Below are 53811 nucleotides of genomic sequence, written 5' to 3'. Positions count from 1 at the left end.
AGATGCGGGCGCTCGATCGCGAACTGCGCACCTTGCCCGACCACGAATACCGCCTCGTCGCGGACGTTCTTCGCAACGAACTGGCGATGCCGTGGCTTCCCATCCCGGGCCCGCAGACGGCCGCTCTCACAAGTCAGGCTGACATCCTCCTGTATGGCGGCGCAGCGGCCGGCGGGAAGACCCAGACACTGATCGGCGCCTCGGCCGAGAACCATGAACGCGCGCTCATTGTTCGCCGGCAAAGTACGGAGCTGGACGGCATCATCGCCGATTCCCGGACGATCTTCGGGCGTATCGGAGAGTACAACAAGGTCGAGCGGGAATGGACGCTGCAGAGCGGCGCCTCGATCAAGTTCGGCGGCATGAAGGAGGCCGAAGACTGGAGGGCCTATGCCGGACGCGCTCGCGACTTCATGGGCTTCGACGAGGCGGCAGAATTCCTCGAGGAGCAGGTCGGATCAATCCTGGCGTGGCTGCGGTCCTCGAAACCCGGCCAGCGCTGCAGGGCCATCCTTGCCTCGAACCCGCCGCGGGGCGCCGAAGGAGAGTGGCTGCTCCGCTGGTTCGCTCCGTGGCTGGATCCTGCCTTTGCCAGTCCCGCTTTGCCCGGCGAGCTGCGATGGTGCGTCCGGGTCGGAAACGACACCATCTGGATCGACGATCCTCAGCTTGATGCGGAAGGCCGTGCCGCTCCGATCCTGATCGAGGGCGAGGAGTACACGCCGCTCTCGCGAACCTTCATCCCAGCTCGGCTGGACGACAACCCCTTCTTGGCTGGCACGAACTACCGCGCGGGCCTCCAGAACCTCCCCGAGCCCCTGCGCTCGCAACTACTGAACGGCGACTTTCTGGCTGGGCGCCAGGACGACGACTGGCAGGTCATCCCGACCGAATGGCTGAAACTCGCACAGGCGAGGTGGACCGAGACGCCGCCTCCCGGGCGAAAGATGACGTCCTTAGGCGTTGACCTTGCCTATGGCGGCTCGGACGAGACGATCGTGCAGGCCCGGTTCGGCACCTGGTTCCCGCACCCGCGCGCCATCAAGGGAGACACGAAGGACGGCTCCCAGGTCGCAGCCCAGGTCTTCTTCTCGGCCAAGGATGGTTGCGAGATCGTCCTCGACGTTGGCGGCGGCTACGCGGCAGGGGTCATCGAGCACTTCAAGGGAATGGAACTCGCCGTCACGTCCTGCAACTTTGCCGGCGAGGCAATCGGGAAATCCAGGGATGGCCTACGCTTCAGAAACAAGCGGGCTGAACTTTGGTGGGGTCTGCGCGAAGCCCTGGACCCTAACGGCGGCGATGGCCTGGCACTTCCTCCGGATCCTGCCCTGATCGCAGACCTGACCGCGCCCCGCTGGAAGCTGAAGACCGGCGGGGTGATCCAGATCGAGGATAAGGAGCAGATCCGGGGCCGGCTGGGTCGATCCCCCGATCGCGGCGACGCTCTCGTTATGGCGCGGGCCTACGGGAGTGGTCGTGAGATGGCGCGCTCCCATGGCGCTCAGGTGCCCACGGTCAACCTCGGCTACGCGACCGCGAAATACAGCCGAAACCCAGGACGTCCCAACGCTCAGCCGGCGATCAACTACGGCTACACCACCGCGAAAAGGAGATGATGATGATGGCGAGCAAAGCAGTTTCCCACTGCTTGGTCTTTCGAGAGGAGGCTGGGCCCTTTCGCGTCGCCAACTTCCGAGGCGGCAAGTGGCAGGTGAGCCAAGGCAATGGGTCCGAGGCCAGTGCCATCGCAGAGGCGCTGCGGGCCGCCATCTCGATCCCGGTCACTATCACGAGCCAGCCCGTGGACCTGGACGGTCTGACGCCTGCGGACCTCGACGACCTCCCGGTCGGCTTCGACCTCGTCATGGTCGTCCCCGAGAGCGGTCGGGCCAAGACGGACTATGCCGCGGTGCGGTTCGGGCGGCGGGGCGACGTCGTCGTGTCGAACCGGGCTTCTCGAGACCGGATCGGCATTCTGATCCCGTACGGCGACAGGGGCATTCACGCGACCCGCGAGGTTACCGAGCGCTCGATCGTGATGGTCCGGCATGATCTCACGGCCGAGTCGATCCTCGGGCAGGATACCTCCGCGCGGCGGGTGCCTCACGTGATCTCGTACGGGAAGGCTCCGCGCCTTTCAGCGGCCGACCGGCGCATGATCAGAATGAACGCATTATCGGCGCGTCCTCAGGAGGCGCGGATATGATCAGCGCCAATGCCACTTCGCTCCGGCCGGCGGGAGCGCTGTTCGGCCACTTCGAGATGATCGTTCCGCCCGGCGTGAGCCTCGGTGACCTGCTGGAGCGCGCCTACTGGCAGAACGCCGCCCCGAAGCTCCAGGTCAACACGGCAATCCGCGTCGTCGCTCCGGACGGCAGCTTCGACGCCCTCCTCGCTGTCTCGGCCGTCGAGAACCGGCAAAGCCAACACCATTGGGCCGAGATGCGGGTCTTGTGGTCGTGGATCGCCGAAGCTGCGGACCGAGAAGCAGCGCAGTCAGAACGGCAATGACCGGGCTGCGCATACCGCTTTGGTAGGCTCGTCGTCGAACCTGTCGAGAGGCCGTGATCCCCGGGGCGGCGGTACCGCCTATCAGTTAGCGCGATAGCTTCGGCGTGGTAGTGTCAATTTCGGCAGTCGGTAGGTGGATCGGTTTGGCTGAGAATACGGAGCTTGCCTACAAGTACGTTGGTAGAGATGGAGCTCGAGCGATTTTGACGAATCGCACTCTGCGGCTTGCACGGCCGTCAGAGATGAATGATCCTTTTGATGTCTATATCTCTGATCTTTTTGAGCAGACGGTCGAACAACGCTACGAGCAATCCTATCTTGAAATCTTTGAAATGATTGTTCGTGACCCTACCGGTTTTGCTTCCTTAGTGGGCGCTAAAGTCGAAGAGGTGCAGAAAGTCTCAAGGATCGTAGCATCGGACGGACCGGGAAAATGGGCTGATTTGATAAAGGCGCTTCCAGTCGAGCAGCTCGAGATGCTCGACCCCGGATTCAGTATGCGTCTCCGGTCATTGGAAGCCGAGCGGCAAGCGGTCGTTGATCAACTTCAGAGCATGGCCGTTTTCTGCGCGACGCATGATCGTGCGAATTTGTTGATGTGGGCGCATTATGCTGAACAGCATCGAGGGGTCGTGCTAGGCCTTCGTCCTAACATCGAACGAGACTCATTCCTTCGACTGTTGAGGCCTGTCGAATACACTGATGCGAGGCCGAAATTTTATCCCCCGATGAACGGTCAATCTCCCCTCGATACTACAAGCCGGACCCAACTAGATGCATTCTTCAGGCGCATGATCTATTCCAAGAGTACGCATTGGAGTTACGAGAGAGAGGAGCGAATCCATGTTCCATGGGCCGTTCCGGAGGGTAGAGATGCCGTGTATTACTCCTATCATCCGGATGAACTTGCGGAGGTTTGTTTAGGCTGCCGCGCGACAGACGACTTTAAGGTCGAAATTTGCAAAGAGGCTAGGCGGGTCAACGCTCATGTCTCGCTGTTCGAGGTGCACCCATCCAGGAACAACTACGAGCTTGAGTTCCAAGCAATTCCCTGATGCACACGCCGCGTTGCCAAGAATTCGCGTCAGTCGGGAACGTTTGGTTCGTCGCCCCATACGGCGGACCCTACGCTGGCCGCCATTGCTGACCCAACGCGATTAGCCGTCGAGAAGGTCGAGCTCGATGAACCTTTGTCGGTGGAACGATACACGAGGCGGTCACCGGTGATGGTTCCAACGTAGCGACCGTCCTGCCCGTAAACCTTCGAACCTCGGATACGTCCGACCACCTTCCCGGAGCGGCTGAACACGGTCTCGCCGGAGACCTGCAGCGGCCGACCATTCTTCGTGTAGAGCCCCATAGTCGGATCTCCGAGCGCTAAGGCCAGACGCGCGAAAGCGCCCCGCAACCGTCTAGCGGCGCAGGCACGTTCCGTGCACCGCGCCTTGCGCCTGATTGCCGACGCTCAGCTTCACCCCGGTGGGAATGGGGCACCGGGTGCTAGTGCCGGCTTGGTGATCTCAGGTGGCAGGCGGCGGCGCCTCGACAGCTTCTTCGCCACCTTTGGGTATCACGTCATTGATGAAGCTTGAGTAGGCTGCTGCAATAATCTTGGCCGCGTCGTCGTCCCCTGTCACCTCCCGCAGCGAAGCCTCTTGGATCTCCGCACGTTCCTGCAAGAGCTTTCCGATGAACGGGTGACGTTTTGACTCGGTCATTAGAAGAACGGTCAAGACCATCCTCAAAGCGAGGCTCTCGCCAAAGTCGGTCAGGACCTTCGTTCGACTGTCCGTTGCGTGCTGCTGTTCAGTCGGATCACCGCTCATGCAGTCATCCCCTTCGCCTTCAGCCACTCTCCCAGCGCTCGCCGTATTGCCTCGGGCCGGGAGGGTTTCGGGTCGGGCTCGGAGGCGATCGCCGAGTCGAGAGAGACGAGGTCCGCATCGGGCAGGCGGACCAGAACGCCGCTCATTCTGCCTTGTCCGCCAGGCGGCCGGCCTCTGCCTCTCTTTTTCTGGATATCCGGCGTTGACATTAATCCAGGATAGCCCATAAATGTGCGGGCCGCAACGGTGGTGGAACACCGGAGCGGCCCTGACCACCACGTCACCGATAGGAGATGACGAATGGCTATCCACGCCAATAGCACACCCGCGCCTGCACGCCTGCATTCCCGCCGCACCTTCCTGTCCAGCACGACTGCTGTCGCCGCGGTCGGCGCCGTCGCCGCTCCTGCTCTCGCGGCCGAGACCGATCCCGTCTTCGCGCTGATCGAGGCCGAGGCTCGAGCCTTCGACTTTTGGGGCGACGCTATCACGACTTTCAGTCGTGCCGAGACAGCCCTTTGGGAGAGCGAGTGGCGCCGGGGGCCTCGCGCCCTGGTCGGTCATTTCACGCCCATGGTGCGGGGCCGCGACTACGAGCCAATCCCGCTTGGTGAACAGGTAGCCGAGCCGGTCTACCTTCACGATCACGTCGCGATCGACCGGGACTGCGACAGCGACGGCAAGGCGCCCGGTGCCGACCCCGCGAAGGTCGAGGCGCGTCGCGCCCGACTGCATCGCGAACTGGACGAGGATGCCGCGCAGATCGCCGCTGCGCCGGAGGTCATCAGGGAGGCTGAAACCGAACAAGCGAAGGACGAGGCCTTTGAACAATGGGCAGAGGTCCGAGACGCGCTGCTCGCCGTGCCGCCGACGACGGCCTCCGGGCTGTTGGCGCTGGCCGCCCTTACTGAGGATCGGACCCATGACGGGATGGACGAGGACAAGTTTCTCGCCGGCCTAATCGCCGCCGTCCGGTCCGTCGTCGGCGGGAGGGCCTGAGCCATGGCGAACACATCCCGTCGCGGCCTCCTGGCCGGTATCGCGGCGACCTCCGCTGCCGGCATTTCGGTTCAGGTCGCGGCTGCACCGATGGTCGAGCCTTCCGATGCCGCCTTTCTGCATTGGCTCGACCTCGCCGGAGCCGGGAACTCCTCACCTTCCGGTCTGTCCGATGACGAATGGGAGCTAGTCGAGGTAGCCGAGCGCGCCTTTATCGCGCTCCCAGCGACCCCCGCGAAGGCTCTCACCCTGGCACTCCACGAACTGTCTTACCTGTTCTCCGAGATGCGAGACCGAACCGTTGAAGGCTTGCTCTCCGGATGCGACCAGGATGCGCGGTTTGCGCTTCGCATCGTGCTTTGCCTTCGCTCGGGCGCCTCGGGTCGGGTCGCTCAGATCGTGGCTGATCTGTTCGACGAACCAACGCGGCCGACCTCGGAAATCCTTCTCTGCCGCTACTATGCCGGGGTGGCCTGAGATGGGTGCGCTCGTCATCCAGGGTGTCCCGCCCGAACTCCTGAAACGCGAGGCGCTGGAGGCACATGTCGAGCGGCTGATCGCGCTCCTCGACATGCTGGACGGGGACGTGGATCTCGAGCCCGACAATGACGACGAGCCGTCGCTCGGATGGCCTGAGGGCGTCGCGGCGAAGACATGGACCAGCCTCGACGACCGCGAGCAAGACGCTGGCGACGAGTGCGAGCCGGATGCTGATAGTGAACCGTCCCTCGGGTCGCCTGAGGCAATCCCGCGCATTCGGCCTGAACCGCCGGTCCCGGAATATCGGCGGCCTCTGCCACGCGGGGAGCCCGTGCACGATCGAGGCTCATCGCAGGTCGGATGGGCAGCGGGCGGGATGCGGGATTTCGAGGACGACGGTGACGATCGCGAGCCCGACGCGGACCGGGAGGACTGGCGCCAGCCGGTGAGCCTGAACGATCCGGCTCACCATCTGTCCATTGGCGCACAGCAACTTTGCGCAACATCCTCCGGTTAAGCCTTATTGCAGACCGCAGGAGATACGGCGGTGCCGCGCTTCTTTTTCCACGTGCGCGACAGCGCGGAATTCATTGATGACGTCGGCATCGAGCTGGTCGATTCCGACGACGCCAGAGCTAAAGCCGTCCGGGCCTCCGGCGAGATGTTGACAGACCTCTCCGGTCAGTTCTGGAACGACGAGGATTGGCGCATGTGGGTAACAGACGAGACCGGCAAAACCGTTTGTGCTCTCAGATTCTACGCTGAGGGCGTTCCCCGAGCGTAGGCAGAACAGATGTCGGTCGACGGGGAGCCAACGATCGTCGTTGCCTCCTACCGACGTTCTGACTATACCAGGACCATCGTTGGTCACCACTCGTAGGCTCTGACGGCTGAGAGACCGCGCGCTCCCGCCTGCATAGCAGCGAGAGTAACGTGACCGCCGCAGCCCACAATCACCCGCTCGTCCGAAAGCTGGAAAGTATCTTCGCCCTTTCGGAAGACGAAAAGAGCGCAATTGCCGCTCTGCCGATGCGCGTCGCAGCCCTGGGAGCGGACCAGGATATCGCTCGCGAAGGGGACAGCCCGTCTCACTGCTGTCTGATCCTTGGCGGCTATGCTGCCGTAACCAAGTTGCTCCTGACCGGTCAGCGCCAGATCACTGCCTTCCAGATTGCGGGGGATATGCCGGACCTGCTGAGCCTCCACCTCGAAACGATGGACAGCGGGATCAGCACCCTGACGCCGTGCCAGGTGGCATTTATTGAGCACAAGGCCATCCGGGATCTCTGTCGGCAGTTCCCCCGCATCACGGACGCGCTTTGGCGCGCGACCCTCATCGAGGCCTCGATCTTCAAGGAGTGGATCGCCAATGTCGGACAGCGAACCGCATACCCCCGTCTCGCCCATCTCCTCTGCGAGACGCTCGTACGGAGTGAAGCCGTCGGCTTGGCCGAGGATCACACCTGCGAATTCCCAGTAACGCAAAGGGAACTGGGAGAGGCGACGGGCATGACCGAGGTTCACGTCAACCGAACTCTCAAAGCCCTGAAAGACGCTGGATTAATCAGCCTGAACGCGAAGAAGCTACAAGCGACTGATTGGGCGGGCTTGAAAGGAGCCGGCCAGTTCGATGCAGGCTACCTGCATCTTGCCGCCTCGAAAATCGACCAGCGCGGAATTGTGCAGTAGGTTCTCTGCGGGCCGTCCCCCAGCCGGTTAGAGGAACGACGCTCCGGCATGGCCCTTGAACAGGTTTGCCCGTCGAATGTAGCCCCGCACGGTCCGGCTGTCTTTATGCCGGGTCACGTCCATGATGCGGCTCTCGGACGTTCGACCCACTCAAAGCTCTTGCGCTTTTGACTATCAGTTCTGCCGTGATCTTAGCGGCCGTGCTCGTTGCGACATCGCCGACAACTTCCCCGCTACTGGACCCGGATCAGGCTTAGCGCCGTCCAGCTCGGCTAGAACGCCCTTGGCCATTCAGTCACGTCCTCGCGATCTAGCGCCTTCGGCAATCTCCTTGGCGGCTGCACTCGCGGTGTCCGTGACTAAAGATTGGGCTTGCCACGTTCAAAATGTGGGCAGAGCCTGTCCCTAGTCGTCGAGAACTGGGGAGGCTTCGATGCTCGGGCAATCGGTTGGAGATTATTCAAAAGTGGCGATTGTCTCGGGCGTGGCAGGTGCGATCGTTCTCTGGCCGGTTTTGGGTCTGGCCTCACTCGTCGCGACCATTAATCGCGAGCGGAACGGTTCTCGCGACTGCCGTGGCCCTCGAATGGAGGCGACCTACCTAGGCGAACATCAATTCGATGGCTTTGAAGAACAGCCAGCCCAAAAAAACGGTCCATGCACCTGTGGCGCCAAGGATCGTAACGCCGACTGTCGCCATGACGATCTTGTCGCGGTGTCGTGATTTGGTTGCATTCATTCGTACAGGTACGAGCTGACGGGACGCTCGGTTTCAAGCGCAACAAGAAGTTAAGGGAGTGCGTACGATTGCCGACCGGGCGTCGCCGGGAAAGCCGCTAACGGTCTCTGCCTGTTCGGGCGGGTGATTCAGAGGAATGACGCCCCCGCGTGGCCCTTGAAGAGGTTCGCCCGGCGAATGTAGCCCCGAACTGTCCGGCTGTCCTTATGCCCGGTCCGTGATTCGGCTCACGAAGGTGTCGCGGCCATCATGCCTGTCCGCTCGGCGTAAGCCGAGCCTCTAGCAGCCGGTGTCAGTTCCTGGACTGCGGCGCGATCAGCAAGGCGTGGTGCGACGGGTGGGAGGCGCAGGATCGGCCGCGGTCCCTACGGGATGTACCCGGCCGCGAGGGAGACTGAGTGCCCCCGTACATGCCGTTGCGCGGCCCGACGGGACGGCGCAAGGCTGCACGATGTTCATGGTGATCTCAATCGGCCAGATTGGTGCGACTAAAGCCACGATGAAGACCGTGGTCGACGTCGACCTCTACGTTGCCCAGCTCAGGGCCAAAGGGCACCGGAAGATCATGGTAGCCAAGGGTCCTGCCGTGCCGGAGCTCTACGACACGTGGCGCGCCTCTCGGCCGGAGCCGCGGGCAAAGGGGATATGAGGGCGTCACGCGAGACAGGAGGGCCGCCCCTCCTGATCGTTACCGAGTAGCGGTTCACGAAGGATGAAGGCGAGGCGGCACCCGCTCCTCGCGACAAAGCCGCGAGCGGCATTTTACTATGTTTTGAGCAATCACTGCCCGGCCCCCTGTTCCGCGCTAGCATCGCCTTGGCTGTCGCTGGTCACCTGAACCGCCCAGCTCTCGTGCTGGTGATAGCCCGGGCCCTGGTTCGTGTACGTGAGCCAGGGCCCGCCCTATCACGGGTGATGGCGCAGCAGGCGCGGTGAACCTGCAGAGGCGGCTAGAGCGACCGTTCGAGAGCGCTTACGGTCCACTCCTTACCATTCGGATCGATAATCCGGATCTCCTTGAAGCCGCGATCGGTCAAGTCGTCTGCCTTGACAAGGGCCTGATATGCCGACCCGCAGGCGAAGCTGGCAGGCCCTGTTCTGCCGGTTGCTTTCACTACGTACACGGCGCCCGCTCCTGATCTTACCTACGCATACAGCAGGGAGCGCCGGCGTGCGACGGCGACCTGGCTGATGCAGTCGGGTGGAGGGTGGGGTAGGAGGCAGCGCTCGCAGGGATGGCGTGGCGCGAGGATCATCGTCGGGTCAGCAACGGCGTCCAGTACCTCATGGCGGCCCACGCCGGCCTGACGCATCCTGTGTCACGGCAGTGGAAGGGCTAAGTTCCTGGCTGAGGTCGGCTCGTCCGCATCCCGTAGCGTTTCCAGGATCCCCGCGTCAGCTCGCCGCTTCAGAGCGTCCGCCCACTCAATCACCTCCCCCTCGTCCTCATCGAACGTGACGGACAGGAGGTCGTAAGTCGCCTCGTCGGAGGTGTCAGCCGCCATGTTGATGGCCACGGGGTCGGCGGTGCCGTCGGCAGCGACGGGCTGCAGAGACGCCGCCAACTCGTCGTAGATCACCTGAGCTACGGCCTCGGCCAACTCGTCGGGTACCGGGCGGCTGTTCATGCGACCATCTCGGCGCCGGGATTGGGGCGGGGCAAGATGCCGGCCGAACTGGCCCTGCTCCCGCGCCCTTGGTGGACGCGGCTCGCGGACCTCACTTCTCGCCCGGGTCCACCTTGCTGCGGAGTTCGTGTCGCGCTTGGTCGAGGTATTCGGAACGCTCTCTGTCTGAGAGGCGGAGCGTCGTGTGGCCCTCCTCCTCTTGGTGCTTCGCAGCCCGCTTGTCCCAGGATCGATCGTTGCGGCCCTTCTGCGCGAGGGTCTGTTTCGCCCTCGCGAGCACGTGATCGTCGCTCGGTTCGCTCATGCGTTGCTCCTTTGACGGCAGCCTACAAGCAGGCCGCTATGTCGCCTCATCCTCCTCGGCCTTACAATGGTCCGATCGCCGTGATCGCGTTCGCCTGACCCTGCGCACGCCGCACTCCCGGCCGGCCCTACTCTGCTGACTCACCTTAACCGCCCCGGCAATCTGGTCCGGGTGGCCGAGCTTGCCGGGAAGGGCAGTTCAGCGTCGGGCCTGATCCGGGTCTTCAGCCGAACCATGCGAATCGGTCCCATCCTCAGGGCCGTCCTGCAGTTGCTCGGCGATCTCGTCCCAGAAGTACTCCTTCAGATCGTCCCGGCTAACGCCCTCGGCCTCAAGCGCAGCAATGGCGGCCTCGATCTTTATCCGGGTTTGGCGGCCTCGCTCCTCGGTGCGAGCTGCCCCGGCAGCTTTGTCCGCCTGGGCGGCGCTCTCAACATAGGTCGGACGAGCGGACTGCGGCAGCTCCAGCGCCACTCCTGCCGAACGATGGTCGGCGACCCACCACCCGAGCGCAGCCGCCACAACGCACCCCGTCAAAACTCGCATGGCTGTCCCGATCAAGATCCACGGCCTCAACGCCGTTCGCGCTCGTTCGTAACAGCCCGCAGCGATAGTTGGGATAAAAGTTGGGGCGGTGCTGAGGCGATCGGCAAAAACATCAATGATGACAAGGACGTAAATAGGGTCGATGGCGGAGGGAGGGGGATTCGAACCCCCGAGACGGTTTCCCGCCTACACACTTTCCAGGCGTGCGCCTTCAACCACTCGGCCACCCCTCCGATTGCCGCTGCGGGCCGCGATGCATCGCGGCGACACGTTTCCGGAAGCAGCCGGCCGGGTGCTGTATAGTCCCGTCCGGTGCGGCGCAACCGGTAGGTCGACCGGGAGCGGCGGGCCTGCTGACGCGAAGGAGTGCCGTCGACGGGCGCGCCGCCCAGCCCGGCTGAGGCCCGTATACCGGACCTTAACCTCGGATGGGCGTTAAGGGTTTGGTGACCGTACCGAACGGCCCGTCGAAGCCGATGCTCTTACTTTCGACAGATTTTTCCGTGATCCAGCCCGGGTCCCGTCGAGATCGGATCGAGAGGGAGGCGGCATCCCGCGCCGGCCGCCCGCCATGAGGACATGACCCAGCGATGAACCCGGCCGACGCCATGGCGGCGATGCCCGCCGCTCAGGACTTCTCGCTGTGGGGATTGTTCTGGAGTGCCCATCTCGTCGTCAAGGCGGTGATGATCGGCCTCCTCGTCTCCTCCGTCTGGTGCTGGGCCATCATCATCGACAAGACGCTCCTGTTCCGGCGCACCAAAGCCGCCTCGAACCGCTTCGAGGACCTGTTCTGGTCGGGTCAGTCGCTGGAGGAACTCTACCGCACACACCAGGAGAACCCCGATTCTGGCCTCGCCGCGACCTTCGTGGCCGCGATGCGCGAGTGGAAGCGCTCCTTCGAAGGGTCCGGTCGCCAGGTCGCGAGCCTGTCCCGCCGCATCGACAAGGTGCTGGACGTCACGATCCAGCGCGAGGTCGAGCGGCTCGATTCCCGTCTCCTTTTTCTGGCCTCGATCGGCTCCGCCGGGCCCTATATCGGCCTCTTCGGCACGGTCTGGGGCATCATGAACGCCTTCACGTCGATCGCGGCCTCGAAGAACACGAGCCTAGCGGTCGTGGCGCCCGGCATCGCGGAGGCGCTGTTCGCCACCGCGATTGGCCTTTTCGCGGCGATCCCGGCGGTGCTCGCCTATAACAAGCTCCAGGCCGAGGTCGCCCGTCAGCAGGCCCGGATGGAAGGTTTCGCGGACGAGTTCTCGGCGATCCTGTCCCGGCAGATCGACGAACGCCTGCCGCTCGCGGCCTGAGAGAGGCACCCATGTCTCTCGCACAAGGTCTCGGTCATGGTGGCGGCCGGCGCCGCCGGCGAGGCCGCCGTACGAATGTCATCAACGAAATCAACATGACGCCGTTCATCGACGTCATGCTCGTCCTCCTCATCATCTTCATGGTCGCGGCCCCGATGATGACGGTGGGTGTGCCGCTCGACCTGCCGCAGACCTCGGCCGGGCAGCTCAACTCTGACGCGAAGCCGCTCACGCTCTCGATCCGGCAGACCGGCCAGGTCTATCTCGCCGAGGCGCCGCTGCGGGACGACGAGATCGTGCCGCGGCTGAACGGCGCCGCCAAGAACGGCGCGGAGGAGCGGGTCTTCGTGCGCGGCGACAAGCGGGTCGAATATGGGCGCGTCGCCCAGGTGATGGCGATCGTGACGAGCGGCGGCTTCCGCCGCGTGGCGCTCGTCACCGAGCCGGACGCCCGGTAGCGCGGGCGGGACGCGGTTCGGCGTGGCGCTCTCCTTCGATCGATCCGAGCCGGGTTTCTGGCTGTCCGGGCTCGCGCATGTCGGGCTGCTCGCGGCCGGGCTCTCTGCCTTCACGGCGACGAAGCTGCCCGACGCTCAGGAAGGCATTCCGGTCGAGGTCATCACCGACAACCAGTTCTCCGAGATCACGCGTGGGGAGATCACCGCGGCGAAGGTGCAGCCGACCCCGGCTCCGCGAGCCGAGCGCGTCGCGGATGCCCATGTGCAGCGCGCGCCGGGGGAGGCGAAGGACGACGTGCCCTCGCCACCGAAACGCCCCGCCGAGGTGAAGATCGCCGACGAGGAGGTCGAGCCGGCGCCCGCCCCCCCGAAACAGGCCGAGGCCGCGAAGCCCGAACCGGCGCCGCCCCCGCCGCCCGCCCGTCCCGACCGCCAGGAGGTCGCGAAGGCCGAAGCGGCGGCCAAGGTCGAGGCCGCAGCGAAGGCCGAAGCCGCCGCAGCCAAGGCGGAGGCCGCTCGTGCCGAAGCCCTGAAGCTAGCGCAGCGCGAGGAGGCCGAGGAGAAGGCGGCCGCCGCGGCCGAGAAGGAAGCGGCCGATCAGGCGCGCGCCGAGGCGAGGGCAAAGGCCAAGGCCGACGCCGACGCCAAGGCGGAGCTGGACCGGAAGATCAAGGAGGCCGACGCCAAGGCCAAGGCGGACGCCAAGGCCGAGGCCGACGCGAAAGCGAAGCGGGAGGCCGAGCGGAAGAAGGTCGCGGAGCTCAAGGCCGCCAAGGCGAAAGCCGAAGCCGAGTCGAAGGCCCGCCGCCAGGCCGAGGCTGCCGACAAATTCGATCCGGGCGACATCTCGCGCCTCCTCGCCTCGAAGGAGGCGGCGCGGTCCTCGGGCTCGACCGGTCGCGAGGTGCAGAAGACCGCCTCGCTCGGCACCGAGACCGGCAACGCGCCCAAGCTCAATCCGAGCCAGCGCGACCAGATCGCCGGCCTGATCCGAGAACAGCTGATCAAATGCTGGCAGCCGCCGATCGCCGTGCAGAGCGCCCAGAAGCCGCCGACGGCGGTGATCAGGCTCGGATTGAAACAGGACGGCTCGCTCTCGACCGAGCCCTCGCTGATGAATTCCTCAAGCGATCCGCTCTTCCGGCCCGTGGCGGATTCGGCGCTCCGCGCCACCCGGCGCTGTGCACCGCTCCGCATCCCCGCCCAGTTCGCGCCGTTCTACCAGGATTGGAAGGACCTCGTGGTCGATTTCGATCCACGGGAGGTCGGGTGATGTGGCCATGCCTCCTGGTCGTCATGGCCGGGCTTGTGCCGCCCATGACGTTCCGAGGCCCATCGAGGTGGCCGCGACAGGCCCGGCCATGACACCGAACCAGAATCGAAACAGCGCAGCATGACCTCGCCAAGCACTTTTCTCGACCGCCGGGCTTTCATGGCCGGCACCGCCCTCGCGGCTCTCCCGGTCCTTGCTCCGGCGGCCCGGGCCGAACTCGTGATCGACGTGCGGCGCGGCAATTTCCAGCCGATCCCGATCGCGGTCGCGGATTTTGCGGGGGAGGGCGAGATGTCCACCCTCGTCTCCGGCATCGTCTCGGCCGATCTCGGCCGGTCGGGCTATTTCGCCCCGATCGACCGCGGCCGCTTTCCGGAGCGTCCCTCCTTCGACGCGGCGCCGAATTTCGGGGCCTGGCGCCAGACCGGCGCGCAGGGCCTCGTCACGGGACGGGTGACGCGGGACGGGTCCGGCCGGCTCAAGGCCGAGTTCCGGCTCTGGGACGTGGTGGCCGGCCAGCAGGTGATCGGGCAGCAATACGGAACGGGGGAGAAGAGCGTCCGGCGGCTCGGCCATATCATCGCGGATGCGGTCTATTCCAAGATCACCGGCGTCGGGGGCTACTTCGACACCCGGATCGCCTTCGTGGATGAATCGGGGCCGAAGGAGCAACGCCGCAAGCGCCTCGCCGTGATGGACCAGGACGGCGCCAACCTGCGCTACCTGACACAGGGCGACAGCTCGGTCGTCTCGCCCCGCTACTCGCCGGTGACGCAGGACATCGCCTTCATGTCGCAGCCCGCCGGGCAGCAGCCGCGGGTGCAGATCATCAATCTCGAGACCGGGACCCGGCAGGTCGTCGGCAATTTCGACGACATGACATCGAGCCCGCGCTTCTCGCCGGACGGGCGCCGGCTGCTGATCGCCCTCCAGGAGGGCGGAAACTCGAATATCTACGCCATGGATCTCGGCTCGAAACAGACGACGCGTCTGACGAATTCCAGCGCGATCGACACCTCGCCGTCCTATTCGCCGGACGGCTCGCAGATCATCTTCGAATCCGATCGCGGCGGGAAGCAGCAGATCTATGTCATGGGTTCGGACGGCTCGAGCCCGCGCCGGCTGTCCTTCGGGGAGGGCGCCTATTCGCAGCCGGCCTGGTCGCCGCGCGGCGACCTGATCGCCTTCACCAAGCAGCGGCCCGGCGGTTTCGGGATCGGCGTGATGCGGTCGGACGGCTCGGGCGAGCGCGTCCTGACGGAAGGTTTCCACAACGAGGGACCGACATGGGCGCCGAATGGCCAGTATCTCGTGATCTTCCGTGATCCGGGCGGCCAGTCGGGCGGAAAGCTTTTCATGATCGACATCACCGGGAAGGTCGAGGTTTCTCTGCCGACCCCGTCCTTCGCCTCCGATCCGAGCTGGTCGCCGCTTCTCGGCAGCGGTTCCTAGTGCGTGCGTCGGCACACGCGGCCGGCATTCACGTCGCGCTAACCATGCCGGCGGCTCGTCCCCATCGTTAAAGGTGCGGAAAGCCGCTTCACGTTGTGTGAAGGTTACGGATTGGTCGCCGCCGACGCCGAATTTGGCGAAGCGGAGCGCAGGAGACGAGAGATGATGATGGCTCCCAAGAGCAACCGGAGCAGCCGCCGGAGCGCCTTCTTCAGGTTAGTGGCGGCTGCGGGGCTGGCGCTGTCGATCGCGGCCTGCTCGACGACGCCCGACCAGCTTGCCGATGGCGCGGGTGGGGCCGGCGGTGCCGGCGGCGCGGGCAGCCGCTACGGCGCGGGTGGTCCCTCGACCCCGGGTTCGGCCCAGGATTTCGCCGTGAATGTCGGCGACCGGGTCTTCTTCGAGTCGGATTCCTCCGACCTCACCTCGACCGCGACCGCCACGCTCGACCGCCAGAGCGAATGGCTGGGCCGCTATCCCCGCTACCGCATCCTGATCGAGGGGCATGCGGACGAGCGCGGCACGCGTGAATACAACTTCTCGCTCGGCGCCCGTCGGGCCCAGACGGTGCGTGACTATCTCGCCTCGCGGGGTGTCTCGGGCTCGCGGGTTCGGACGGTGTCCTACGGCAAGGAACGCCCTGTCGCGGTCTGCAACGACATCTCGTGCTGGTCGCAGAACCGCCGCGCCGTGACGGCGCTCGAGGGTGGCGCCTCCTCCTGATCGCACACGGCAACCGTGGGGCCGGGTTGACCGGGGTGACGAGTTCGCAAGCCGCGCTCCTCGTCTTCGCCGGTCCAACGGCGGAGGAGGGGCCGCACGGGACGGCCTCCTCAGATATGACATGATGCGGGACAAGGGTCTCGGGGCCGATCGGACTGCCTGACCGCGTTCAGGGAGCCGCCCGGACGGTGGGATATCGAGGCGGGTGATGGGTTCGGCAAAACAATCAGCGCGGGCCAGAGCGGCCCGTAGCCTGTGGATCGTCCTGAGGACCGGTGGAGCGGCGGTGCTGCTCGTCGCGTGCCTCGCTGTCGCGCCTGGAGCCCGGGCCCAGGACGGCTCCGAATTCATCGTCCGCCTGAACCGCGTCGAAGGGCAGATGCGCCAGCTTTCGGGGCAGGTGGAACAGCTGCAATTCGAAAACCGGCAGCTGAAGGATCAGCTCCGCAAGTTCCAGGAGGACGTCGAGTTCCGCTTTCAGGAGCGCGGGAGCAAGGCCGGAGCCTCGCCCTCCGCCGCGCCGCCCGCGGCCAAATCCGAGCGGCCGTCAAGACGCAGCGACGCCTTCGATCCCGCGCAGAGCCCCGAATCGCCGGGCGCCCCGCGCACGCTCGGTTCGGCCTCGGCCGCACCCGCTCAGGCCGAGACGGGGCGCGGCGGGAGCGAGCAGCGCGCGGGCGGAACGCCGAGCCGCGGCAGCATCTCGTCCATCCTGGACGAGGATGAGGATCGGCCGGGCGCTGCCCGACCACTCGATCTCGGCGCGGCAGCGCGCGGCGGCGGGGCCGCGGCCGCGTCGCAAGGAGGCCGGAGCAGCAGCGCGGCGGCCGAGCCGCCCGGCGCTCCGCCGCGAGGCGCGACGATCGCGTCGTCGAGCGGCGACGACCCGAAGGCGGATTACGACATTGCCTACGCCTATCTGATGCAGCGTCAATACGACCAGTCGGAGGCGTCCTTCCGGCGCTTCATCCAGTCTCACCCGCGTGACCGGCTGGTCCCGGACGCGATGTTCTGGCTCGGCGAGAGCTACCTGCAGCGCAGCAAGCCACGCGAGGCGGCCGAGCAGTTCCTCAAGGTCTCGACCGAGCATGCCCGCTCCGGCAAGGGGCCGGATGCGATGCTGAAGCTCGGCATCTCGCTGGCCGCTCTCGGCGCGAAGGACCAGGCCTGCGCCACCTTCGCGGAACTCGAGCGCAAGCATCCGGGCGCCTCGGCCTCGGTCAAACAGGGCGTCGACCGCGAACAGAAGCGGGTCCGCTGCCCGACGTGACGCGACGCGGCGACGGCGGTGCTCCCCTCTCTCCCGCCGATTTCGAGGGCGCCTTTCGCAGTATGTCCGGCCTGACCGCCGGCCCGATCCTCGCCGCCATCTCCGGAGGCCCGGATTCGACGGCGCTCCTGCATGGCCTCGCGGCGTGGTCCCGTCAGACCAGCGCTCGGCCGCCGGTCGTCGCGGCCACGGTCGATCACGGCCTCCGCGTCGAAGGCAGGGCGGAGGCCGAAGCCGTCGCCAGCGATGCTGCTTCGCTCGGGCTCGAACACCGGATCCTGGCCTGGACCGGCGCTCGCCGCCATCCGGTCTCGCAGGATGCCGCCCGGCGCGCGCGCTACCGGCTCCTGGGCGAATGCGCGGCGGCGGTCGGCGCGGCCGCCCTCGTCACCGCCCATACGCTCGACGACCAGGCCGAAACCTTGCTGATCCGGATGGCGGCCGGCTCGGGCCTGTCCGGCCTTGGCGGGATGCGGGCGGTGACGTACCGCGGCGGACTTGCCCACCATCGACCGCTGCTCGCGATCCCGAAAGCGAGGCTCGTCGCGACCTGCCGGGCCGGGGGATGGCGCTTCACGGACGATGCCTCGAATCACGAGGCTCGCTTCGCCCGGACGCGCTGGCGTGCGCTGGTGCCGGAGCTCGCATCCGAAGGCCTCGATGCCGAGCGCCTGTCGCGGCTCGCGGGCCGCCTGCGGCGGGCCGACGACGCCCTGGACGCTCTCGCCGGAAGGATCTTCTCGCGAACCGTCGTCGATCGCGTGCCGGACGGGGTCGTTCTCGATTTCGCGCGACTCGCGGACGAGCCGGACGAGATCAAGCTCCGGGTTCTGGCCCTTGCGCTGCGCGATAGCGGCGCCGCTCCCAACCGGCTCGAACGCCTTGAACGCTGCTGCGAGAGCCTGCTGGAGGCGGCACGCGCCGGGCGGTTGGCGCGGCGCACGCTCGCGGGTCGGATCGTCGCGCTGGACGGCACGGGAACCCTGCGCATCTTGCCCGAGACGGCCCGTTCGATCGCTCGTGCCTCTCCGGTAACCCTGCCCGCTGCCGGGACGCCGCATTCCCTTGGCAATGGGGAGACGGGTGCCTAAGTTAACATGACCCGATTGCCCCGAAATTCCTGGGCCGGCGGGCCTGCTGGGATCGACATCTCGCGATGAATCCGAATTTCCGTAACTTCGCCCTCTGGGTGATCGTCTTCCTGCTCGTCCTGGCGCTGGTCACCCTGTTCCAAAATCCGGGGCAGCGGGGCGGCGGAAGCGACATCGCCTACAGCCAGCTTCTCAGCGACGCCGATACCGGCCGGGTCACGGCGGTCGTGATTTCCGGGCAGGAGATTACCGGCACCTATTCCGACGGTCGCACCTTCACGACCTATGCACCCTTCGACCCGAGCCTGATCTCGAAGCTCGCCGCCAAGGGCGTGCAGATCACGGCCCGTCCGCCGTCCGATTCCACCCCCTGGTTCATCGCGCTCCTGGTGAATTGGCTGCCGATCATCGTCTTCATCGGGGCCTGGGTCTTCCTGTCGCGCCAGATGCAATCCGGCGCGGGACGGGCGATGGGCTTCGGCAAGTCGAAGGCGAAGCTCCTGACCGAGGCCCATGGCCGGGTCACCTTCGAGGATGTCGCCGGCGTCGACGAAGCCAAGGATGACCTGACCGAGATCGTCGAATTCCTGCGCGACCCGCAGAAATTCCAGCGACTCGGCGGCCGCATCCCGCGCGGCTGCCTGCTCGTCGGCCCGCCCGGTACGGGTAAGACGCTGATCGCCCGCGCTGTCGCCGGCGAGGCGAACGTGCCCTTCTTCACGATCTCGGGTTCCGACTTCGTCGAGATGTTCGTCGGCGTCGGCGCGAGCCGCGTCCGCGACATGTTCGAACAGGCGAAGAAGAACGCGCCCTGCATCATCTTCATCGACGAGATCGATGCCGTCGGTCGTCATCGCGGCGCCGGCCTCGGCGGCGGCAACGACGAGCGCGAGCAGACCCTGAACCAGCTCCTCGTCGAGATGGACGGCTTCGAGGCGAACGAGGGCGTCATCATCATAGCGGCCACGAACCGGCCGGACGTGCTCGATCCCGCTTTGCTGCGTCCGGGCCGCTTCGACCGCCAGATCGTCGTCCCGAACCCGGACGTCGTCGGCCGCGAGAAGATCCTGCGCGTTCACGTCCGCAAGGTCCCGCTCGCCCCCGACGTCGACCTCCGCACGGTGGCGCGCGGCACACCCGGCTTCTCGGGTGCCGACCTCATGAACCTCGTCAACGAATCGGCCCTGCTCGCGGCTCGCCGCGGCAAGCGCATCGTGACAATGAACGAGTTCGAGGATGCCAAGGACAAGGTGATGATGGGCGCCGAGCGCCGGACCCTCGTCATGACCGAGGACGAAAAGCGCCTGACCGCCTATCACGAGGCCGGACATGCGCTCGTCGCCCTCTGCGTGCCGGCGACCGATCCCGTCCACAAGGCGACGATCATTCCGCGCGGCCGGGCGCTGGGCATGGTCATGCAGCTGCCGGAGCGCGACAAGCTGTCGATGTCGTTCGAGCAGATGACCTCGCGTCTCGCCATCATGATGGGCGGCCGCATCGCCGAGGAGATGACCTTTGGTCCCGAGAAGGTCACCTCGGGTGCTCAGTCCGACATCGACCAGGCGACGCGGCTTGCCCGGATGATGGTGACGCGCTGGGGGTTCTCGCCGCAACTGGGCACGGTCGCCTACGGGGAGAACAACGACGAGGTCTTCCTCGGCATGCAGGTCAGCCGTCACCAGAACGTGTCGGAGGCGACCTCCCAGACAATCGATTCGGAGGTCCGTCGCCTGATCGAAGGCGGCCTGGCGGATGCCCGCAAGATCCTGCAGGACAAGCAGGCCGATCTCGAAGCGATCGCGCAGGGCCTGCTCGAATACGAGACCCTGACCGGCACCGAGATTCGCGACCTGATGGAGGGCCGGCCCCCGGTCCGCGATTCCAGCGAGCCGCCCGCGCCTCGCGGGTCGCCGGTCCCGTCGGCCGGCCGCGGTCGGCCACGGGGCGAGCCGCCGGGCGGGCTCGAGCCCCAGCCGCAGGCCTGATCGGGCCCTCTTGGATCAAGAGCCCCTGGTGTGAACCAGGGGCTTTTTTGTTGAGCTGGTTCCGATCCCGAAGGACGTGCGGCGGGCTAGCCTGCCGGGCGGCTCGCTGGCGAGCTGCGCGTCACCGCCCGACAAGATTCCGGGATGGCTCCCGTTGAGCGGCCCGTCTTCGGCTGCGCTGGAAACTCCGTCGATCGTGGGCGCAGCCACCGGGCGCGCCCACCACAAGGTTGGCAGTCTTCACGGCTCGAGACCGAGCGCCATTGTGCCGGCAGGGCTGCGGTCTCGACCCCCCCGCAACGCGGCTCAGGCCGCAGAGCTCAGGGCGACGAAGGTCTGCTGCGGGCTTTGCGCGGCCAGTCGTCCGGCCAACAGGTCCTTCGCTTCCGAGGCCGGCACGGGCTTGCTGAAATGATAGCCCTGGGCCTGAAGGCACCCTTCATCCCGAAGGGCGCGCAGCTGCTCGGCCGTCTCGACGCCCTCGGCAATGACCTCCAGGTTGAGTGATCGGCCGAGGCCGATCACCGCCCGGACGATGGCGAGGCCATCGCTCTCGAACAGGCCCCGGACGAAGCATTGGTCGATCTTGATCTTGTCGAAGGGGAACTTGTGCAGGTAGCTGAGGGACGAAAAGCCGGTGCCGAAGTCGTCCATGGAGATGCCGACGCCCAGAAGCTTCAACTCGTTCAGGATGGTCAGAACGGAGTCGCTGTCGTTGAGGAGCACCGATTCCGTGATCTCGAGTTCGAGCCGGTGCGGCGCCAGCCCTGTCCGGGCGAGGCACCCCGCGACCTGTGAAGCCAGGAAGCGATTGCGGAACTGGATCGGCGACAGATTCACGGCAACCTTGATGTCATCCGCCCAGCTCATGGCCTCCGCGCAGGCGGTCTCGATGACCCAGGCGCCGATTTCCTCGATGATGCCCATCTCTTCGGCCAGCGGAATGAACGTCAGCGGCGGTACGAGGCCGCGTTCCGGGTGGCGCCACCGCAGCAGCGCTTCGAACCCGGCGATTTCGCCGGATTGGGTCAGCACCAACGGCTGATAGAATAGCTCGAATTGGTTGAGGCCGAGAGCTGCCCGGAGATCCAACTCGAGGCTTCTGCGGGCCTGCAGCCGCGCATCCATGTCGGCTTCGAAGAAGCGGAAGGTGCTGCGGCCTTCGGCTTTGGCCCGGTAGAGCGCCATGTCGGCGCTCTTCAGGAGGCGGTCGGCGTCGTGGGTCGCGGTTTCGCCCAGGGCCACACCGACGCTGACACTGACGACGATCTGGTGACCCTCGATCTCGAAGACCCGGGACATGGATTCCACGATTTCGGCGGCCAGCGTCGCGACCTCCTCGGGGCCGTGATAATCGGCACGGACGAGTGCGAATTCGTCGCCCCCGAGCCTTACCAGCAGGTCGTCCGGACCTGCGGCGGCGCCAAGCCGTTCGGCGACCTCGCGCAGAAGGCCGTCGCCGATCGGGTGGCCGAGCGTGTCGTTGACGTTCTTGAAGCGATCGATGTCGAGGCAGAGGACGGCCGGCCGAGCGTTGCGGAGGCCGAGCAGTTCCATATGCTCCCGGAACAGGGTTCGGTTCGGCAGGCCGGTCAGCGCATCGTGCCGCGCCATGTAGGAAAGGCGTTCCTCGACGCGACGGCGCTCGGTGACGTCTTCATAGGTCGAGACCCAACCCCCGCCGGCCATGGGCTCGCTGGACACCGCGATGATGCGGCCGTCCGGCAGGTCGTGGATGGAGAGGCGTTCAGTCGCGCTGAGCGGTGCGGCGACCCCGGCTCCGAGGACGCATGACGCCGCGACGCCCGCCACGGGCTCCCCGAACAGCTCGACGAAGCGATGATTGCAGATCGAGAGCCGCTGCTCCTCATCGAACATGCAGAGGCCCTGGGACATGTTGTTCAGCGCCGCCTCGAAACGGGCATTCTGCTCGCCCATCTGGTTCGCATGGCTGGCCGTCTGGTCGGCCATCAGCGCCTTGATCCGATCGAGGTTGTCGGAGATGCTTCGCTGCATCGTGGCGAGAGCGCCCAGAAGCTGGGAGGGTTCGCCCCCACCGCGGGGCGTGATCCGGTTGTCGAGTTTCCCGGCGGCGATCGCCTGAGCCAGGGACACGGCCTCGCACAGCGCCGGCACGATCGAGCGGCTGAGGAAGAACGTAATCAGGAGTGCCACCACGACCGAGGCCGCGATCGCGATTGCGGCATTCCGGAGGGTCTGCTCCACCATCTGGACGGCGGAGCGGCGATAGCGGAACCCGTCGCCGGCATAGATCTCGACGGCGGTGTCGAATTCCAGTTGGAATTGCTGCAGCTTGGCCAGAACCGCGCGGGTGTCTTTCCCGGTGCCCCGACCCATCTCGTCGAGTTCGGCCGCGAGCTTCGTCGTCGCCTCGCCGCCCGACGGCGACATGGCGCGGGTGCGGGCGACCTCGAGGTCGTCGCGGATCGCAGGAAGAGCGGACGCGATTGCCTTGCTGTGGTCGATGCTGCCGACCGCGGAACCCGCCGCGATCGCGTCGGCCTCGTGCTGCTGGATCGTGGCCCGCAGGTTGACGAGGCCGTTCTGCGAGGCCCTGAGATAGCTGAGCGCCATCAGCGCCTGATCGTAGATCCGGAGAGCGACGTCGCCGAGCGCCCTTTGCGACTCGCGCGTGATGCCGCCGAGAATGACCGTGAGCAGGGTCAGGCTGAGGCAGCCCATCAGGACCTTGTAGCGAATCGACATGGGCTCACCCGTCCAGGGCGGCGACGAGGCCCGATGTGGGGCGGCTCATCTGACCCGCACTTTCAGCGACATCTTGGGATGAATTCCGCAGAGCACCTGAAAGTCGCCTTCAGTCGGAAACTTCACGTCGATCGATTGTCCCGAGGATTGCTCGTTGGAATCGAAGGAGAACTTCGCCGATGAGACGAAGATCTGGTGCAGGAAGGGATCGTCGTTCGTGAACCGGATCGTCCCGCCCTGCTGGACCGCGACCTCGCCCGGCGCGAAGGCGCGCCCCTTCTGCGAGATGGTTTTGTCGGGCGCGCCTTCGGCAAAGAGCAAAGCGGGAGCATAGGCCACGATGGCGAGGGCCGCCGCGAAGGCGCAGCCTCGGAGCGACAAGGCGATCATTGGCCGGGCCCGTTCGGTGCCGCGGCCGCCGGTTTGCGATCCTGATCGTCCCGACGCCGATCGAAGGACGGGCGGTAGGATCGGCTACGGGCCACGAGGAGCGGGTCGCCGGAGGGCGCGATACCCGCCACGAGGCTGAGCGGCGTGAAGAGCAGGTTGCGCTGCGCTGTCTCGCTGTCGGGAACGAGCCTCGTCAGCCGGATCACCCCGGCATCGACCGTCATGCGGTCGTCGGGCCAGGCCTTCGAACCGTCAAGGACATCGTCCGAGGCTGCGGCGAGCTGGACGAGAAGGCGGAACTCGGCCGGCCCGTTGACGAGACGCTCCCGGAGTTCGGCTGCGAGATAATCCGGAGAGCGGCCCGCAGCCTGTTCGGCGGTGAGATGAGCCGCGCCGGCCACCGGCTCGAGGCGGTAGCGGCCGAAACGGCTCGCCCCCGCCATGTTGGTGAAGCGAAACGCGTTCACGCCGAAGAAGCGCTCCGTCGCGTAGCTGGCCGGAGCCGGTTTAGGGGCGTCGAGGAAGGTCTGCGCCGCCGGGTGGCTTGCCAGGAAGGTGCGGAGCACCGCCGGATCGGGATCGGCCAGCCCGCGCAGGAAGCCGACGAAGGCCTCCCCCGTCGCGACCGGAAAGCCGTCGTAGGAATGAGCGACGATGTCGGTCTCGCCGCCGTCCCTCAGCATGAACTTGATGGCCATCCCGCGAGGGCTCGCGACCCCGGCTCCGTCCGCCACGGCCGGGATGCCGGCGAAGTCGGAGAATCGCACCACGACCGGGACCGAGGCCTGGAAATGGTCGGCGCGGCTCAGCGATCCGGCCGCTTCCGAGGGGATGAAGTCGCCCTCCGTCAGCACACCCTTGGCGTGCACCGCCCGATGTCCCGCATGCGGTCCGCCGAAGAGCTTGTCGAAAGCCCTCACGGCAGCTTTCGCCACCTCGCCCGCGCCAGCCGGCGATGAGGCGGGTTCCGCGGCGACCGGGGGTGACGCCGCGAAGGACAAAGCAAAGAGAAGGTGCTGCAGTCGCTTGGTCATGGGATTCGCTCGGGCAAAGTGCCGGATAGGCGCCACATTGCCCGCGTCTCCTGCAAGGAACCTTAATGCCCTCCCGGAGACATCTGCACATCTGCGTGATCAAAACAGATGTGCTTTGCATACCGAATGCAGAGCGGCTCTTGCCCGGGCAGCTGCCCGCGAGGTCCTTGTGGTCGGACATGCCGCGTTCCGGGGCATGACTGCTTATCTCGATCTGCGGTAACCGTGACGATCTGGCCGCCGTTGCATGCTGGCGGTTTCGATGCTGGCGCGCCGAGACGCGACCGCTTACCGGTTGAGGCTGCATTCCGGCGCGGAACATGGCGCCTCGGGACGGAAGGGACCCCGCCGCCGGCGGGGTCAGGGGAGCTGGGATGACCGCGTCTGCCGAGGATATCGTCGCCGGCTGCCTGACCGAGATGGATCGGCTGATCGACGAGGCTCGCCGCAAAGGGTTCGACCCGGACAAGGTCGCCGGTCGCCTGCGGATTCAGACCGAGGCCATCGCGGCCACGGGAGCGATCGCGGACGAGGGGAGCCTCCGTGATGCGATCGCGACCTTCGAGAGCGCTCCAGGCCTGGCCGGTCTCGGACTGCTGGGTAACGCCCTCGGGCGCTATCGAGCTTCGCTCGGCCCGTTCCTGGCGGCCCGGCCTGTTCCGGTCCGGGACGAGGCCGCGCTCGACGGCCTTGCTACCGAAGGCCCGCACAATCCGGAGCACTGAGGCTCGGGACGACGCCAACCGGGTCATGCTTGCGCGCGACCCTGCGCCGCCCCCATTGGCGGCCGCGACCCCTCAGGCTTAGGCAGGGATGCTGGCACCCGGGAAGACCGGGCCAGGGCGGGTGAAAAGACGCCAGCCTTCCTGCCGGCCTCCCGTATGGAACCGACCGGAACTCACGGGCCGGCGCTCGGTTCGGGCTTCGTCAAGGTCGGCTCCTCATGCTTCGTATCGGCTTCCACGCATCCCACGAACAATTCCTGCCCTCGGACCTGCTCCGGTTCGTGCAGATGGCGGAGGCCGCAGGGTTCGATGCGGCGATGTCGTCCGACCATTTCAAACCCTGGGGGCCGGCGCAGGGCCACTCGGGCTATGCGTGGTCGTGGCTCGGGGCAGCGCTCCAGGCGACGTCGCTCCCGTTCGGCGTGATCTCGGCTCCTGGCTACCGCTACCATCCGGCGATCGTGGCCCAGGGGGCGGCCACCTTGGCGGAGATGTATCCCGGGCGCCTCTGGCTTGCGCTCGGCAGCGGTCAGCGCCTGAACGAGGACATCACCGGGCAGGCCTGGCCCGAAAAGGCGGAGCGAAATGCCCGCCTGCGGGAATGCGCGAACATCATCCGGGCCCTGTTCGGTGGCGAGACCGTGACGCATCGCGGTCGCGTCACGGCGGTCGGAGCCAAGCTCTACACCCTGCCCGAGCGCATTCCCCTGCTCCTCGGCGCCGCCGTCAGCGAGGAGACGGCCGAATTCGTGGGAGGCTGGGCGGATGGGCTTCTCACGGTCAGCACCAAGCCCGACCAGCTCAGGCGCGTTGTGGACGCCTTCCGGAGGGGAGGCGGGGAGGGCAAGCCGCTCTTCCTGCAGGTCACCCTGAACTGGGCCCCGAGCGACGAGGAGGCCCTGCAGGGAGCCTTCGAGCAATGGCGCTACAACGCCCTTGGGGGCTCCGTGAATTGGGAGCTGCGTTCTCCGGAGGATTTCGACACCGCGACCCGCCTCGTCAGGCCGGAGGACCTGCGCGAGTCCGTTCTGATCTCGTCCGATCCCGGCCAGCATGCGGCGTGGCTCAACACGTATGTCGAGATGGGCTTCGAGGAACTGCAACTGCATCAGGTCGGGCGGAACCAGGCGACCTTCATCGAGGCCTTCGGGGCGAAGGTGCTGCCGCAAATCCGGAGGACCTGAGCCACGCGCGGAGTGTCTGGCCGCGGACGGCCGCCTTCGCGTCCCGACGGAGAGGACCATTCTGGCGCCCTTCGTGCTATGGCTGCGCTGCGACGCCGTCGGGCCCTGACCCAAGGCGCTCGTCAATAACGTCAACCTGGATCCGGACGGTAGTATTGTGGCGTCGAACTTCCGGAATGCCGGACGAGTGTCCGATGGTTGCGGCTCAGCTTTCGTGAAGCTAGCGAACCAGTGAGCACGCCTCGCGAAGACCAGATCGATTGCGTGATCGTGGGGGGCGGGCCCGCGGGGCTCACGGCCGCCCTCTATCTCGCGCGCTTCAACCGCAACTTCGTCATCGTCGACAGCGGCTGCAGCCGCGCCGGGTGGATCCCGACCAGCCACAACATCCCGGTCTTCGCCGAAGGGATCGGTGGGCCTGAGATCCTGGGCCGGCAGCGCGATCACCTCGCCCGCTACGGCGTGACCCCGCTCGGTGGGACCGTCTTGTCGATCGAGAAGGGGCCGGACGGTTTTGCGGTCGAGCTCGAGCTCGAGCCAGGATCGCGCCGCTTCATACTGGCCCGCAGGGTTCTCCTGGCGACAGGGTCGGTCGATATCGAGCCGAACCTGCCGGACCTGCCGAACGCCATCCAGCGCGGCCTCATCCGATACTGCCCCATCTGCGACGGCTACGAGGCGGCCGAGAAGCGCATCGCCGTGATCGGCCACGGGCACCATGGCATGGGCGAGGCCATCTTCGTCGCCCGCACCTATGCCCGGGACGTCACGCTCATGACGCTCGGCGAACCCATGGAGCTCGATCCCGACCAGCAAAGGCGGCTCGACGACCATGGCATCAAGGTCGTCCGCGACCCCGTCGTGGCGCTCGACGTCGAGGATGAACGGATCTCGGCCGTGAGGATCGGCGGGGTGGAGCAGCATTTCGACGTCGTCTATTCCGCCCTCGGCCTGAAGCGGCGTTCCGATCTCGCGGTGGCGCTTGGAGCCGACCTCGACGAATCGGGTGCGCTGATCACGGACGAGCATAGCGAGACGAGCGTCTCGGGCCTCTACGCGGCCGGAGGGGTGGTGCGCGGGCTCGATCAGATCGTGGTCGCCATGGGCCAGGCCGCCATCGCGGCGACCAGCATCCATAACCGCTGCGAATTGCCGACCGAGCAGGAACCCGGCGCCGCCTGACTGTTTGCCGGCCGCTCGGTTCGCTGCGACACCGATCAGGAACCCGCGGCATCGGCACGGTTTGCCGTGCATCCTGTGAGGATCTGGAACGACGCGGTCGTTCGCGGCTTTCGAGCACAGGACGAGACACCAGCTGATCGAGGTTCCCATGGTTACCCGAAACCACAACAACCGCAGCGAGAAGCAGAAGGGCCACGTTCCCGTCGAGGATGGGGCGCAGGCATCCCAGGACCATGCTGGCATTGACGAGCGCCATGACGGCAAGGGCCGGCAGAATGGCGGCGGCGACGGCGCAGGCGGGGCGCCGAAGGCCCAGGGTCAGGGACAGGCCAACAAGGGCGTCGACAATCACCACCAGAATCGTGGCCACGGCTGAAAGGGGGCAGACGATGTCCGAGATCATCGACAAGGCGGAAGACCCGCTCGGCTCCGGCGACGCCGGCAAGAGCCAGCTACAGGTGAATGCCGAGAAGGCGCTCGAGATGAAGCGCGAGGCAGGACCCGACGCTCACATCCCCGAGCATCAGACGTCGCACGAGGGCGGCGTTCAAGGCGGGCAAGTCGGATATACGGACACTGCGGTCGGGAAAGAATCGACCTACGCGTCCAATCTCAAGCGGAGCCATACTGCCCGCACAGGTGATGCTTGACCCATGGTGGATAATTTCGATTTCGGCGCTGGCCAGTTTCGCTCGGTCGGTGGCGGGCAGCAGCCCGCGATGCTGATCTTCCAGCCGACTGGCGCCAACATGACCACCTACGAGGGCAAGACGCTGGTGGTCGAGCTGAAGCCGGGTACGACCCGTGAGCAGCTTCAGGCGCTCACCCGCACGCTCAACGGATCGGCCGTGAAGATCTCCGTTCGGGAGATCTGACCGGCCGGATTCGACTCAGGCCTGGGGCGCCTTCCTGGCAGGCTTGTTCCGGGTGATAGGCCGGCCCTTGTGGACCGGGACATGGTCGGGTCGGCCGGCCGGTTCGATGCGGATCCCGGCGATAGCCGTCCCGTGCACGGAGCCGGCGAAGTGCCGGGCGGCCTCGTCCCGGATCTGGACCTTGGTCTCCCGCTCGAAGATGCGGATCGCCCCGATATCCTGCCGTGTGACCCCGCCCCGGCGGCAGAGCATCGGAAGCAGCCATTTCGGATCGGCATTGCTGCTGCGGCCGACATTGACCCTGAACCAGGCGCCGCCCTCGACCGCATGGGCCGGCGCGCCCGGTTCCCGCTCGCGCGGGGGCGCGGGCGGACGCATCTCCCGTCGCGGCGGGGCGAAGCCCGGATCGGTCACGTCCTCCGGGGAGGGCAGACGCTGGCGGTAAAGCCGTACCAGGGCCGCCGCGATCTCGGTCGGCGAACGCTCGGCCAGTAGCGCCTCGGCCATGGCGGCGTCGTCGTCGCCCGGCTCGGCCGTGAAGAGCGGATCCTGGAGCATGCGCTCCTGGTCGAGCTTGCGGATCTCGTCGGCCGAGGGCGGGCCGCCCCAGACCGGCACGACGCCCGCCGTCGCCATGATCTGCTCGGCCCGGCGGCGGCGCGAGGCGGGAACCAGCACGACGCTCACGCCCTTGCGGCCGGCGCGGCCCGTGCGGCCGCTCCGGTGCTGCAGCGCCTCGGCGTCATGCGGCATGTCGGCATGGACGACGAGGCCGAGCCCAGGCAGGTCGATCCCTCGCGCCGCGACGTCGGTCGCGACGCAAACCCGCGCGCGGCCGTCGCGCAGGGCCTGGAGCGCCTGGTTGCGCTCGTTCTGGCTCAGCTCCCCGGACAGGGCCACGACCGAGAACCCGCGTTCCAGGAGGAGAGCCTGCAAATGCCGCACGGCCTCGCGGGTGTTGCAGAAGACGAGGGCCGTCGGCGATTCGATGAGCCGCAGGGTGTTCACCACCGCATGCGGGATCTCGCGCGGCAGCACGCGGGTCGCCCGGTATTCGATGTCGGCGTGACCACCTTCGGTACGGGCCACCTCGACCCGGACCGCGTCGCGCTGGAAGCTCCGGGCGAGGGCGATGATCGGGCGAGGGAGCGTGGCGGAGAAGAGGAGCGTGCGCCGCTCGGCGGGCGTTGCCTGGAGGATGAATTCCAGGTCCTCGCGGAAGCCGAGATCGAGCATCTCGTCCGCCTCGTCGAGCACCACGGCCCGCAGCAGGGAGAGGTCGAGCCGCCCGCGCTCGAGATGGTCGCGGAGCCGGCCCGGCGTGCCGACCACGATATGGGCGCCCTCGACGAGCTGGCGCTGCTCGCGGCGGGGATCCATCCCGCCGACGCAGGAGACCACCCGCGCCCCGGCGTAACGGTAGAGCCAGGACAGCTCGCGCTCGACCTGAAGTGCCAGTTCCCGCGTCGGTGCCACGACGAGTGTCAGCGGCTCGGCCGCCCGCTCGAGCCGGTCCGCCTCGCCGAGCAGGGTCGCGGCGAGGGCGAGGCCGTAGGCGACCGTCTTGCCGGACCCGGTCTGGGCTGAGACGAGAAGGTCGCGCTCCTCCGCGGCCGCGGTCAGGACCGCGCTCTGGACCGGGGTCGGGTCGGTGTAGTTGCGCTCTGTCAAGGCTCGCAGGAGCGACGGAGAGCTGGAAGGAAATGCCACTGAGTTCAGCCTGATCCATTGTCGAGGGGAGGGGGATTGCCCCTGGTCTATCTCGGACGGAGCGCGATGCCACGCTGGCGTAAGGAAGCCACCCTGTCGCGGCCCGTCCGGACCGTCACGCGGCTTCGCCGAGTTCGGCCCGGCGTGCGACGCTGTCGGCGATGACCTGCGCGATGGCATCCGCCATGGCGGTGTCGTCGCCGGCCATGCCGTCCATCGCGGCCATCCGGGCGACCACGGTCGCGGCGATCCGCTCCTCCACGGTCTCCTCCGCGAAGGCATAATAGATCACCGCGCGCTCGCCGTCGCGGTGGCAGCGCCCCTCGATCTGCTGGAGCTGGATCGCGCTGTGGCGCATGTCGTGGACGACGAGCGAGCGCGGCTTGTCGCCGCCCGACATCTCGCCCCGATGGAGGGAGATCGATTCCGTGACGGTGAAGACGACCGCGTCGCATTCCCCGGTTTGGAAGGCGACGCGCGCCGCCTCGTTCTCGTCGGCGCTGCGCTCCCCGTTGATCTCGCGCACGCGCCAATGCCGACCCCGCAGCGTCTCCGAGAGGAGCGCGCCCGTCTCGAGATAGGCGACAGAGATCGCGACCTGCTCGCCGGCCGAGAGGAGATCGTCCGCGAAAGCGGCCGTGCCCGCGATCCGGAGCAGGCTCGCCTTCTGCCGGAAGCGCAGATCGGCGGCCCAGCCGGTGGCGCGCCGGGTCGAACCGCCGAGCAAGCCGAATTCGTGCCGGAACTCGCGCCAGGTCGCCTCGTAGAGGCGGCGCTCGTCGGGCGCGAGAGCGGTCGCGGCGAGTTCGCGCTGCACCTCGGGCCAGCCGGCGATGTCGCTGGGGCGCCGGCGCAAGCCGATCGCTTTCGGGCCCCGGTAGAGGAGGTCCGACATGACGCTCCGGTCGCGCCCGTTCGGCTCCCAGCTCCAATTGGTCCAGCGGCCCTTGGCACGGCCGATGCCGAGCGTCCTCATCAGTACCCGATAATCGGCCAGCGTCTCGGTCGGGCATCCCGCCGCCTCGCCGAGGAGCCGCCCGAGATAGGACAGTTCATGCGGCGACTGGCCGGCGGTCGCGCTCATGTAGATCGTGAAAGCGGCCCCGTCCGCGAGCTGCCGGCAGGCCATGCTTTGCTGCGCGTGAGGATTGCGGAGCCGGTGGCTCTCGTCGAACACGACCACGGGCCAGATCCGCTTGGGCCGGCCGTGGCGCGCCAGTTCGTTGTTCTTGGCCCGGGCGGACCGCTTCGTGCTGGCCGGCGGAGCCGCGAAGAGCGATTTCGTGCGCTCGTAATTGATCAGCGTCACGGTCTTCGGCGCGAGACCGCTCAGCGCGATGGTGCGGCGCCATTGCGGCATGCCGCCCTTGGGGCAGACGATCAGGATCTCCCGTTCCGGCATCGCGGCGAGCGCCGTCCAGACCGACAGCGTCTTCCCGAGGCCGGTGAGATCGCCCAGCAGGAAGCCCGCGCGATCCTCACTGCGCGCGGCTAGGATCGCGTCGCGCGCGGCGAGCTGATGCGGCCGGGGGACGAAGGTGGTGACCTCGGCAGTGCCGCGCGCCGTCATGGGCGTGGCACGGGTGATGTATCCGCCACCGGGACGATGCGGCCTCTCAGACGTTGCAACCTGTCACCCGCATTCCTGGCTCCGATCAGAGGTCCAGCATAGCTCATGATCAGGATCCGACACAGGACGGCCTACCGGTATCCGGAGCGCGTGCAGCTCGGCCCGCACCGGCTCATGCTGCGGCCGCGCGAAAGCCGCGACCTCCGGCTGGTCTCCTACGAGCTTCTCGTCAGCCCCGAGGCGCGGGTCACCTGGGCGCAGGACGTCTTCGGCAACAGCGTCGCGACGGCGACCTTTTCCGGCCCGGCAGGCGAACTCGTGATCGACAGCGTCGCCGAGCTCCGCCTCGATGCGGAGGCGTGGCCCATCTTCAACATCGCGACCGATGCCCTCTCATTCCCGTTCCGCTACTCGGACGAGGACTGGACCGATCTCGGCGCGCTGGCGCTCCCGGTTCACGCGGACCCGGACGGCCGGCTCCGGGCCTGGGCGCAGGGCTTCGTCCTCGGCCCGGCGACCGACACCCTGTCCCTCCTCAGGGACCTGAGCAACGGGGTCGCGACGCGGGTGGCCTACGAGATCCGCGACGACGAGGGCACGCAATCGCCCGGCGAAACGCTCGGCCGCAGCCGGGGATCGTGCCGGGACCTCGCGGTGCTGTTCGCGGAGGCGGCCCGCAGTCTGGGATTCGGAGCCCGGCTCGTGTCCGGATACCTCCACAATCCCGATCTCGAGAGCGTCGGGTCGGCCGGCGCCGGTTCCACGCATGCCTGGGCCGAGATCTACGTGCCAGGCGCGGGCTGGATCACCTTCGACCCGACAAACCGGAGCCTCGGCAGCGCGAATCTCATTCCGGTCGCGGTGGCGCGCGATCTTCGGCAGGCCATGCCCGTCATCGGCAGCTATTCCGGCGGCGGCTCCGGACCGGCCGAGATGTCGGTCGAGGTTGTCGTGGCGGAGGTCTCGGGAGCCTGATCCAAGGATCCTAGTCGGTCAGGCGCGTCCCCGCTCCGACCGGGTCGGCTTGACCAGAAGCTCGATGAAGTTGCGAAGTTCTCGGGTCCGGTGCCCGACTTCGGTCACCTGCTCGTCCAGACCCAGGCGCCATGCGATGTCCCTGCGGTCGGGGGCGTGATGCAGCCTCTCGATCAGGTCGGCATGAGCTTCGAGGTCCTCGGGCCGCTGTGCGAAACCCTCCTCGATCAGGTCGTCCGCCTGTCTCCGGATCGCGCCCGCGACCTCCCCGAGCGACAGTTCGGGGTGATATTGTACGCCCCAGAATGTTCCCCCGTCGAAACGGATCTCGGCGGCCTGGATGGCCGTCACCCTGTTGCCGGCCAGGAGCGTCGCTCCCTCCGGGAGAGCCTCGACCTCGTCCGTATGGATCGCCGGGGCGTCGAACACGTCGGGCCGCTCGCGCAGGAGCGGGTGCGCCCGCCCGGCCTCCGTCCGGGTAATCCGCCGCGCGAAGGCCGCCTCCCGCCCTCGCGCCGAGGGCCGGACACTGCCGCCCGCCGCGACGGTTGCGACCTGCAGTCCCGCGCAGGAGCCGAAGGACGGCGTTCCCGACGCGAAGACCGAGCGCATCAGCTCGACCTGACGCCGGGTCGTCGCGTTGTCCTCGTAGAGGTGGAGCGGCGACCCGGTCAGGAAAATCCCATCATAGCCTTCGAGCGTGCCGCGTCCGGGCAGTTCCGCCTTGCCGTCCACGGGCTTCATCAGGTCGATCTGGAACCCAGGCCCGAGCGAGGCCACCATGTCCCGGTAGGTCTCGCCCGACGAGCGGCCGACGCTCTCGCGCCGCTCGTCCCGGGCCGGCGCGGGCTCGCTCTCGAGGATCAGGAATCTCATGGACAGCTCGGCGATCACGGCCACTCTCGCCGCTGCCGTGAACACCCGAAGGCGGGCTTCGTTCGATGCTGCGGCATCGCGGCCCGCATGGAAGCCGGTGTCGCGATCGCGACGGTTTGGAGCTTTGAATCGGCCGGCAGCCGCCAAGACGTGCTGAAAGAGATTCCACCTCTTCTGGAATCGTTAACGGTCCACGGGCCAGGATCATAGGATGCTTCAAGCTACGCCGGCATTTCAAGTCGGAGCGGCTGAGTTCATGCCGAGCATCTGGCGGAGGTGGCGGGGGCGACCTTTATGAGCAGCATCTTGAAGCCGCGCCGCTCGATCCGCGGCAAGCTCGACCGGCTGGTCTTTCTCTCGGTCGGGATTGCCCTGGTGGTGGCCGGCGCCATGAATGTCTGGCACGAGGCCGACCGCTGGCTCGCCTCGAAACGCGAGACGCTGTTCGCGACGGCGCATGTGTTCGCCGCCGCCACCTCGAAGGCCGTTGCGTCCGGCGATGCCGGGGCCGTCACCCAGAGCCTCCGGGCCATCGGCCGTGTTCCGGGCCTGGTCCGGGCCGAGGTCCTGGATAAACGCGGCGCTGTCCTCGGAGAGATCGGGTCCGCCGTTCGGCTCGGGACGGATGCCGACCTCGACGAGGGGCGCGAACACTCCGTCATGGCCCTGCTCACGAGCCGAACCCTTCAGGTTTCGGTGCCTGTCGTCGACGGGGGAGAGCAGGTCGGCCGCATCGTGCTCGTGAGCGACACGGGCGATCTGATGGATCGGTTCCAGGGCGCCTTGCTGGCCGCCACCGCTGCATCGGCCGTCGCCCTGGCGCTCGGGATCTTTCTCTCCCACCGTCTCCAGAGGTCGATCACCGGACCGATCGTCGCGCTCTCGGCCGCCATGGCCAATGTCGAGCGCACCAACGACTACGCCTCCGTCACGACCATTTCGAGCGACGACGAGACCGGAATACTCGCCTCCCGCTTCAACGGGATGATCGGGGAGATCAGGCGGGCGACCGATCAGATCCTTGCCCGCGAGGACGAGATCATCGGCCGCCTTTCCCGGGCGGCCGAGCAGCGCGACGACCAGACCGGCCAGCATGTCGTGCGCGTCGCCCGGATCAGCCGCATCATCGCCGAGCGGCTGAGGCTCGATCCGGTCTATGTCGAGGAACTCTGCCGCGCCTCGCCGATGCACGACGTCGGCAAGATTTCGGTGCCGGACGCGATCCTTTTCAAGCCAGGGCGGCTCGACCCGGACGAGCGCCGCGAGATGGAGCGCCATGCCCAGGCCGGCTACCGCGTCCTCTCGGGAAGCAACTCCAAGCTCGTCCAACTCGCGGCCGAGATCGCGCTCTCGCATCACGAACGCTGGGACGGACAAGGCTACCCGAACGGCCTCGCCGGCGACCGGATTCCGCTCTCCGGTCGCATCACGGCGGTCGGGGACGTGTGCGACGCGCTGCTGTCCGTGCGGCCCTACAAGCAGCCCTGGAGCCTCGAGAGCGTGAAGGCTCACCTGATCGAGAATGCCGGCACCCATTTCGACCCCGACTGCGTGGACGCCCTGGTCGGATGCTGGTCGGAGCTGGAGCTGATCTACGCCGAAACAGAGCCCAAGCATGAGGCGGTGGCGCAAGCTGCCTGACCTGTCCGGGAGCGAGGTTGTCGAGGCTTTTGCCCAGACAAACGGGGCGGCCCGAGAATAGATCGGTTCCAGAGTAAATCTAGAGCGGTTCTAAGGACAAGCCCTAGCTAGTCCACGCGGAACTCCGCCTACGCTCCAGCATTGCCCAAACATCGCCGAAGGTGCAAAAGTCGGGCGTCCGGTCTTGTTGGGCCATGCGCGGCCCAACATGCCGGCTCTCGTACTGATCGCCTTTTCGGGGTTTGGGGTCACACCTGCAATGTTGTCGGCGCGTCTGATCCGCCCTGCCTTTTTCCTGCTCGCCCTGTGTCTCGCGACGGGCGCTCGTTCCCAGGACGTCGCGGCTCCTGCCGCGCCCGCGGTGACGGCGCCTGCTGCCGCGGAGCCGGCTTCAGGCGACCCTCGTTCGCCTGCTCCGACACCGGCCCGCTCGATCGGCGCATCGTCGGGCGGGGAGGGCGGCCTGCACAACCTGTCGCCTTGGGCGATGTTCCTCGGCGCCGATCTCGTCGTGAAGGGCGTGATGGTCGGTCTCGCCTTCGCGTCTCTGGTCACCTGGACGATCTTCCTGGCGAAGAGCCTCGAACTGCTCCTCGCCAAGCGACGGGTGCGGGCGGCGCTCGATCGGCTCTCCAGGTGTCGCAATCTCGGGGATGCCGAAGCCGCCTTTCCGCAGCGAGGACGCGACGTCGTGGCCTCCCTCGTCGGCGAAGCGGGCGCGGAGGCCCGCCAATCCGAGGATCTCGCTCCGGAGAATGGCGTCCGCGACCGCGTGGCGTCGCGCTGCCAGGAGGTGATCCGGGCCGAGGGACGGAGCGTCCGGTTCGGGATGGGCCTCCTCGCCACGATCGGGTCGACCTCGCCCTTCGTCGGCCTGTTCGGCACGGTCTGGGGGATCATGAACAGCTTCGTCGGCATCGCGAAGGCGCAGACGACGAATCTCGCCGTCGTGGCACCCGGCATCGCCGAGGCGCTACTCGCGACCGCGATCGGGCTCGTTGCCGCCATCCCGGCGGTCATCATCTACAACCATTTTTCGCGGGAAACGCGAAATTACCTCGAACTCGCGAATCGCGCTTCCGGCGTCGTCGGTCGCCTCCTGTCCCGCGACCTCGATCGCGTCCGGGGCGGGCGCCTCTATCCTCGCGCCGCGGCGGAGTGAACCATGGGCGCGACCCTCGGCGATCCGACCGACGACGACGAATACGGCGAGACCCACGAGATCAACGTCACGCCCTTTATCGACGTGATGCTCGTGCTCCTGATCATCTTCATGGTCGCGGCTCCGCTCTCGACGGTGGACCTCCCGATCGACCTGCCGACCTCCGCCGCGACGCCGCAGAAGAAACCGGACAAGCCGACCTACGTCACGATCAAGCCGGACCTTGCCGTGTTCCTGAACGAGCAGCCGGTGAAGCGGGTCGACCTCGTGCGCACGCTCGACGCGGTCCCGGAAGGCGGCAAGGATCGGCGCGTCTTCCTGCGGGCCGACCGCGCGGTGCCGTATGGCGAGCTGATGGCGATCCTCGAGATACTGCGAGCCGGCGGATATGTCCGGGTGGCGCTGGTCGCCCTCGAAGGCGTGCCGGCCGGTCCGATTGCGGCCGGTCCCTTGGGAACAATCCCGTGATTGCCCAGGACGCTGCCTGACCATGCCGATATCCGGCCTTGCCCGCTCCCCCTCGCCCCTGCTCTGGGGAAGTGCGGCTGCGCTTGCGGTCGCTCTGCACGCGGGTGCCCTTGCCGCGATGCTGCTTCAGGCCCCCCCAGAGGAGGACGGATCGGATCTGGGCGCAGCCGCGATCGAGATCGGGATCGAACTCGCGGCCCCACGGCAGGAGCCCTCCAACCTGCCGCCCGGCCCGGAATCGGACAGCTCGGCCGCTTCGACCGCATCGATCCAGCAGCGGGTCGCGCCCGAGGAGGCCCGCCCCGAGGAGCAGGACATTCCGATGGCGGCGGAAGAACCCGACCGGGTCGTCGCGCCGCAACCGGCCGAGACGCCGAAGGAAGAGCAACCCGTGGCTCAGCAGCAGACGGAGGCCTCGTCCGAATCCGTTGCGGCTGAGGCGACCGCCGCGCCCGCCGTCGAAACGCCACGCGAAGCGCCGGTCGCCAAGGCTCCCGCTCCGGGAAGCGGCTCGAGCGCCCTCCGGGTGCGCACGACGTGGCAGCGCCAGCTCGTGGCTCATCTCGATCGCAACAAGCGCTATCCCCCAGGAGGAGCGCGGCGCACCGCCGAGATCCTGGTGAGTTTCACGCTCGACCGCACGGGCCGGATCGTCTCCGCAAGCCTTCTCCGGAGTTCGGGCGATCCGGCCTTCGACGACGCGGCGCTGACCATGGTCCGTCGGGCCGATCCCGTGCCGGCGCCGCCGCCGCTGGTGGCCGACGAGGGACTGACCTTCACGGTCCCGGTCGTGTTCCGGGCCAAGGGTCGCGGCTGAAAGCTTGGCGCGGACAGGCTTGCTGACGGGGCCGGTGCTGGGGCGTATAGGCCGTTGCGCGGCTTGGCCGCCTGGAGAGCATCGATGACGGCAGGCTCCTTCCCCCTCTCTGGGATTCGCGTGCTCGACCTCACCCGCGTCCGCTCGGGACCGACCGCGGTGCGGCAGCTAGCCGATTGGGGCGCCGACGTCATCAAGATCGAGATGCCGGAGGGGCCCGACGCCGCCGACCCGCTGGGAGGACCGCGCGAGGGTTCCGACTTCCAGAACCTGCAGCGCAACAAGCGCGGCATGACGCTCGACCTCAAGACGCCCCGCGGTATCGAGGTGTTTCGGCGGCTCGCGGCCCAGGCCGACGTCGTCGTCGAGAATTTCCGGCCGGACGTGAAGGACCGGCTCGGTATCGACTACCAGGCGCTGAAGGCGCTCAATCCGCGACTGATCCTGGCCTCGATCTCGGGCTTCGGCCAGGACGGCCCCTATCGCGACCGCCCGGGCTTCGACCAGATCGCGCAGGGGATGGGTGGGCTGATGTCGATTACCGGCCTGCCGGGGCAGGGCCCCGTCCGGGTGGGCATTCCCATTGCCGATCTCTCGGCCGGCATCTTCTGCTCGCAGGGCATCCTCCTGGCGCTGATCGAGCGGGGGACGTCCGGAATGGGCCAATGGGTGCAGACCTCGCTGATCCAGGCCCAGATCTTCATGCTGGATTTCCAGGCCGCCCGTTGGCTGACCGCGGGCGAGGTGCCGAAACAGGCCGGCAACAACCATCCGACCTCAATTCCGACGGGCGTCTTCAAGACCAGCGACGGCTACATCAACATCGCAACCACCGGGCAGAAGATCTGGCAGCGCTTCTGCCGCGCGATCGATGCCGAGGACCTGATCGCCAATCCCGATTACGCCACGTCCCAATCCCGTTCCGATCACCGCGACCGGCTGAACGAGGAGATCGCGCTCCGGCTCCGGGAGCGGGACAGCGACAGCTGGGTCGCGATCCTGAACGAGGCCGGAGTCCCGTGCGGGCAGATCTACGCGATCGACCAGGTCTTCTCGGACCCTCAGGTCGAGCATCTGCGGCCGCAGGCAACGATCGAATCGCCCCATGTCGGCACGCTTACCCTCCTGCGCCAGCCGATGACGCTCTCCCGCACGCCCTCGCGCATGGAGCGCCATCCGCCGGCGCTCGGCGAGCACACCGATGAGGTCCTGCGCGAGGCGGGATACGGCTCGGACGAGATCGCCGAATTCGTGCGCGACGGCATCGTCTAGACCCGGGCGCCGAGCACCCAACCGAGCGGAGTCAATTCATGGCAGACGAACAGTCCTACGCCCAAGCTAAGATGCTGACCCATAAGGCGGGCGGCATCGGGACAATGACCTTCAACAATCCGGAGAAGCGCAACGCCGTCAGCTTCGGAATGTGGGAGGCCGCCGGCGCGATCCTGGCGGATTTCGCGGCCGATCCGGAGATCCGCGTCGTCGTCCTGACCGGGGCCGGCGGCAAGGCCTTCGTCTCCGGTGCCGACATCTCGAAATTCGGTGACGAGCGGGCCGAGGCGGAGGCGGTCGGTCGCTACAATGCGGCGACGGAGGCCATCTATGCCGGCCTGCACGATTTCCCGAAGCCGACCATCGCCAAGATACGCGGTTTCTGCATCGGAGGCGGCCTCGGTCTCGCGGCCAGCTGCGATCTCCGCTTCGCGACCGACGAATCGCGCTTCGCCCTTCCGGCCGCGAAGCTCGGCCTCGGCTATGGCTTCGCCCCGCTCCGGCGCCTGGCCGGGGTCGTGGGACTGCCCTTCGCGAAAGAGATCGTCTTCACGGCCCGCCAGTTCAGCTCGCGTGAGGCCGAGACGATGGGTCTGGTCAACCGCATCGTTCCGGCCGACGAGATCGACGCCTACGTGGCCGATTATGCCGCGACGATCGCGGCCAATGCGCCCCTGACGATCGGGACCGCCAAATACGCCTTCCGGCAGATCGCGAAGGACCCGGCCGATCGCGACCTCGAAGGTTCGGCTGAGCGGGTGCGGGCGTGCTTCGCGAGCGCGGATTACGCCGAGGGCCGGCTCGCCTTCATGGAGAAGCGCAGGCCTGCCTTCGCCGGGCGCTGACCTAGAGGGTCGCGATGACCTTGCCGAAGACCCGACGGGTCTCGAGCTTCTCGAGGCCCTGGGAGAAGTCGGCGACGGGCAGGACGGTGTCGATGATGGGTTTCAAGCCGCCGGCCATCTTGTCCAGGGACTGCGTGATGTTCTCCATCCGGCACCCGAAGGAGCCGGTGATCCGATATTGCTGCTGGAAGAGCTGCATCAGGTTGATGGTGGCCGAGACGCCGGAGGTTGAGCCGCAAGTGACGAGCCGGCCGCCGCGCTTCAGGCAGAGCAGGCTGCCGTTCCAGGTCTCCGCCCCGACATGCTCGAAGACGACGTCGACGCCCTTGCGCTTGGTGAGCCGACGGACTTCCCCCTCGAACCGTTCGGTCCGGTAGTTCACGACGACATCGGCGCCGAGCGCCTTCGCCTTCTCGCCCTTCTCGTCGTCGCCGACGGTCGCGTAGACGGTGCAGCCGATCTGTTTCGCCATCAGGATCGCGGCCGTGCCGATGCCGGACCCGCCGGCATGGACGAGCACGCTCTCGCCGGGCTCGAGCCGGGCATTGTCGAACAGCATGTGCTGCACCGTCCCGAACGCAATCGGCGCGCAGGCCGCCTCCTCGAACGTGACGCCGTCCGGAATCGGCATGACGAGCCGGGCCGGCATCGTCACGAGATCGCGCGAAAACCCGTCCAGATGAAAACCCATGATGCCGGCGACGTTCTCGCAGAGATTGTCGCGTCCCTCCCGGCAGGCCCGGCACTGGCCGCAGGTCATCGCGCCATACATCACCACCCGCTGCCCCGGCATGAACCGGCTGACGCCCGCGCCGACGCTCTCGACCTCGCCCGAGGCCTCGGCACCGACCACGACCGGCAGCTTCCGGCGCACGAAGGCCATGCCGCGGAAGCCCCAGACGTCGATATGGTTCAGGCCGACGGCCCGCACGCGGATCCGGACCTCCCCCGGACCGGGCGGCGGCGGCGCATCGATCTCGACGAGGCGGAGATCGCGGTCGCCGAAGAGCTGGAGGGCTTTCATTCTCAATTCCGATCTTTGGCAACGGGCAGGATACCGGCCAGCTGCTCTTCAAGTGCGTTTCGATCTGCCGAGGCCAGCTCTCCGATCTTCCGTGCCACGAGCGTCGAGGACAGCGTCATGATCTTCCAGCGAACGACACAGGGCTGCCGCAGGCCGGTGGGCTCGACGTCGATGAGGGGATGATCGCTCGGCCAGGTGCCGGCCGAGGCGGTCGTGATCATGCAGGCGACGACGAGTCCATGGTCCCTGTTGAAGGTGCCGGCCGACAGGATCGCGACCGGCCTCGGCTTCCCGACAGGGCGATCACTGAACGGGAACAACGCGACGACGACGTCCCACCGCTCAAAGACCATCGAAGGCCGCCGCGTCCTCAGGCGTCTTCCACTCGTGCAGGAACTCGTCGAGATCGGTCAGGTAGGGGTCCTCAGGGCCTTCGTCGAGCGCGAGCGGCACGGTCTCGCCGCGGCGAGCCTGAAGCTGCGCCCATGCGGCGCGGCCCTCGATGTCGTCTCCGTCAGCCCTTAGGCCCGGCGTGGGCCGGCCATCCAGCCCGTCGCGCATCTTGCGAAAGAGAATGCGCCGGCCATCGATCACGAGCCGAACCGGCTGGTCGGAGCTGAGACCGGCAACATGGCGTCTGATGTCGGGATCGTGGATGTGCTTCACCCACAAGGCGTCGTCCCGAATGGTGAGCGCGGCCATACAGGCCTCCCTTCCTCCGTCCAACATACGGGCCGTCCAGGACCGTAACAAGGGGTGGGGGTGGGGTGGTCCTACCGATGCACGCCGATCATCGCCGTCATGCCGCCATCGATCGGCAGCACGGCGCCTGTGATATAGCTCGCCCCCGGCCCCATCAGGAACTGCACCAGGCTCGCGACGTCCTGCGGCGCGGCGAAGCGGCCGGCCGGGATCTGCGTTTCCATCTGGGTGCGGTGGGCCGCGTAGGGGGTCATCATCTCGGTGTCGACGAAGCCCGGCGCGACGTAGTTCACGGTGATGCCGCGTTTCGCGGTCTCGACCGCAAGCGTCCGGCAATAGGAGAGAAGCGCGCCCTTCGAGGCCGCGTAGGCGGCGTTGCCGGGATTGCCCCGGAGCGCCGCGACCGAGCCGATGACGCAGATGCGGCCGCCGCGGGAGCGGATCATGCCGCGCAGCACCGCCTTGGCGAGGCGGGTCAGCGACCAGAAATTCACCTGCATGGCCGCCTCGGCCTTGTCCTGGGCCATGACGGCGGCGAGCACGTCGTAGGGCTGGCCGGCATTGTGGACGAGGCCGTAGAAGCCCTCCTGCTCGATCGCATCGGCGAAGATCTCGAGCGAGCCCTGGTCCGCCAGATCGAGCCGCCGGGCCGAGACGGTCGCCTCCGGATGACTGTCCTTCAGCGCAGCGATGAGGGCCGTCGCCTCGTCGACCGAATTCCGGACCGTGAGATCGACATCGAAGCCGGACGAGGCGAGCGCCGTCACGATCGCCGCGCCCACCCCCCGGCCTCCACCGGTCACGAGGACCTTCTTCCTCATCGGGGTTCGGCCGCGAGGACGAGGCAGGTATTCTGGCCGCCGAAACCGAAGGAATTCGACAGGACGACGGACACCGCGGCATCCCGGGCGACATTCGGCACCACGTCGAGCGGGATGGCGGGATCGGGGATCGCGTAGTTGATGGTCGGCGGAATGCGGCCGTGCTGGATCGTGAGGAGCGAGATCACCGCCTCGACCGCGCCCGCGGCCGTGAGCGTGTGGCCGATCATCGACTTGTTCGACGAGATCGGCACCGTCTTCATCCGCTCCCCGATCACGCTCATCAGGCCGAGCGATTCCATCTTGTCGTTCTCGGGCGTCGCGGTTCCATGCGCATTGACGTAGTCGACGTCCTCGGGCCCGAGCCCTGCATCGGCGAGAGCGTCCCGGATCGCGGCCACGATCGGCGCGCCGTCAGGGCTTGATCGGGTGCGGTGGAAGCCGTCGCCCTTCTCGCCGCAACCGAGCAGGTAGCCGAGAATCTTCGCGCCTCGGGCCCGAGCGGTATCGGCATTCTCGAGCACGAGCGCCCCCGCGCCCTCTCCCATGACAAAGCCGTCGCGGTTCTTGGCGAAGGGTTTTGCGGCGCTCTCGGCCGGCTCGTTCTGGGTCGAGAGCGCGGAGAGGAGCGAGAAGCGGATCAGCGATTCCGGGTTCACCGACCCATCAGTACCGATGCAGAGGGCGGCATCGACCTCGCCGCGCCGGATCGCTTCGGCGCCGAGCTGGATCGCGGTCGCGCCCGACGAACAGGCCGTGGAGAGGGAGATCGGCGAGCCTTGCGTGCCGAACCGGTCTGCGAGCCGATCGGCGACCGTGCCGAACAGGAAGAGTTCGTGGAATTCGCCGAACCGACCCGTCGCTGCGGAGGCGAGAAGGTCGCGATAGGTGATGGTGCCCTCCTCACCCGATGCCTCGGCCAGCGCCCGGCGTTGCGGCCAGTCGAGCTCGACCGGCGGCACGGCGATGAACAGCGCGCCCGGAAAGTCGCCCGGCCTGCCAATTCCGGATTGCGCGACGGCCTCGTCGGCGGCGAGTTCCGCGAAACGCTCGGAGAGAACGGGCGCGCACATCGGTTCCGCTGGCACGAAATCGACAGTTGCGGCGACACGGGTGCGCAAGCCATCGACGGGGAACCGCCGAATCTCGTGGATGCCGGACCGGCCTGCCGTCAGCGCCGCCCAATTGTCGGTCGTGCCGCTACCCAGCGAGGTGACCAGGCCGAGGCCGGTGACGGCCACCAGGGGGCGATCGCGGCCGCCTTGTTGTCGCTCTTGCGCCATGGAGGATCGTTTAGCGCGGGGCGGTGATCCGCACCATGCCCTCGCCGCGCCGGTGGCCGACGCAGCTCGTCACGACCTCGCGGGCCGCGACGCTGGCGACGAGGCCGGTCGCGATCACGGCTCCGGCCGGGGCAGGGGCCTCCATCAGATGGCCGAGCAGGTCACCCAGGTCATGCACCCGGGCGTCGGGCGCGAGCCGTGCGAGGGTGTCGTGCTCTTCCATCGTTGCCGGCGCGACCCCGGTCGCCGCACTGAGCACGATGTCGGGCGAGACCGCGCCCAGCCCGCGCCACAACTGCTCCACGGCTGCGGCGACGCTCCCCGGCGCACGGCGCGTCCGGACGGCCCCGATGGATGCGAGGTCGGCCAAGGGCTTCGCGCCTCGTGCCTGGGCATGCTCTTCGGATTCGAGCACCAGGAATGCCGCGCCGGATCCCAGGATGAACCCGCCTCGCTCGGCTGCCGAACGCTCGCGCACGGGCGCGAAAGGCCGGTTCCAGTAATAGCCGCCAAGCTCGTAGGTGAGCATCACGTCCGGCCGCTCGGCATTGTAGGACGAGCCGACCAGCATAATCTCGACCTGCCCGGCGGCGATGCGGGCCGCGGCGATCCGGAGCGCGTCGATCCCGGCCTGCTCCTCGCCCATGAAGGTGCGGGACGCGCCGGTGATGCCGTGGACGATGGAGATGTTGCCGGCCAGCAGATTGGACAGCTGGGCGAGGAAAAGCGTCGGCCTGAGATCGCTCATCAGGTGTTCGTTGAGATAGGCGCCCGGGGACGCCGAATCCCGCATCCCGGTCAGGATCTGCGAATCGACCTCGTAGTCGCGCTCCCCTCCACCCGCGGCGACGATCAGCTGCGTCCGGGCCTTGAGCGCCGTGTCGTCCTTCAGCCCGGCCGCATCGAGGGCAAGGCCTGCCGCGTAGCAGCCGAGGCGCTGCCACGGCTCCATCTGGCGCTGGTCCGACTTCTTCGGGATCTGCCGGTCCCATTCAAGCGCGACGGCGGGATGGACCGGATAGCCAGAATATTTTTCCGCGCCGACGGGCGCCTTCGCGCCGCTCGCAAGCGCGTCGAGATGCGGACCGATTCCCTCGCCCTGGGCGGAGACGATCCCGGTGCCGGTGACGACGACGCGCCGTCCCATCAGGCCGCCTCGGTCGACAATCCGATCGCTTGGGCGCGGGCGCGCATCAGGTGATCGAGTTCGGCTGGAAACGGCATGATCCGGAAACGGAGCCCGGCATCGGCGATGCGCTTCGTGCCGGCAGTGATCCGGGCCTTGGTCACGGCGTAGCCGGAGCCTTCATGTTCGAGCTCGGCCGAGACCTCGAGCTCAGCGCCGGGCTCGACGAAATCGCGAAAGCGCGCTCGGTCGACCCCCATCAGGAATGGCATCTGGGTGAAGCCCCGCATCGCGAGGAGAAGATAGCCTGACGCTTGCGCCATGGTCTCGGTCAGGAGCACGCCCGGAACGAGCGGCCGGCCAGGAAAATGGCCCTCGAAGACCGGGCTCGCCTGCGGCACGGTGGAGCGCACCACGATCCGGCCCGCGGCTCGGTCGATCTCGACCACCCGGTCGACCATCTCGAAATATTCGAGGCGCATCGCGTCCCGCGATCCGGATAGGAGCCGGCCTCTCCTCAGGCCGCCTTGGCGGCCACCAGGGCGTCGATGCGGGCGACGAGGTTCTTGAGGACGAAATACTCCTCCGCCGGAACCTTCCCCTCGTTCACCTCCTGCGTCCACTTCTCGAGCGGCAGCTTGATCCCGAACGCCTTGTCGACGGCGAAGGCGATGTCCAGGAAGGCGAGGGAATCGATGCCGAGATCGTCGATGGCATGGCTCTCCAGCGTGATGGTGTCGCGGGGAATGTCAGCCGTCTCGGAAATGATGCCCGCGACCGTCTCGAAGGTAGAGGACATGATCCTCGGTTCTCCAGGTTGTTGTTGAGGCGCGGCGGGCGCGAAAACGTCGCGACATCACCCGCTCTGCATAAGGTTGCGCCCCTTACACGAGGGGTCGAAGCGCGGCAACCGCATCGCCCCGCGGGCTCCGGACAGACAGCCTGGCATGCCGATCGCCCGTTCGCTGGCGGCGGGAGAAAGCCGGTCTGGTGGGTGGCGGCTACGCCACACCAGTCCAAGACGTCGAGAAAGATCGATCCACACGCGTCTTCGCCGAACCTTTGCCATGTCATGGTCGTAATGCTCGGGAAACAGATGCTCCGTAAGACAAGAGCTAGAATCTCGTCACGTCAGGTCTTCAGATGTCGCGTCTCGCCACCTTCGCCTCCCATCCCGAGCGCTGGACCTCTCTCGTCCACCGTCCGTCTCCGGTCGTCGCCCGGCGCCCAGCTCCGCGACCTGGCCAGATCACGGCCTATGCCCTCTCGGGCATCGTCTATCTCGGGGTCCTGGTTTCCGTTTTCTGGTTCTGAGCCGAAGCCCGACCGGGGAGCCACGGCCGGACCATCCCGCGCTTGACCGCGGCTGCCCCCGGCGCGCATAGCGGTCGGCGGGACACCCCTCCCCAACGGGGGGCACCCATCTGGAAGGATGGATCACATGGCCATGATGCCTGCCGACAGGCCGCATGCGCGCCCGCGCTCGGCTCATTTCTCGTCCGGTCCCTGCGCGAAGCGCCCAGGCTGGACCCCCGAAGCCCTGAAAGATGCCGCCCTTGGCCGCTCGCACCGCGCGAAGCTCGGCAAGGGGAAGCTGAAACTCGCGATCGACCTCACGCGCGAGGTGCTGCGCGTGCCCGCCGAGTATCGGATCGGCATCGTGCCGGCCTCCGACACGGGCGCGGTCGAAATGGCGCTCTGGTCGATGCTGGGCGCGCGCCCGGTCGACATGCTGGCCTGGGAAAGTTTCGGCGAAGGCTGGGTGACGGATGTCGCGAAGCAGCTGAAGCTGCAGGATGCCCGGGTCGTCAAGGCCGATTACGGCGCTCTGCCCGACCTCTCCTCGGTCGACACGAAGACCCGCGACGTCGTCTTCACCTGGAACGGCACCACCTCCGGCGTCCGGGTGCCGGATGCCGAGTGGATCGCAGCCGATCGCGAAGGCCTCACGATCTGCGACGCGACCTCGGCCGCCTTCTCGCAACGGCTCGACTGGCCGAAGCTCGATTTGGTCACCTATTCGTGGCAGAAGGCGCTCGGCGGCGAGGCCGCGCACGGGATGCTGATCCTGTCGCCGCGTGCCGTGGAGCGGCTCGAAAGCTACGTCCCGGCCTGGCCACTGCCAAAGATCTTCCGCATGACCAAGGGCGGCAAGCTGATCGAAGGCATCTTCGAGGGCGAAACCATCAACACGCCATCCATGCTCTGCGTCGAGGATTACCTGGACGCGTTGCATTGGGCCAAGCGCGAGGGCGGGCTCGATGGCCTGGTCGCTCGCTCCGACCGGAATGCGAAGACAATTCTCGACTGGGTGGCCCGCACGCCTTGGGTCGCGAATCTCGCCCGCGATCCCGCGACCGCCTCGAATACGAGCGTATGCCTCGTCGTCACCGACCCGGAGGTGACGGCCGGCGGCAAGGACGCGGTCGCGGCCTTTGCCAAAGGCGTTGCCGCGACCCTTGAGCGGGAAGGAGTCGCCTTCGACATCGGCTCCTATCGCGACGCGCCGCCGGGGCTCCGAATCTGGTGTGGGGCGACGGTGGAGGCCTCCGACCTCGAGGCTCTCACCCTCTGGCTCGACTGGGCCTACGGCCAGGAAAAGGCGAAGCGCGTCGCCGAGGCCGCGTGAGCCGGCGATGAGCGCGTCGATCGGATCGGCTGCCTTCCAGCCGCAGAACGAGCTCGAGATCGAACTCGTCCGTGCGGCCCACGAGCCGCATCTGCGGACGGCCTTTTTGCGCGGAATGATCGACCAGCAGGTCTATCTGGCTCTCCTCCTCGCAGGGGAGGGGAAGCTCGAGGCCGGACCTGACGGGCAGGCGGTCATCCCGGAGGGAGCCCGGCTCGAGATCGGATCGGCCGATCGCGGTGGCGAGCGGGCGCTGCCCCTTTTCAGCGCCCCGGTTCGGGCGCAGGCCTTCTACCGACAGGACCACGTCATCGCGCCCGACACCGTGCGGGACATCTTCGCCCGGCATGTCGGCGCCCGGTTCGTCCTGAACCCGGGCTCCGACTACGCCCTCGACCTCGATGCGACCGACGCCGCCGCGATGCTGCGCGGCGACTACACGGCGCATTAGCCGGCGCCCGTCGCGCTCTCCGCTCGTCCCGACGCAAGTCGGGACCCAGCCCCGTCCTGGATGCCGGCTTCCGCCGGCACGAGCGGACCCGGGCGCTGCCCTCTCTTCCAGCCCGGTCACTGGCCGGCACAGCTTCCGAGGCCCCCATGTCCCCGCCCCGCGTCCTCATCTCCGACGCCCTCTCTCCCGCCGCCGTGCAGATCTTCCGGGATCGCGGCGTCGCGGTCGATTTCGAACCCGATCTCGGCCGGGACAAGGACCGGCTTGCCGCCGTGATCGGAGGCTATGATGGCCTCGCGATCCGGTCGGCCACCAAGGTCACGGCGAAGATCCTGGGCGCCGCCACGGCCCTGAAGGTCATCGGCCGGGCCGGGATCGGGGTCGACAATGTCGACATCCCGGCCGCGACGGCCCGCGGCGTGATCGTCATGAACACGCCCTTCGGCAACTCGATCACCACGGCCGAGCACGCGATCGCCATGATGTTCGCGCTCGCCCGCGAGATACCGGCGGCCGATGCGTCGACCCAGGCTGGGAAGTGGGAGAAGAACCGTTTCCTCGGGGTCGAGATCACCGGCAAGACGCTCGGCATCATCGGCTGCGGCAATATCGGGGCGATCGTCGCCGACCGGGCGATCGGCCTGAAGATGCGGGTGGTCGCCTTCGACCCCTTTCTCTCGCCGGAACGCGCCCTCGATCTCGGGGTCGAGAAGGTCGAGCTCGACGAGCTTCTCGCGCGCGCCGACATGATCACCCTGCACACGCCGCTGACCGAGAAAACCCGCAACATCTTGTCGGCCGAGAGCCTCGCCCGGACGAAGCCCGGCATCCGGATCGTGAATTGCGCCCGGGGCGGCCTCGTCGACGAGGTCGCGCTGCGGCAGGCCCTCGATTCGGGCCATGTCGCCGGGGCGGCTTTCGACGTCTTCACCACGGAGCCCGCGACCGAGAACCCGCTCTTCGGCCACCCGCACGTCGTCTGCACGCCCCATCTCGGGGCCGCGACGAGCGAGGCGCAGGAGAATGTGGCCCTGCAGGTGGCCGAGCAGATGTCTGACTACCTCTTGAAGGGAGCGATCTCGAACGCGGTGAACTTCCCGTCCATCACGGCGGAGGAGGCGCCGAAGCTGCGGCCCTACATCGCGCTCGCCGAAAAGCTCGGCTCTTTCGCCGGGCAGCTCACCGAGACCGGGCTCGAGACGGTACGGATCACCTATCAGGGTGACGTCGCGGCCATGAAGACGAAGGCGCTGACAAGCTCGGCCATCGCCGGATTGCTGCGGCCGATGCTGGCCGACATCAACGTCGTGTCGGCGCCGTCGGTCGCGAAGGAGCGCGGCATCGTCGTGGAAGAGATGATCCGGGAGGCGGACGGCGACTACGATTCGCTCGTGACCGTCGGGGTCACGACGGAGCGCGGCGACCGCTCGGTCTCCGGCACGGTCTTCGCCGACGGCAAGCCCCGCATCGTCGACATCAAGGGGCTGAAGGTCGATGCCGAATTCGCGCCCTCGATGATCTACGTGTCGAACGACGACAAGCCGGGCTTCATCGGCCGCTTCGCGACGACGCTCGGCGATGCCGGCGTGAATATCGCGACTTTCGCGCTCGGACGCGACAATCCCGGGGGATCCGCGATCGCGCTCGTCCAGGTCGACGGCACGCTTCCGGCCGACGTGCTGGCCAGCATCCAGGGCATTCCGGGGGTCCGGCAGGCGAAGCGGCTCGCCTTCTGATCAGGCCGGCCGGCGCTGCTCGGCGAGCCAGAGGCCGCCGAGCACGAACAGGAGCGCCGCCGCGTGATAGGGCGCGAAGGTTTCGCCCAGGACTACGATGGCCAGGATCGGCCCGAGGATCGGGACCAGGTTCATGAACAGCCCCGCCCGGCTGGGACCGATCAGCTCCACGCCCCGCATGTAGAGGAGTTGGCACAGGAGCGACGGCACGAGGGCGATGTAGAGGATGAGGAGCCAGCCCCCGACCGTCGGCCAGATGATGGTGCCGAATGTCATCTCGGCCGCGAGAAGCGGGAGCGACGAGAGAAAGGCCGCGACCGCCATGGCGGCAAAGAAGACGAGCGGCGACACCGCCGGCCGTCCCCGAAGCCCGACCGTGTATCCGGCATAGAGGACCGAGGCCAAGGCGATGCCGATATCGCCGACGTTGAAGGCGAGGTGGCGCAGGATCTCGAGGTCGCCGTGGCTCGCCGCGACGGTGACCCCGACGAGGGTCACGAGCAGGCCGATGGCCTGCATCATCCCGACCGGCGTCCGGTAGGCCGCAAAGCCGATCGCCATCACGATCGCCGGGGTGACGCCCTGGAGGACGCCCATATTGACGGCGGTCGTGTGATGCGCGGACCAGTAGAAGATGGCGTTGAAGATCGTGAAGCCGAGCGTCCCCATCGCCAGGATGTAGCGCCAATGGGGCAGGAGGCGGCGCCACTCGGTGCGAAGCGGCCCACGGACCACCACGGCGAGGACCAGCACGACCACGAGCCAACGCAGGCTCACGATCGCCATCGGAGACACCCGCCCGATGGCCAGGCGACTGGCTATCGTGTTGCCGGCCCAGCCGAGCGCGGCTCCGCCGAGCAGCAGGTAAGGCTGACCGCCAAGCCAGTCCGTGACCCTCCCTGTCATCTTCATGGGCGACGCCTTAGGCGGGCTGCGGCGCTGCCTCAATGCCGGGCAGCGTGCTTGACCGCATCCGTCCGATCGGGGAAGACGATGGGCAATGCGTCGACGTCCCCGTCCCCGGCCTTGCGCCGGGTTTTTTGCGTGGGGATGGACGCGGATGAGGTGAGTCGTGGCGAATGTCGTCGTAGTCGGCGCCCAATGGGGCGACGAGGGCAAGGGAAAGATCGTCGACTGGCTGTCTGAACAGGCGGATGTCGTCGTGCGATTCCAGGGCGGCCACAATGCCGGGCACACGCTCGTCATCGACGGGACCACCTACAAGCTCTCGCTCCTGCCGTCGGGCGTAGTGCGGCCGGGCAAGCTCGCCGTCATCGGCAACGGCGTCGTCGTCGACCCCTGGCATCTCGTCTCCGAGATCGAAGCGATCCGGGCGCAAGGCGTCGAGATCTCTCCCAAGACGCTTCGCATCGCCGATAACGCGACCCTGATCCTGCCGCTCCACCGCGAGCTCGACCATTTCCGCGAGACGTCGAATTCCGGTCTGAAGATCGGCACCACGAAGCGCGGCATCGGGCCGGCCTACGAGGACAAGGTCGGCCGGCGCGCCATCCGGGTCGTCGATCTCGCCGATTCGGCCGTGCTCGAGAGCAAGGTCGAGCGGCTGCTTGCCCATCACAACGCGCTCCGGCGGGGGCTCGGCATCGACGAGATCGATCCGGCCGCGCTCCTGTCCGAACTTCAGGCGATCGCCCCGCAGGTACTGCCCTACGCGGAGCGGGTCTGGGCCTTGCTCGACGCCGAGCGGCGCGCGGGGCGCCGCATCCTGTTCGAGGGAGCGCAGGGCGCGCTCCTCGACGTCGACCACGGCACCTATCCCTTCGTGACCTCCTCGAACATCGTCGCCGCCCAGGCCGCGACCGGGTCCGGCATCGGCCCGAAGGCGCTCGGCACCGTGCTCGGCATCGCCAAGGCCTACACGACCCGGGTCGGCGGCGGCCCGTTTCCGACCGAACTCACGGACGAGGTTGGGGAATTGCTCGGCTCGCGCGGGCGCGAATTCGGGGTCGTGACCGGCCGCAAGCGCCGCTGCGGCTGGTTCGACGCGGTCCTCGTCAGGCAGATGGTCAAGACCTGCGGCATCGACGGCATCGCCCTGACCAAGCTCGACGTGCTGGACGGCTTCGAGCGGCTCAAGGTCTGCACCGCCTACCGGCTCGACGGAGCCGTGATCGACCACATGCCGGCCTGCCAGGGCGCCCAGGCGCGCGTCGAGCCGATCTACGAGGAGGTCGAGGGCTGGGGCGACACGACGGCCGGCGCCAGGTCTTGGGCGCAGCTCCCGGCGGAGGCGGTCAAATATGTCCGCCGCATCGAAGAGCTGATCGGCGCACCGGTGACGTTGCTGTCGACCTCGCCGGAACGTCACGATACCATCCTGGTGCAAAATCCGTTCGAGAACTGACCGGACCGAACAGGCCGAGCGACCCGAGACATGGCGGATTACTACCCTCTCCTCGCTCGAGCCCTGGACGGCATGGCCGAGCCGGGACCGGAGGCGCGGGAGACCGTCTACGAGCGGGCCCGGACAGCTCTGCGGTCGCAACTCGGCTCCATCGTTCCCCCGCTCGGCGAGGCCGAGATCGCACGCGAACTCGCCTCGCTTGAGGAGGCGATCGCCCGGGTCGAGCCGACCTATGGCGCTGCCCGGTCCGAACACGGCACGCCATCGGAGATCGCGAGCCCTGCGAGGGCTGACCCGCCTGAACCCCGGGGCGAGAGGCCGCCCCACATACGCCGGGGCGGACGCCGAAGCCGGTCGGTCCTGACCGCGGTCGGGCTCGTCGTCGTGATCGCGCCGATCGCGGTGGCGGCCTGGCTCTGGCGGGACCAGCCGACGGCGCCCCCGCCCGTCATGCAGCCGGTCACCGCTCCGCCTCCGACGCCGACCGGCGATCCGAAACGTCCCGAGCGGATGGGCGGCGGCCCCGTGCCCGCGATCGACCCGGTCACGACGCCCGCACGCCCTCCGGCGGCACCTCCGGTGGCTCCGCCCTCGAGCGACCCCACCGCGCCGGCCGCCCCGCCCACCGCCGGAGGCCCGAGCGCGCCGCCGGCAACCGCGCCCTCCTCGCAGCCGGAGGTCGCCGTGGCGCAGCGGGCAGCCCTGTTCGAAGAGAATCAAGCTGATCCGCAGCAGCCCAAGGTCACGGCCGGGCGGACGCTGTGGCGGCTCGATGTCTTGAATGCCGGACAGGGACAGCCTCTCGAGACGGTGGTCCGCGCCGTGGTCGACCTGCCCGAGGCCAACCTGTCGCTTCAGCTCGTGATGCGCCGGAACCGGGATGCCGCCCTGCCGGCCTCGCACACGATGGAACTGAACTTCTCGACCGCGAAGTCAGGGGAGGGCGCACGCGTTGTGCGGGACGTCGAGCCCCCGCGGCTGCGGGGCGACGATGCCGGAGCCGGCATCCGCCTGTCGGCGCTGTCGGTACCCGTGAAGGAAAACGTCTTCCTCATCGGCCTGTCCGACCTTCGCCCGGACATCGACCGCAACACCGATCTGCTGCTCCGTCGCAACTGGCTCGAACTGCCGCTGCGGTTCAATTCCGGCCTTCGGGCGACGCTGATCTTCGAGAAGGGCGTCTCCGGCGAACGGGTGATCGCCGACGCGTTCAAGCAATGGGTACAGCCGTGAGGCAAACCGCCCGGTAACCCGGCTTGCGGCAGGCTCGGCGCGCCGTTCAGGCCAGTGCCGGCTCCGGCGCTTCGCGGGTCGCGAGGTTCCGGCGTACGGCGTCCTGGATCTTCTCGAAGGCCCGGACTTCGATCTGGCGCACGCGTTCGCGCGAGACGCCGAATTCCCCGGACAGGTCTTCGAGCGTGATCGGATCGTCGGCGAGCCTTCGCGCTTCGAAGATACGGCGCTCGCGCGGATTCAGAACGCCGAGCGCGTCGCGAAGCGCGGCGAGCCGGTTGCGGCCCTCCTGCTCGGTCGCCAGCACCGTCTCCTGGCTCGCCGAATCGTCGACCAGCCAATCCTGCCACTCGCCCTCGCCCTCCTCGCGGAGGGGCGCGTTCAGCGACACGTCGCCGCCGAGGCGCCGGTTCATGTCGACGACGTCCTGCTCGGTCACGCCGAGCCGCGTCGCGATCGTGGCCACCTGGTCGGGCTTCAGGTCGCCCTCATCCAGCGCCGAGATCTGGCCCTTGGCCTTCCTCAAGTTGAAGAAAAGCTTCTTCTGGTTCGCGGTGGTTCCCATCTTCACGAGCGACCACGACCGAAGGATATACTCTTGTATGGCGGCCTTGATCCACCACATGGCATAGGTCGCCAGCCGGAAGCCCTTGTCGGGATCGAAGCGCTTCACGGCCTGCATCAGGCCGACATTGCCTTCG

Annotated in this window: 59 protein-coding genes, 1 tRNA gene and 1 pseudogene (1 of these 61 only partly in view); 39 read left to right on the top strand and 22 right to left on the bottom strand. The window is 67.4% G+C overall.

Annotated features, from left to right (window positions below; translation table 11 throughout):
* The 4 genes from ACFE87_RS12770 to ACFE87_RS12755 all read left to right on the top strand — a co-directional run.
* On the top strand, nucleotides 1-1619 hold the 3' portion of the coding sequence (locus ACFE87_RS12770; RefSeq protein ID WP_375460016.1) for a terminase. 136 nt of this gene lie to the left of the window's left edge; the window shows 1619 of its 1755 coding nt (coding positions 137-1755); the start codon falls outside the window, past its left edge; its stop codon occupies nucleotides 1617-1619.
* Between the two features lie 95 nt (nucleotides 1620-1714).
* The gene (locus ACFE87_RS12765; RefSeq protein ID WP_375460015.1) at nucleotides 1715-2209 is read left to right on the top strand and encodes a hypothetical protein; all 495 of its coding nucleotides are present in this window, start codon (nucleotides 1715-1717) and stop codon (nucleotides 2207-2209) included.
* Complete coding sequence (locus ACFE87_RS12760) at nucleotides 2206-2514, top strand: hypothetical protein (protein ID WP_375460014.1); 309 nt, start codon at nucleotides 2206-2208, stop codon at nucleotides 2512-2514. Before ACFE87_RS12765 ends, ACFE87_RS12760 begins: the two co-directional genes overlap by 4 nt.
* A 242-nt stretch (nucleotides 2515-2756) precedes the next feature.
* Nucleotides 2757-3569: a DUF2971 domain-containing protein gene (locus tag ACFE87_RS12755; RefSeq protein ID WP_375460013.1), complete on the top strand. Its 813-nt coding sequence runs from the start codon at nucleotides 2757-2759 to the stop codon at nucleotides 3567-3569.
* A gap of 465 nt (nucleotides 3570-4034) precedes the next feature.
* Here the strand turns inward: ACFE87_RS12755 and ACFE87_RS12750 are convergent, their stop codons facing one another.
* The gene (locus ACFE87_RS12750; RefSeq protein ID WP_375460012.1) at nucleotides 4035-4340 is read right to left on the bottom strand and encodes a hypothetical protein; all 306 of its coding nucleotides are present in this window, start codon (nucleotides 4338-4340) and stop codon (nucleotides 4035-4037) included.
* Entirely contained in the window at nucleotides 4337-4486 is a 150-nt protein-coding gene (locus ACFE87_RS12745; RefSeq protein WP_375460011.1) for a hypothetical protein, read from the bottom strand. The genes ACFE87_RS12750 and ACFE87_RS12745 overlap by 4 nt, the downstream gene beginning before the upstream one ends.
* Before the next feature lie 154 nt (nucleotides 4487-4640).
* Between ACFE87_RS12745 and ACFE87_RS12740 the strand changes: the two genes are divergently transcribed.
* The 8 genes and pseudogenes from ACFE87_RS12740 to ACFE87_RS12705 all read left to right on the top strand — a co-directional run.
* Nucleotides 4641-5339, top strand: a complete 699-nt coding sequence (locus ACFE87_RS12740; protein WP_375460010.1) for a hypothetical protein — start codon at nucleotides 4641-4643, stop codon at nucleotides 5337-5339.
* 3 nt (nucleotides 5340-5342) lie between these two features.
* Nucleotides 5343-5816, top strand: a complete 474-nt coding sequence (locus ACFE87_RS12735) for a hypothetical protein (protein ID WP_375460009.1) — start codon at nucleotides 5343-5345, stop codon at nucleotides 5814-5816.
* A gap of 1 nt (nucleotide 5817) precedes the next feature.
* Nucleotides 5818-6336, top strand: a complete 519-nt coding sequence (locus ACFE87_RS12730; RefSeq protein WP_375460008.1) for a hypothetical protein — start codon at nucleotides 5818-5820, stop codon at nucleotides 6334-6336.
* A gap of 30 nt (nucleotides 6337-6366) precedes the next feature.
* Complete coding sequence (locus tag ACFE87_RS12725; RefSeq protein ID WP_375460007.1) at nucleotides 6367-6603, top strand: DUF6894 family protein; 237 nt, start codon at nucleotides 6367-6369, stop codon at nucleotides 6601-6603.
* Between the two features lie 149 nt (nucleotides 6604-6752).
* Complete coding sequence (locus tag ACFE87_RS12720; RefSeq protein WP_375460006.1) at nucleotides 6753-7508, top strand: Crp/Fnr family transcriptional regulator; 756 nt, start codon at nucleotides 6753-6755, stop codon at nucleotides 7506-7508.
* A 433-nt stretch (nucleotides 7509-7941) separates the two neighbouring features.
* Nucleotides 7942-8232 (top strand): hypothetical protein, encoded by a 291-nt coding sequence (locus ACFE87_RS12715; protein ID WP_375460005.1) that lies wholly within the window; start codon nucleotides 7942-7944, stop codon nucleotides 8230-8232.
* A 472-nt stretch (nucleotides 8233-8704) separates the two neighbouring features.
* Complete coding sequence (locus ACFE87_RS12710) at nucleotides 8705-8896, top strand: hypothetical protein (RefSeq protein ID WP_375460004.1); 192 nt, start codon at nucleotides 8705-8707, stop codon at nucleotides 8894-8896.
* 571 nt (nucleotides 8897-9467) lie between these two features.
* Nucleotides 9468-9587, top strand: a pseudogene (locus ACFE87_RS12705) (IS1595 family transposase); the annotation flags it as partial.
* Here the strand turns inward: ACFE87_RS12705 and ACFE87_RS12700 are convergent.
* The 4 genes from ACFE87_RS12700 to ACFE87_RS12685 all read right to left on the bottom strand — a co-directional run bounded on the left by ACFE87_RS12700 (nucleotide 9567) and on the right by ACFE87_RS12685 (nucleotide 10958).
* Nucleotides 9567-9875 (bottom strand): hypothetical protein, encoded by a 309-nt coding sequence (locus tag ACFE87_RS12700; protein WP_375460003.1) that lies wholly within the window; start codon nucleotides 9873-9875, stop codon nucleotides 9567-9569. The pseudogene ACFE87_RS12705 and the gene ACFE87_RS12700 overlap by 21 nt on opposite strands.
* 91 nt (nucleotides 9876-9966) lie before the next feature.
* Complete coding sequence (locus ACFE87_RS12695; RefSeq protein ID WP_375460002.1) at nucleotides 9967-10179, bottom strand: hypothetical protein; 213 nt, start codon at nucleotides 10177-10179, stop codon at nucleotides 9967-9969.
* A 198-nt stretch (nucleotides 10180-10377) separates the two neighbouring features.
* Nucleotides 10378-10701 (bottom strand): hypothetical protein, encoded by a 324-nt coding sequence (locus tag ACFE87_RS12690; RefSeq protein ID WP_375460001.1) that lies wholly within the window; start codon nucleotides 10699-10701, stop codon nucleotides 10378-10380.
* A gap of 167 nt (nucleotides 10702-10868) precedes the next feature.
* Nucleotides 10869-10958 (bottom strand) — tRNA-Ser (locus tag ACFE87_RS12685).
* Between the two features lie 357 nt (nucleotides 10959-11315).
* On the opposite strand from ACFE87_RS12685, the gene tolQ reads away from it, so the two are divergent.
* The 8 genes from tolQ to ftsH all read left to right on the top strand — a co-directional run bounded on the left by tolQ (nucleotide 11316) and on the right by ftsH (nucleotide 20287).
* Complete coding sequence (tolQ, locus tag ACFE87_RS12680; RefSeq protein ID WP_375460000.1) at nucleotides 11316-12035, top strand: protein TolQ; 720 nt, start codon at nucleotides 11316-11318, stop codon at nucleotides 12033-12035.
* Nucleotides 12036-12046: 11 nt separating this feature from the next.
* Entirely contained in the window at nucleotides 12047-12493 is a 447-nt protein-coding gene (locus ACFE87_RS12675) for an ExbD/TolR family protein (protein ID WP_375459999.1), read from the top strand.
* A 22-nt stretch (nucleotides 12494-12515) separates the two neighbouring features.
* Nucleotides 12516-13766: a cell envelope integrity protein TolA gene (tolA, locus tag ACFE87_RS12670; RefSeq protein WP_375459998.1), complete on the top strand. Its 1251-nt coding sequence runs from the start codon at nucleotides 12516-12518 to the stop codon at nucleotides 13764-13766.
* A gap of 120 nt (nucleotides 13767-13886) precedes the next feature.
* Nucleotides 13887-15218, top strand: coding sequence for a Tol-Pal system beta propeller repeat protein TolB (gene tolB / locus ACFE87_RS12665; RefSeq protein ID WP_375459997.1), 1332 nt, complete (start codon nucleotides 13887-13889; stop codon nucleotides 15216-15218).
* A gap of 162 nt (nucleotides 15219-15380) precedes the next feature.
* Nucleotides 15381-15941, top strand: a complete 561-nt coding sequence (pal, locus tag ACFE87_RS12660; RefSeq protein WP_375459996.1) for a peptidoglycan-associated lipoprotein Pal — start codon at nucleotides 15381-15383, stop codon at nucleotides 15939-15941.
* A 208-nt stretch (nucleotides 15942-16149) separates the two neighbouring features.
* On the top strand, nucleotides 16150-17211 hold the full coding sequence (ybgF, locus tag ACFE87_RS12655) for a tol-pal system protein YbgF (RefSeq protein ID WP_375459995.1): 1062 nt from the start codon (nucleotides 16150-16152) through the stop codon (nucleotides 17209-17211).
* A gap of 62 nt (nucleotides 17212-17273) precedes the next feature.
* Nucleotides 17274-18302, top strand: a complete 1029-nt coding sequence (gene tilS, locus ACFE87_RS12650) for a tRNA lysidine(34) synthetase TilS (protein WP_375459994.1) — start codon at nucleotides 17274-17276, stop codon at nucleotides 18300-18302.
* Nucleotides 18303-18367: 65 nt separating this feature from the next.
* Entirely contained in the window at nucleotides 18368-20287 is a 1920-nt protein-coding gene (gene ftsH, locus ACFE87_RS12645) for an ATP-dependent zinc metalloprotease FtsH (RefSeq protein ID WP_375459993.1), read from the top strand.
* A 306-nt stretch (nucleotides 20288-20593) separates the two neighbouring features.
* Here the strand turns inward: ftsH and ACFE87_RS12640 are convergent, their stop codons facing one another.
* Genes ACFE87_RS12640 through ACFE87_RS12630 form a run of 3 tightly spaced genes read right to left on the bottom strand, consistent with a single transcriptional unit; the run spans nucleotide 20594 to nucleotide 24438 of the window.
* Nucleotides 20594-23014, bottom strand: a complete 2421-nt coding sequence (locus tag ACFE87_RS12640; RefSeq protein WP_375459992.1) for a putative bifunctional diguanylate cyclase/phosphodiesterase — start codon at nucleotides 23012-23014, stop codon at nucleotides 20594-20596.
* 45 nt (nucleotides 23015-23059) lie between these two features.
* A complete protein-coding gene (locus ACFE87_RS12635) occupies nucleotides 23060-23404 on the bottom strand; it encodes a plastocyanin/azurin family copper-binding protein (protein ID WP_375459991.1) in 345 nt (114 codons plus the stop codon).
* Complete coding sequence (locus tag ACFE87_RS12630) at nucleotides 23401-24438, bottom strand: catalase family peroxidase (protein WP_375459990.1); 1038 nt, start codon at nucleotides 24436-24438, stop codon at nucleotides 23401-23403. Before ACFE87_RS12630 ends, ACFE87_RS12635 begins: the two co-directional genes overlap by 4 nt.
* Before the next feature lie 374 nt (nucleotides 24439-24812).
* On the opposite strand from ACFE87_RS12630, the gene ACFE87_RS12625 reads away from it, so the two are divergent.
* The 6 genes from ACFE87_RS12625 to ACFE87_RS12600 all read left to right on the top strand — a co-directional run bounded on the left by ACFE87_RS12625 (nucleotide 24813) and on the right by ACFE87_RS12600 (nucleotide 28404).
* On the top strand, nucleotides 24813-25163 hold the full coding sequence (locus ACFE87_RS12625) for a hypothetical protein (protein WP_375459989.1): 351 nt from the start codon (nucleotides 24813-24815) through the stop codon (nucleotides 25161-25163).
* A gap of 218 nt (nucleotides 25164-25381) precedes the next feature.
* Nucleotides 25382-26347 carry a TIGR03885 family FMN-dependent LLM class oxidoreductase gene (locus ACFE87_RS12620; protein ID WP_375459988.1) on the top strand — a complete coding sequence of 322 codons (966 nt, stop codon included), beginning with the start codon at nucleotides 25382-25384 and terminating at the stop codon, nucleotides 26345-26347.
* 231 nt (nucleotides 26348-26578) lie between these two features.
* On the top strand, nucleotides 26579-27529 hold the full coding sequence (locus tag ACFE87_RS12615; RefSeq protein ID WP_375459987.1) for an NAD(P)/FAD-dependent oxidoreductase: 951 nt from the start codon (nucleotides 26579-26581) through the stop codon (nucleotides 27527-27529).
* Nucleotides 27530-27677: 148 nt separating this feature from the next.
* Nucleotides 27678-27905 carry a hypothetical protein gene (locus ACFE87_RS12610; RefSeq protein WP_375459986.1) on the top strand — a complete coding sequence of 76 codons (228 nt, stop codon included), beginning with the start codon at nucleotides 27678-27680 and terminating at the stop codon, nucleotides 27903-27905.
* Between the two features lie 13 nt (nucleotides 27906-27918).
* Nucleotides 27919-28179, top strand: a complete 261-nt coding sequence (locus ACFE87_RS12605; RefSeq protein WP_375459985.1) for a hypothetical protein — start codon at nucleotides 27919-27921, stop codon at nucleotides 28177-28179.
* 3 nt (nucleotides 28180-28182) lie between these two features.
* Nucleotides 28183-28404 (top strand): hypothetical protein, encoded by a 222-nt coding sequence (locus ACFE87_RS12600; protein WP_375459984.1) that lies wholly within the window; start codon nucleotides 28183-28185, stop codon nucleotides 28402-28404.
* 15 nt (nucleotides 28405-28419) lie between these two features.
* Here ACFE87_RS12600 and ACFE87_RS12595 read toward each other — a convergent pair whose 3' ends face one another.
* Both ACFE87_RS12595 and ACFE87_RS12590 read right to left on the bottom strand, forming a co-directional pair.
* On the bottom strand, nucleotides 28420-30114 hold the full coding sequence (locus tag ACFE87_RS12595) for a DEAD/DEAH box helicase (protein WP_375459983.1): 1695 nt from the start codon (nucleotides 30112-30114) through the stop codon (nucleotides 28420-28422).
* 115 nt (nucleotides 30115-30229) lie between these two features.
* Nucleotides 30230-31684 (bottom strand): SNF2-related protein, encoded by a 1455-nt coding sequence (locus tag ACFE87_RS12590; RefSeq protein ID WP_375459982.1) that lies wholly within the window; start codon nucleotides 31682-31684, stop codon nucleotides 30230-30232.
* A 105-nt stretch (nucleotides 31685-31789) separates the two neighbouring features.
* On the opposite strand from ACFE87_RS12590, the gene ACFE87_RS12585 reads away from it, so the two are divergent.
* Nucleotides 31790-32659 carry a transglutaminase N-terminal domain-containing protein gene (locus ACFE87_RS12585; RefSeq protein ID WP_375459981.1) on the top strand — a complete coding sequence of 290 codons (870 nt, stop codon included), beginning with the start codon at nucleotides 31790-31792 and terminating at the stop codon, nucleotides 32657-32659.
* An 18-nt stretch (nucleotides 32660-32677) separates the two neighbouring features.
* Here ACFE87_RS12585 and ACFE87_RS12580 read toward each other — a convergent pair whose 3' ends face one another.
* Nucleotides 32678-33535, bottom strand: a complete 858-nt coding sequence (locus tag ACFE87_RS12580) for a type 1 glutamine amidotransferase (protein WP_375459980.1) — start codon at nucleotides 33533-33535, stop codon at nucleotides 32678-32680.
* A 294-nt stretch (nucleotides 33536-33829) separates the two neighbouring features.
* Here ACFE87_RS12580 and ACFE87_RS12575 point away from each other — a divergent pair, with 294 nt between their 5' ends.
* The 6 genes from ACFE87_RS12575 to ACFE87_RS12550 all read left to right on the top strand — a co-directional run bounded on the left by ACFE87_RS12575 (nucleotide 33830) and on the right by ACFE87_RS12550 (nucleotide 39740).
* Nucleotides 33830-35176 (top strand): HD domain-containing phosphohydrolase, encoded by a 1347-nt coding sequence (locus tag ACFE87_RS12575; protein ID WP_375459979.1) that lies wholly within the window; start codon nucleotides 33830-33832, stop codon nucleotides 35174-35176.
* A gap of 259 nt (nucleotides 35177-35435) precedes the next feature.
* On the top strand, nucleotides 35436-36338 hold the full coding sequence (gene exbB, locus ACFE87_RS12570) for a tonB-system energizer ExbB (protein ID WP_375459978.1): 903 nt from the start codon (nucleotides 35436-35438) through the stop codon (nucleotides 36336-36338).
* Between the two features lie 3 nt (nucleotides 36339-36341).
* On the top strand, nucleotides 36342-36806 hold the full coding sequence (gene exbD / locus ACFE87_RS12565) for a TonB system transport protein ExbD (RefSeq protein WP_375459977.1): 465 nt from the start codon (nucleotides 36342-36344) through the stop codon (nucleotides 36804-36806).
* Nucleotides 36807-36828: 22 nt separating this feature from the next.
* Nucleotides 36829-37623, top strand: a complete 795-nt coding sequence (locus ACFE87_RS12560; protein WP_375459976.1) for an energy transducer TonB — start codon at nucleotides 36829-36831, stop codon at nucleotides 37621-37623.
* A gap of 84 nt (nucleotides 37624-37707) precedes the next feature.
* Nucleotides 37708-38895, top strand: a complete 1188-nt coding sequence (locus tag ACFE87_RS12555) for a CaiB/BaiF CoA transferase family protein (RefSeq protein WP_375459975.1) — start codon at nucleotides 37708-37710, stop codon at nucleotides 38893-38895.
* Nucleotides 38896-38933: 38 nt separating this feature from the next.
* Nucleotides 38934-39740, top strand: coding sequence for an enoyl-CoA hydratase (locus tag ACFE87_RS12550; RefSeq protein ID WP_375459974.1), 807 nt, complete (start codon nucleotides 38934-38936; stop codon nucleotides 39738-39740).
* Between the two features lies 1 nt (nucleotide 39741).
* Here ACFE87_RS12550 and ACFE87_RS12545 read toward each other — a convergent pair whose 3' ends face one another.
* From ACFE87_RS12545 to ACFE87_RS12510, 8 genes are all read right to left on the bottom strand, one after another.
* Entirely contained in the window at nucleotides 39742-40764 is a 1023-nt protein-coding gene (locus tag ACFE87_RS12545) for a zinc-binding dehydrogenase (protein ID WP_375459973.1), read from the bottom strand.
* Between the two features lie 2 nt (nucleotides 40765-40766).
* Nucleotides 40767-41117 carry a type II toxin-antitoxin system PemK/MazF family toxin gene (locus tag ACFE87_RS12540; protein WP_375459972.1) on the bottom strand — a complete coding sequence of 117 codons (351 nt, stop codon included), beginning with the start codon at nucleotides 41115-41117 and terminating at the stop codon, nucleotides 40767-40769.
* Entirely contained in the window at nucleotides 41107-41466 is a 360-nt protein-coding gene (locus ACFE87_RS12535) for a hypothetical protein (protein WP_375459971.1), read from the bottom strand. The genes ACFE87_RS12540 and ACFE87_RS12535 overlap by 11 nt, the downstream gene beginning before the upstream one ends.
* Before the next feature lie 71 nt (nucleotides 41467-41537).
* Nucleotides 41538-42287: an SDR family NAD(P)-dependent oxidoreductase gene (locus tag ACFE87_RS12530; RefSeq protein WP_375459970.1), complete on the bottom strand. Its 750-nt coding sequence runs from the start codon at nucleotides 42285-42287 to the stop codon at nucleotides 41538-41540.
* On the bottom strand, nucleotides 42284-43570 hold the full coding sequence (locus ACFE87_RS12525; RefSeq protein WP_375459969.1) for a beta-ketoacyl-ACP synthase: 1287 nt from the start codon (nucleotides 43568-43570) through the stop codon (nucleotides 42284-42286). The genes ACFE87_RS12530 and ACFE87_RS12525 overlap by 4 nt, the downstream gene beginning before the upstream one ends.
* A 10-nt stretch (nucleotides 43571-43580) precedes the next feature.
* The gene (locus tag ACFE87_RS12520; RefSeq protein WP_375459968.1) at nucleotides 43581-44717 is read right to left on the bottom strand and encodes a beta-ketoacyl-ACP synthase; all 1137 of its coding nucleotides are present in this window, start codon (nucleotides 44715-44717) and stop codon (nucleotides 43581-43583) included.
* Entirely contained in the window at nucleotides 44717-45178 is a 462-nt protein-coding gene (locus ACFE87_RS12515) for a 3-hydroxyacyl-ACP dehydratase FabZ family protein (RefSeq protein WP_375459967.1), read from the bottom strand. The genes ACFE87_RS12520 and ACFE87_RS12515 overlap by 1 nt, the downstream gene beginning before the upstream one ends.
* A gap of 35 nt (nucleotides 45179-45213) precedes the next feature.
* On the bottom strand, nucleotides 45214-45495 hold the full coding sequence (locus ACFE87_RS12510; RefSeq protein ID WP_375459966.1) for an acyl carrier protein: 282 nt from the start codon (nucleotides 45493-45495) through the stop codon (nucleotides 45214-45216).
* A gap of 344 nt (nucleotides 45496-45839) precedes the next feature.
* On the opposite strand from ACFE87_RS12510, the gene ACFE87_RS12505 reads away from it, so the two are divergent.
* From ACFE87_RS12505 to serA, 4 genes are all read left to right on the top strand, one after another.
* Nucleotides 45840-46010, top strand: coding sequence for a hypothetical protein (locus tag ACFE87_RS12505; protein WP_375459965.1), 171 nt, complete (start codon nucleotides 45840-45842; stop codon nucleotides 46008-46010).
* Nucleotides 46011-46146: 136 nt separating this feature from the next.
* The gene (locus ACFE87_RS12500) at nucleotides 46147-47325 is read left to right on the top strand and encodes a phosphoserine transaminase (RefSeq protein WP_375460037.1); all 1179 of its coding nucleotides are present in this window, start codon (nucleotides 46147-46149) and stop codon (nucleotides 47323-47325) included.
* Between the two features lie 7 nt (nucleotides 47326-47332).
* Nucleotides 47333-47776 carry an SseB family protein gene (locus ACFE87_RS12495; protein ID WP_375459964.1) on the top strand — a complete coding sequence of 148 codons (444 nt, stop codon included), beginning with the start codon at nucleotides 47333-47335 and terminating at the stop codon, nucleotides 47774-47776.
* Nucleotides 47777-47922: 146 nt separating this feature from the next.
* Complete coding sequence (gene serA / locus ACFE87_RS12490) at nucleotides 47923-49512, top strand: phosphoglycerate dehydrogenase (RefSeq protein ID WP_375459963.1); 1590 nt, start codon at nucleotides 47923-47925, stop codon at nucleotides 49510-49512.
* Here the strand turns inward: serA and ACFE87_RS12485 are convergent, their stop codons facing one another.
* Nucleotides 49513-50424: a DMT family transporter gene (locus ACFE87_RS12485; RefSeq protein WP_375459962.1), complete on the bottom strand. Its 912-nt coding sequence runs from the start codon at nucleotides 50422-50424 to the stop codon at nucleotides 49513-49515.
* Between the two features lie 160 nt (nucleotides 50425-50584).
* Here ACFE87_RS12485 and ACFE87_RS12480 point away from each other — a divergent pair, with 160 nt between their 5' ends.
* Nucleotides 50585-51877, top strand: coding sequence for an adenylosuccinate synthase (locus ACFE87_RS12480; RefSeq protein ID WP_375459961.1), 1293 nt, complete (start codon nucleotides 50585-50587; stop codon nucleotides 51875-51877).
* Nucleotides 51878-51907: 30 nt separating this feature from the next.
* Nucleotides 51908-53110 (top strand): histidine kinase, encoded by a 1203-nt coding sequence (locus tag ACFE87_RS12475; protein WP_375459960.1) that lies wholly within the window; start codon nucleotides 51908-51910, stop codon nucleotides 53108-53110.
* Nucleotides 53111-53156: 46 nt separating this feature from the next.
* Here ACFE87_RS12475 and ACFE87_RS12470 read toward each other — a convergent pair.
* Nucleotides 53157-53811, bottom strand: a 655-nt coding sequence (locus ACFE87_RS12470) for an RNA polymerase factor sigma-32 (RefSeq protein WP_375459959.1), incomplete at its 5' end; no start/stop codon positions are given.

Source organism: uncultured Enterovirga sp. (genome assembly GCF_964242715.1).
Lineage (GTDB): Bacteria > Pseudomonadota > Alphaproteobacteria > Rhizobiales > Beijerinckiaceae > Enterovirga.
This window is presented reverse-complemented; position numbering and strand designations above follow the sequence as displayed.

Excerpts from the sequence above, each read along its gene's own strand:
- ACFE87_RS12560 (WP_375459976.1), top strand. The coding sequence starts at position 36,829 with ATGCCGATATCCGGCCTTGCCCGCTCCCCCTCGCCCCTGCTCTGGGGA.
- ACFE87_RS12625 (WP_375459989.1), top strand. The coding sequence starts at position 24,813 with ATGACCGCGTCTGCCGAGGATATCGTCGCCGGCTGCCTGACCGAGATG.
- ACFE87_RS12635 (WP_375459991.1), bottom strand. The coding sequence starts at position 23,404 with ATGATCGCCTTGTCGCTCCGAGGCTGCGCCTTCGCGGCGGCCCTCGCC.
- ACFE87_RS12550 (WP_375459974.1), top strand. The coding sequence starts at position 38,934 with ATGGCAGACGAACAGTCCTACGCCCAAGCTAAGATGCTGACCCATAAG.
- ACFE87_RS12620 (WP_375459988.1), top strand. The coding sequence starts at position 25,382 with ATGCTTCGTATCGGCTTCCACGCATCCCACGAACAATTCCTGCCCTCG.
- ACFE87_RS12710 (WP_375460004.1), top strand. The coding sequence starts at position 8,705 with ATGGTGATCTCAATCGGCCAGATTGGTGCGACTAAAGCCACGATGAAG.
- ACFE87_RS12575 (WP_375459979.1), top strand. The coding sequence starts at position 33,830 with ATGAGCAGCATCTTGAAGCCGCGCCGCTCGATCCGCGGCAAGCTCGAC.
- ACFE87_RS12590 (WP_375459982.1), bottom strand. The coding sequence starts at position 31,684 with ATGACGGCGCGCGGCACTGCCGAGGTCACCACCTTCGTCCCCCGGCCG.
- ACFE87_RS12535 (WP_375459971.1), bottom strand. The coding sequence starts at position 41,466 with ATGGCCGCGCTCACCATTCGGGACGACGCCTTGTGGGTGAAGCACATC.
- ACFE87_RS12555 (WP_375459975.1), top strand. The coding sequence starts at position 37,708 with ATGACGGCAGGCTCCTTCCCCCTCTCTGGGATTCGCGTGCTCGACCTC.
- ACFE87_RS12735 (WP_375460009.1), top strand. The coding sequence starts at position 5,343 with ATGGCGAACACATCCCGTCGCGGCCTCCTGGCCGGTATCGCGGCGACC.
- ACFE87_RS12545 (WP_375459973.1), bottom strand. The coding sequence starts at position 40,764 with ATGAAAGCCCTCCAGCTCTTCGGCGACCGCGATCTCCGCCTCGTCGAG.
- ACFE87_RS12605 (WP_375459985.1), top strand. The coding sequence starts at position 27,919 with ATGTCCGAGATCATCGACAAGGCGGAAGACCCGCTCGGCTCCGGCGAC.
- ACFE87_RS12580 (WP_375459980.1), bottom strand. The coding sequence starts at position 33,535 with ATGAGATTCCTGATCCTCGAGAGCGAGCCCGCGCCGGCCCGGGACGAG.
- ACFE87_RS12630 (WP_375459990.1), bottom strand. The coding sequence starts at position 24,438 with ATGACCAAGCGACTGCAGCACCTTCTCTTTGCTTTGTCCTTCGCGGCG.
- ACFE87_RS12585 (WP_375459981.1), top strand. The coding sequence starts at position 31,790 with ATGATCAGGATCCGACACAGGACGGCCTACCGGTATCCGGAGCGCGTG.
- serA (WP_375459963.1), top strand. The coding sequence starts at position 47,923 with ATGTCCCCGCCCCGCGTCCTCATCTCCGACGCCCTCTCTCCCGCCGCC.
- ACFE87_RS12495 (WP_375459964.1), top strand. The coding sequence starts at position 47,333 with ATGAGCGCGTCGATCGGATCGGCTGCCTTCCAGCCGCAGAACGAGCTC.
- ACFE87_RS12520 (WP_375459968.1), bottom strand. The coding sequence starts at position 44,717 with ATGGGACGGCGCGTCGTCGTCACCGGCACCGGGATCGTCTCCGCCCAG.
- ACFE87_RS12695 (WP_375460002.1), bottom strand. The coding sequence starts at position 10,179 with ATGAGCGAACCGAGCGACGATCACGTGCTCGCGAGGGCGAAACAGACC.
- ACFE87_RS12640 (WP_375459992.1), bottom strand. The coding sequence starts at position 23,014 with ATGTCGATTCGCTACAAGGTCCTGATGGGCTGCCTCAGCCTGACCCTG.
- ACFE87_RS12740 (WP_375460010.1), top strand. The coding sequence starts at position 4,641 with ATGGCTATCCACGCCAATAGCACACCCGCGCCTGCACGCCTGCATTCC.
- ACFE87_RS12600 (WP_375459984.1), top strand. The coding sequence starts at position 28,183 with ATGGTGGATAATTTCGATTTCGGCGCTGGCCAGTTTCGCTCGGTCGGT.
- ACFE87_RS12715 (WP_375460005.1), top strand. The coding sequence starts at position 7,942 with ATGCTCGGGCAATCGGTTGGAGATTATTCAAAAGTGGCGATTGTCTCG.
- ACFE87_RS12730 (WP_375460008.1), top strand. The coding sequence starts at position 5,818 with ATGGGTGCGCTCGTCATCCAGGGTGTCCCGCCCGAACTCCTGAAACGC.
- tolB (WP_375459997.1), top strand. The coding sequence starts at position 13,887 with ATGACCTCGCCAAGCACTTTTCTCGACCGCCGGGCTTTCATGGCCGGC.
- ACFE87_RS12745 (WP_375460011.1), bottom strand. The coding sequence starts at position 4,486 with ATGAGCGGCGTTCTGGTCCGCCTGCCCGATGCGGACCTCGTCTCTCTC.
- ftsH (WP_375459993.1), top strand. The coding sequence starts at position 18,368 with ATGAATCCGAATTTCCGTAACTTCGCCCTCTGGGTGATCGTCTTCCTG.
- ACFE87_RS12510 (WP_375459966.1), bottom strand. The coding sequence starts at position 45,495 with ATGTCCTCTACCTTCGAGACGGTCGCGGGCATCATTTCCGAGACGGCT.
- ACFE87_RS12610 (WP_375459986.1), top strand. The coding sequence starts at position 27,678 with ATGGTTACCCGAAACCACAACAACCGCAGCGAGAAGCAGAAGGGCCAC.
- ACFE87_RS12485 (WP_375459962.1), bottom strand. The coding sequence starts at position 50,424 with ATGAAGATGACAGGGAGGGTCACGGACTGGCTTGGCGGTCAGCCTTAC.
- ACFE87_RS12540 (WP_375459972.1), bottom strand. The coding sequence starts at position 41,117 with ATGGTCTTTGAGCGGTGGGACGTCGTCGTCGCGTTGTTCCCGTTCAGT.
- ACFE87_RS12760 (WP_375460014.1), top strand. The coding sequence starts at position 2,206 with ATGATCAGCGCCAATGCCACTTCGCTCCGGCCGGCGGGAGCGCTGTTC.
- ACFE87_RS12755 (WP_375460013.1), top strand. The coding sequence starts at position 2,757 with ATGAATGATCCTTTTGATGTCTATATCTCTGATCTTTTTGAGCAGACG.
- ACFE87_RS12525 (WP_375459969.1), bottom strand. The coding sequence starts at position 43,570 with ATGGCGCAAGAGCGACAACAAGGCGGCCGCGATCGCCCCCTGGTGGCC.
- exbD (WP_375459977.1), top strand. The coding sequence starts at position 36,342 with ATGGGCGCGACCCTCGGCGATCCGACCGACGACGACGAATACGGCGAG.
- ACFE87_RS12500 (WP_375460037.1), top strand. The coding sequence starts at position 46,147 with ATGCCTGCCGACAGGCCGCATGCGCGCCCGCGCTCGGCTCATTTCTCG.
- ACFE87_RS12750 (WP_375460012.1), bottom strand. The coding sequence starts at position 4,340 with ATGAGCGGTGATCCGACTGAACAGCAGCACGCAACGGACAGTCGAACG.
- ACFE87_RS12515 (WP_375459967.1), bottom strand. The coding sequence starts at position 45,178 with ATGCGCCTCGAATATTTCGAGATGGTCGACCGGGTGGTCGAGATCGAC.
- tolQ (WP_375460000.1), top strand. The coding sequence starts at position 11,316 with ATGAACCCGGCCGACGCCATGGCGGCGATGCCCGCCGCTCAGGACTTC.
- ACFE87_RS12505 (WP_375459965.1), top strand. The coding sequence starts at position 45,840 with ATGTCGCGTCTCGCCACCTTCGCCTCCCATCCCGAGCGCTGGACCTCT.
- exbB (WP_375459978.1), top strand. The coding sequence starts at position 35,436 with ATGTTGTCGGCGCGTCTGATCCGCCCTGCCTTTTTCCTGCTCGCCCTG.
- ACFE87_RS12700 (WP_375460003.1), bottom strand. The coding sequence starts at position 9,875 with ATGAACAGCCGCCCGGTACCCGACGAGTTGGCCGAGGCCGTAGCTCAG.
- tilS (WP_375459994.1), top strand. The coding sequence starts at position 17,274 with ATGTCCGGCCTGACCGCCGGCCCGATCCTCGCCGCCATCTCCGGAGGC.
- pal (WP_375459996.1), top strand. The coding sequence starts at position 15,381 with ATGATGATGGCTCCCAAGAGCAACCGGAGCAGCCGCCGGAGCGCCTTC.
- ybgF (WP_375459995.1), top strand. The coding sequence starts at position 16,150 with ATGGGTTCGGCAAAACAATCAGCGCGGGCCAGAGCGGCCCGTAGCCTG.
- ACFE87_RS12530 (WP_375459970.1), bottom strand. The coding sequence starts at position 42,287 with ATGAGGAAGAAGGTCCTCGTGACCGGTGGAGGCCGGGGGGTGGGCGCG.
- ACFE87_RS12475 (WP_375459960.1), top strand. The coding sequence starts at position 51,908 with ATGGCGGATTACTACCCTCTCCTCGCTCGAGCCCTGGACGGCATGGCC.
- ACFE87_RS12675 (WP_375459999.1), top strand. The coding sequence starts at position 12,047 with ATGTCTCTCGCACAAGGTCTCGGTCATGGTGGCGGCCGGCGCCGCCGG.